The following is a 55,716-nucleotide window of genomic DNA, read 5'->3' as shown; positions in this document are numbered from 1 at the left end:
GGTGGCAGGCGTATCCGCGGCAATCGTCATTATTCCGGTAGTTTGCGCCGTCAACTTGGTCCGCGGCGACAATCTCCGGGAAACCACCATTGCACAGGCCATCGGTGGCGACCCTGACCGGGCCGTCCCGGCAATGATCCGCCACGGCTGTGGCGGATGTCACGAAATCCCGGGGGTACCCGGCGCCCATGGCACCGTCGGTCCGTCCCTGCAAGGCGTCGTCGAAAGAGGATATATCGGGGCGTCGCGAGCCACCCCGGATGCGATGATGCGCTGGATCAGCAGGGCGCGGGATGTAGACCCGAAGGCGGCCATGCCCAATACAAATCTGTCGCTTCAAGAGGCGCGCGACATTACCGCCTATCTCTATGCGCGAACATGAGGCGCGCTGAAGTCGCCCCACGACGCAGGCGTCTTGCCAGCAAAAGCAGCAGGCCAAGCATCAACACGGCGGCGCCCGCTACAAGTGATTGAGCCGCCAGAATCATGATTGTCTGGCTGGTTGTCGTTCCTGCCCGCATCTGGCGTACATCGGCCGCGGTGACGCTGAGGTCGGGATTTCCGAACCGCGCGGTGACGTAATTTGCAAGAGCTGCCACCTGGCCATCGTCCAGCCAGCCGCCGAAGGCCGCCATCGATTGACGCCCGGCCACCTCACCAGCTTTGACGCCTTCAAGGATGGTCATGACGACATCCTCGGGCGTGGCCGCGCCGGGGGTGCTGTTGCGGGTCAAGGACGGATAGTATCCGTCGGGCGATCCGCCTCCGTTCGCCCCATGGCACGTCGAACAGAGCGATCGATAGAGATCATCGCCGGTTGCGGTCCCGCTGCCTTGCGTCATCCCCTCGGTTCCAGCATCGCCGTCGGCCGCGGCCGCGGCCGCGTTACCCCATGAGAAACGCGGCTGCTTCTCGTCTCCCGGTTGGGTGGGCACGTCCCTGAGATAGGCGACAATAGCCTGGATGTCGTCGTCGGAAAGATGCTGCAGGCTGTTCATGACCGTTTCCGCCATCGGCCCGCCCGCGTAGGCCTTCCCGGGCACGGCGCCGGTTTTGAGAAATCGAGACAGCTCTTCGTTGCTCCAGCCGCCGACGCCTGCGATCTTGTCGCTGGTGATGTTGAAGGCGTGCCAGATGCCGGCGGTGCCGCCGGCAAGCTTGTGGTCTTCATCCATGCCGAACGTCGCATTCCTTGGCGTGTGGCAGGCACCGCAGTGGCCGAGCACCTCGACAAGGTAGGCTCCCCTGTTCCATGCGGCGGTCCGGCTCCGATCGGGCGTGAAACTGCCGGTTTGGAGATTCGCGAGCTTCCACAGCGCAACCGTCCAGCGCTGGTTGAATGGAAAAGGCAGAATGTTTCGCGGCCGCGGCTGGGAAATCGGCGGCTGCGCAAGGAGATAGGCCCGAATTGCAAGCACGTCCTCGCGGCTCATTGCGGCGAAGCTGTCATAGGGCATGGCGGGGTAGAGATCGGCTCCGTCGCGCCTGATACCTTTCTGGACGGCTCGCACGAACTCGTCCGCGGAATAGCGTCCGATGCCCGTTTCGAGATCTGGTGTGATGTTGGTCGAGTATACATCGCCGAACGGTGTCGGCACGCGATAGCCTCCAGCGAAGGGGCGGCTCGGATTGGACGTGTGGCAGCCGATGCAGTCGGCCGCTCGCGTGAGATATTCACCCCTCTGGATTTCGCTCGCCCGCAGCTCGGTGCAAAGCGCCAACGACGACAAGACGAGTACGACCGCCCGAGAAATGACGGGTGGGAATGGAATGCCCGTGGCAGGCCAAAGCGCGTACCGGCGGTGGATGGCCAATCTCCGCGTCTTTGGCGTCGTCACAGTTCGCACCCGCTGAAGATCAGCCCCGCCACCACTTGCGCCAGCAAGATGAGCGTGAACAGCGCCCCGATGCCCACCGAAGTCCTGGCAAGGAACGCACGCGTGCGCGCCCTCCGGGGCGGGATCGTACCATGTCCGCGGTCATGAACGGCGTGCCACGACAGCAGCGTGCCTGCCAGGGCGACAGCGGCGCCTATCAATGAGAACAAGGCAGTGGGACGAAAGCCGGCATGGCACTGCCAGGATGCAATGGAGTAATCGAACTGCAGGGCTATTGCCCATGCAACTGGCCCGCTGACCAGGCCTGCCCAGGAAACGCCGGTACGGATCGCCTGCATCTCACATCCTCGGAGCCCAATAAATAACAAGATAGAGCACGACCCATGAGACGACGACGAAGTCCCAGTAGAACGCATTGTCCGAGACGTCGCTGAAGCGGCGGCCCGCCTTGCCTTTTTGCGTGAACATGAGAACCGCCAGGACGATCGTGTCGCCGACATCGGTAAGAAGATGCGTCGTATGCAGTCCAAGCAGGAACCACACGATCGATCCGTAAGCGTTCTGATCCCAGGAAATCCGCAGAGCCGGAAATTCCCAGATGCGAACGATCAGCGGAAGAATCCCGACGATCGACATGACGACCATGCCAAGGCGAACTTTCGCGAGGTCCTGGCGACGCGCCCAAAACTCGATCAGGTGGTTGGGCACGACGCTCGCAACCAGAATAATCAACGCTGCCGTGCCCGGCAGCAGATCTGGCGCCGGGGCTCCGATGGGCCAATGCCGGGCCAGCACAGCCAGATAGAAGTAGGTGCCTATCGCCAAGGCAAAACCTGTTGCCTCGAGAGCAATGAAGGCAAGGGTTCCCCACCACATCGGGCTCGCCGACCCGAAATCATATGTGGGCAGGTGGCTGACGTCGGCGACGGGACGGTGCCTCATTCCTCGTCCTCCGGCTCGCCTTTCGGCCAGAACCAACAGATGAAGCCGATCGAAACCGGGATCGCTCCCCAGACCACCGCCCATGGCGTGTATATCGAACCGAGAAATGCGCCGCCCACCGCAATGGCCGACAGCAGCGGCCAGATCGAGTTGTCAGCCGATGGCACCCTTAGTTGCGGCACCGCATCGGCGACCGTGCCGGCGAGCACCTCGCGTGCGTCGACACGCAGACCCTCGACCACGGGAAGCGTATCGGGCTCGGCCCAAAGCGGTTCGCGGTGAGTTACCACGGGCAGCCGCGAAAAATCGTAGGAGGGCGGCGGCGACGTCGTCGCCCATTCGAGCGTGCTCGCGCCCCAGGGATTGTCTCCGGCAATGCGGCCGTTGCGAAGGCTGAGCAGGAGGTTCAGGAAGAAAAGCGCAAAGCCGGCGAACACCACCAGTGAAGAGAGGCTGATGAGGAGGTTCATCTCGCCCCAGCCGCTCGCCGGCGGATACGTATAAACGCGGCGCGGCATGCCTTGCAGACCGAGAATATGCATGGGGAAGAAGGTGAGATTGAACCCGAGGAAGACGAGCCAGAAATTCCAGCGGCCGAGCCTCTCCGACAGCATGCGTCCGGTGATCTTGGGAAACCAGTAATAAACGGCGCCGAGCAGGGGGAAGACGGCGCCCCCGACCAGCACATAGTGGAAATGGGCAACCACGAAATAGGTGTCGTGCACCTGCAGGTCGAGCGGCACCGAGGCGACCATGACCCCGGTCAGGCCGCCGATCACAAAGGTGAAGATGAAGCCGAGCACGAAAAGCATGGGCGTGGCGAAGATCGGCCGGCCGCCCCAGATCGTCGCAATCCAGCAGAAGATCTGAATGCCGCTCGGAATGGCGATCATCATCGAGGAAGCGGTAAAGAAGCTTTCGCCGAGCTGCGGCAGGCCGGTAGCGAACATGTGGTGCACCCACAGGCCGAAGGAAAGAAAACCGATCGAGATCAACGACAGGACGATGCCGAGATAGCCGAAGATCGGGCGGCGAACGAAGGTCGGCAGGATCGCGGAGACGAAGCCGGTCGCCGGAATGAAGATTATGTAGACCTCGGGATGGCCGAAGAACCAGAACAGATGCTGCCACAGCAGTGCATCGCCGCCTGCTGCGGGATCGAAAAATTTCGTGCCGACCAGGCGGTCCAGGATCAGCATTGTACTCGAGACCATCACGGCCGGCATGGCGAACAGGATGACGAAAGCCGTAACGAGGACGGACCAGACATAGAGCGGGATGCGGTCGAGCGACATTCCGGGAGCACGTTGTTTGAACACTGTCGCGATGATCTCGACCGCTACCGCGAGCGCGGACACTTCAGTGTAGGTCACCATCTGCGCCCAAAAATCGGGGCGCTTGCCGATGCCATATTCGGGTCCGGCGAGCGGTACGTAGGAAAACCAGCCGGCATCCGCACCGGTTTCGAAGGCAAAGGCGATCCAGATCATCAGCCCGCCGGAAAGATAGACCCAGTAGCTGAATGCATTGAGCCGCGGAAAGGCGACATTGCGAGTGCCGATCATCAGCGGCACCAGGTAAATGGCGAAAGCTTCCATCACCGGCACGGCGAACAGAAACATCATCGTCGTGCCATGCATGGTGAACAGCTGGTTGTAGAGATCGGGGCCGATGTGGCCGGCCTCAGGCTGGGCAAGCTGGAAACGCATGGCGAGCGCTGATAGACCCGCAAGGATGAGAAACAGGAAAGCCGTCACGATATAGCGCCGTCCGATCAGCTTGTGATCGACCGTGACCAGCCAGCCGTAGAAGCCTTTCGGCGTTCGCCAGGCATGCGCCAGAAAAGCGCGCAGTCTCACCTCTTCGAGGCCGGTGTCACGGATGCCTTTCAAGCCCTGCTCGGTATGCTCGGCCGGCTTTCCCGCAATGCCGCTCATTCGAGGCTTCCGAGATAGGTGACGACCGCGTTGAGATCGTCGGCGCTAAGGGCAATGCGCGGCATCTTGGCGCCAGGCTTTATCGACTGTGGATCGGCAATCCAGGCGGCGAGTGCGCCAGGGGTCATGGCCAGCGTATCCGCGGCCAGTGCACGTCGGCTGGCGAGATGGGTAAGATCAGGTCCGACCGTTCCGCTGGCGGGCGTGCCTCTTATCGTATGGCAGAGCGCACAGCCGGTGGAAAGAAATGCCTGTTGGCCGCGGCGTTCTTCCTCGCCGCCAGGCGCCGATGCGACGGCGTTTTGCCTGGATTGCCATGCTTCGAACGCTTCGCGGCTTTCCGCGATGACGGTGATGGCCATATGGGCGTGCTGATAGCCGCAGAATTCGGCACACTGGCCACGATAGATGCCGGGCTTATCGGCGATGAGGGTAAGCTGGCTTAGCCGGCCCGGAATGAGATCGCGCTTACCGGCAAGGTTCGGCACCCAGAAGCTATGAATGACATCGAGCGAATCGAGTTCGACCTTGACCGGTTCGCCAACCGGGACATGGATTTCATTTGCCGTGACGATCGATTGCGAGGGATCATTACCGGCATACCGGACCTCCCACCACCATTGGTGCCCCGTGATCCGCACGGCAAGCGTTTCCGTTCCGCTCAGCGAAGCAATGGATTTGCCGGCGAAAAAACTCGCTATCGTCATCATGACGAGCACCAGAACGGTCAACGCAATGGCGCTGCCGACAGCGCGGGTAAATCGGCGCTCCTGATGTGAATCGATCTCGAGCGGCGAGCGCGTTGTCTCGGACAGGCGGCGATGCAAAAGCGCTGCCGCCAAGACCAGCATGACAAGCAGCCACGTGGCCACCGCGACTGCGCTGAAAGACCAGATCAGATCAAGGATTCTCCGGGCGTTCGCACCGTGTGCATGGAGGGCCGACTGCCGATCGCCGCATCCTGCCAATACCAACATCGGCGCTGCGCTGACCCACCTCAAACGCTGTTGCGCGGCCTTTCCCGGAACAATGTCAGTCAGGATTTGCGTTGGACATGTAAAGGCAAGCGACATTCGCGGTCGTGTCCGCCTGCGAGAGCCGGCCAACGGACTCATGCACCTCGCCATGAAGGATCCACCATCGTTGCCAAGGCCATAACGCAGCTGACTGAAAAAGGATGCTTGGCAACACCGCCCCGGCGAAAACCGACGTGAAGCGGTGCGGGTTAGACGATGCGCAACTCCTGGGGAGCCTGATGCCGCCGACTGCTCGTTTGAATCCAGAAAGCGACCAAGAGCAGTGCGGCTCCGCCATAGATCAGGCCAGCGGGAATCCACATGATCAAGCCTGCAAGTTGCTGGTCCTCGAGCGGGCTGAGCCCCCACAGATCCGAGCCGACGGCGTTGGCCGGATACCACAGCTTTGGCGAGACAACGAGCAAAGCCCCGAGCAGCCCGGTGTGGAGCGAGGTGAAGAAGAGATGCATCACCGCATTGCCGCGAGCGTGCTCGCGGCCAGGGCGAGGCAGCAGCACCCACCAGAACAAAAGCCCGGTGCCGAGGAAGCTCGCGTGCTGGGCATAGTGCAGGAAACCCTGCTGGAGGGCAGCCTCGAACAGCGCCGGGAGATGCCAAATCCATATCGCGGCTCCGTGCAGGACGGTCGCGACCACAGGGCGGCTGATGAACGCCCAGATCGCCCGAAGCGTATTTGCATGTCCGGCCGCTCCGAATATCTGGCGCAGCTGTACCGGCAGTGCCCACATCATCGCCGCTGTCGGGCGGGAGGCAACCAGCAGAGGCGCTGCGACCACCATCAGCAATTCATGCTCGATCATGTGCGCCGCAAACACATGTTCGCCCAACGCATGGATCGGGCTTACAAGGGCGAACGCCAGGACGGCCCAGCCGGCAGCAAACTGGAAGGCCTGCCGTGATCGCAAGCGACGTCCGCGTCCGCTCCGTCGCCACAGTCGGTTGGCGCCGGCAACATACAGCAAAAGGATTGCCGCCAGTGGCAATGTGATGGGGAGCGCCAGAGTCCAACCGGCCTGCGGAGCGCCGTTGCCGTAGCAGATGGAGGTCGAAAAAAGCGCGTCGAAGCTCATGATCCGCATCCGTCACCCGGAAGAGCACCGGTTCATCTGGAAAGATCCAGAATGAAGCCAAGGAGGCGCGCTGTTCCCACCTCCTTGCGCCGCCTCTAGGCGTCCATCATCGATTTCGCCGGCTCCCGGGCGATATTTTCTTCCATGCGTTCGTGTCCCGGTGTTCGCGGCAGGGCCTGGCGGAAGTTCTTGGCATAGTCTGCCGGCATTTTGGGTGGCATCAGCGGCTCATAGGCATCGACCAGCGCTTCGATCACGACAGGGCCTTCCGTGGCGAAAGCCTGGTCGAGAACCGTCTCGATCTGATCGGTCCGCTCGATGCGAAAACCCTTGGCGCCCATTGCTTCCGCCGCCATGGCAAAATCGATCGGCTGCAATTCGCAGCCGAATTGCGGATTCCCCAGAAACATCATCTGCTCCCAGGCGATCTGATTGAGCATGTTGTTCTTGATCACCAGAACCTTCAGCGGGATCTTGTAGCGCACCGCCGTCGAGAATTCGCCGAGCTGCATGGCAAAGCCGCCATCGCCGACGATGGCGGCAATCGGGCGACCGGGGAATGCTATGCCGGCAGCGATGGCGTAGGCGAGACCGCAAGCCATCGACGCCAGCGATCCGGACACCCCAAATGCCTGGCCGCTGCGAAGATCGACATGGCGGGCGGCCAGTTCCGTGTTCTGACCGGAATCCGTGGCCAGCACCGTGTCGTCGGCCAACCGTTGTCCGAACGCCCGGGCAATCGCCTGTGGCTTCAAGGGTTGCGCCTGCATGTCTTCCGACTGCCGCATCATCTCGCGCCATTTTCTCATGGTCTCTTGGGAACGGTGCAGGAACTCATCGGAGGGCTTCTGCGTCAGACGTTGGTTGAGCGCGCGCAATGTCTCGGCCGCGTCGCCGACAAGGCCGGCTTCGACTGGAAAGCGCAAGCCGATCCGCTGCGCATCGCAGTCGATCTGGACGCCACGGGCCTGCCCGGGCTGCGGGTAGTATTCGATATAGGGAAAGGTCGAACCGACAATCAGCACCGCGTCACAGCTCTCCATCGCCTCTTGCGAAGCCAGGGTTCCAAGAATGCCGATCCCGCCGGTGGTGTAGGGATGGTCGTCCGGCAGCACCGCCTTGCCCAGCAAGGCCTTCGCGACAGGCGCCTGCAGCAGGCGCGCCGTGTGTTCGAGTTCGGCGGCCGCGCCGATGGCGCCGCGTCCGGCCAGGATCGCAACCCGCGAAGCGTCATTGAGAATGTCGGCGGCTTTGTCGAGCTCAACGTCCAGCGGTACGCTGTGAGCGGCGAACATATCCTGCGGCGTGTGCGCCGGGCGATTGCGCTTGGAGCGCTTCGACGGATCGCGCTCCTGCTCCTGGATGTCGCTGGCAATCGAAAGATGTGCGACGCCCTTGCGCGCCAGCGCGGTTCGGCAGGCAAGGCTGGCGACGTTTTCCATATGCGCGGCATCGGCAACATGGGCGTTATAAACGGAGACATCATTGAACACGCGCGTCAGATCGACATCCTGTTGCGTGAACGTCTCGATCAGATCGTGGAACTGCATGCCCGTAATCGCCAGCACCGGAGCCTGGTCGAGCTTGGCGTCATAGAGGCCGGTCAGAAGATGTGTTCCGCCGGGACCGGACGTCGCAAGGCACACGCCCAGCTTACCTGTCCACTTGGCATACGCACATGCCATGAAGGCAGCCGATTCTTCATGCCGGACCTGAACGAAGGCAATCTTGTCGCGCCGCGTCCGCAACGCTTCCATGACGCCGTTTATGCCGTCTCCCGGCAACCGAACACCACCTCCACGTCCCAGGCGACGAGCGTATCGATGAGAATTTCTGCTGCATTTGGCATGTCAGGGTAGCTCCGGCGGATGGTGTCCGAACCGGTGAATCCCGAGTTGGTTCCTTCGTCACAATAAATCGTGACAGGTTTCTGGAAGCGATCTCCCCGGAGCGGTCTATTCGATCTGCTCGAACGTGCATTGCCGTGGCGCCTTGTCGGGGCGCCAGCGCAGCAGTTTGGTGCCGTGGCGAAACCGATTGCCGGTAACGTGGTCGAAGCGGACCTCCACCACCAGTTCAGGTTCCAAGGGTTCCCATTGTCCGCTGCGCTCCGTGCTCCAGCGGCTCGGGCCGCCGGGCGCCTTGCCGGTGAATCCGGGCTCTGACCGCAGCCCTTCCAGCCGGCGCGTGAGCGCTCCTCTGTCGGTCCTGGCGATGGTCGACGTGAAGCCGACGTGATCGAGCTTGCCGTCGTCATTGTAGAGGCCGAGGAGCAGCGAGCCGACCTCACGACTGTCCGCGAGATAGCGGAAACCGCCGACAACGCAATCGGCGGTGCGCCTCGGCTTTACCTTCACCATCGCACGTTCGCCGCACAGATAATGCTCATCGAGCACTTTGGCCACGATGCCGTCGGTCGATGCATGGCCGGAGCCGTTTAGCCATCGAGCCGCCGTGGCTGCATCATAAGCGCACTTCGACAGGCGAAGATCTGGACTGTTCGAGGAGGTCGCGAAGTCCTCGATCGCTCGCCGCCTTTCGACAAGTGGCTTGCCCGTGATGACCTCGCCGCCCGGCCTGGCAAGCATGTCGAAGAGGATCAGACTGGCAGGCGTCTGCGAACTCAGTTTGCGGATTCTGCTTTGTGCTGGGTGAAGGCGCATCTGCAGCGCTTCGAAGGAAAGCTCACCGTCAACCTCAATGACAATCTCGCCGTCGATGACGAAGTGCCCGCGCTTGAGGTCACGCAAAATCTCCGTGATTTCTGGAAAATAGCGGCCGAGCGGCTTGCCGGATTTGGCGCGCAGGTCAACGGCGTTGTCGCTCTTGAAAGCCAGGCAGCGAAATCCGTCCCATTTGGGCTCGTACTGCCAGCGGTTCCCGTCCCTGGGGATTTCATCGGCAAGCCTGGCCTCCATCGGAGGAGTGTCCAGCGGGAGCGGGAAGGCGTTTATCGGTTCATGCACGGGTCAGGCCTCCAAAACCGGTTCAGGAACGGCTCCGGCTTTTCAACTTCCAGGACTGGCACCGCGTTCCATCTGACGGTTCTGCCTGGTTCTTCGCGATGGGACATTTTCATTTGCCGCGGAACCCGGATGACGGCTGGTCGCTTTGATGTCATCGGCAACGCGAGCGGAGATGTCCCATCGATCCCTCATTGTGGATAGCTTTTGTCGGAACCGTCATTCTGATGCAGATGCCGCCAGGCCCCGACAGCATGCTGGTGATGGCACGCGGCATCGGGCAGGGGCGCGACGTGGCGCTGTTCACGGTGCTCGGCATGACGCTGGGCGCCGGACTTGTGCAGCTTCCGCTGATTGCATTCGGCCTGTCCTCGCTTGTCCACGCCTCGCCCCTGGCGTTCAATCTGCTTCGATGGGCCGGGGCGGCCTACATCGTCTGGCTGGGTATCCGGCTGCTGCTTTCATCCTCGGCAACCATTCCCACGGGTGACCTCAAGGCCCTGCGGCCGCTCGCCGCCGCCCGGGAAGGAATGATCGCCAATCTGAGCAATCCCTGGCCTTTGATGTTCATGGTTGCGTTCCTGCCGCAATTTGTCGATCCGCATAGGGGCTCCGTCACGTTGCAGCTGGTGCTGCTTGGCGCAACACAGAAGATAACCGGTGTGCTGGTGCTGGGAGCCTACGCCTTGGCATCGGGCGCGGCCGGCGCATGGGTCATGCGGCACCCTCGCGCAAGGCTTTGGCAGCAGCGGCTCGCCGGCTGTCTCATCATCGGCCTCGGCGTGCGGATGGTGATCGGCGGCGGTACGAGCCGCTGACGAAGCGGATGAACAGCCGGGCCCCACACTCGACTTTGGCGCCGCTGGACATTCCTTCAAAGAATAATTTTGTGCCACGTCGCCTGAATGACAGGCTTCGACACAAGCATTCTCTTCTTCAGGGGAACGGAGCATTCGCTTCGATGTTCGGCTCCGCCGAAAGAACCCGCATGGGATGAATCGCCGTCGCGGACCGGGACTGTGTCCAGGAACAAAAAGCCTGACCAGAGGTTCGAACTCGATCTCAATGCAGCTTGAAACGGCTGCTTCATCGGCATCCGATTGGAATGTTCGTCATGATTTCTTGCGTGGCCCCGGTAAAGACGCGCCTTCAATGAACAAGCCACCTGAAGAGGGCCAAAGGGCAAGAGAGCCAAAAAAAGGCGGCGTCGTTCGGGCTCTCGGGCTTGGTTTGATCACCGGCGCGGCCGATGACGACTGCTCGGCCATCGGTACCTACGCGAGCGCCGGAGCCCGGTTCGGCCCCGACCTGCTGTGGACGGCACCTGTCACGCTGCCGATGATGTATCTCGTCGTCTACCTTTCATCCAAACTTGGCCAGGTTTCGGGTCGCGGGCTCTTCAAGGTCATATCGGACTTCTATCCGCGTTGGCTGCTATGGTCTGTGCTGGTGGGCGTACTGATTGGCAACACGATCGAGGCAGCCGCCGACCTTGGCGCCATGTCGGCGGCCATCGTGCTGTTCGTTCCTCTGCCTGCTCCCTTGGTCGTCATTGTCGTTGCGGTCGTCATTTTTGCCCTGCAGGTGTTCGGATCGTATAAATTGATCCGAAATGTGTTCCGGTGGCTGGCTCTGGCTCTGCTTGCCTATGTGGTCTCCGCGGTGCTTGCCAAACCGGATGCCGCCTCCGTTCTGCGTGGCACGCTATTGCCAAAAATCGAGTTCAGCCGCGAATACCTGTCCATCCTCGTCGCCATCGTCGGGACCACGCTCTCCGCATACCTTTACACGTGGCAGTCCAATCAGGAGGTGGAGGAGGAGATCGCCAAGGGTCGAACGAGCCTCGAAGAGCGCAAAGGCGCCACCGAGGGCGAGCTGCGCCGATCCCGCCGCGATATCCTAATCGGCATGACGTTTTCCAATCTGATCATGTATTTCATCATCCTTTCGACAGGGTCGACGCTCTACAAGGCCGGGCAGACGCAGATCGAGACAGCGGCACAGGCGGCCGAAGCGCTGCGGCCGCTTGCCGGCGACGCTGCCGGCATTCTCTTTGCGGCCGGTATAATTGGCGTCGGCTTTCTGGCCGTGCCGATCATGACCGCTGGCGCCGCTTTCGATTTCGCTCAGGCGATGGGATGGAAGAATAGCTTGCATGCCAAACCCCGGCAGGCTCCCAAATTCTACATCGTGATCGGGGTCATAACGCTGGTGGCGGTGGGCCTCAATTTCTTCGGCTTCAACCCGATGAAAGCTCTGGTCTGGTCCGGCATCGTGCAAGGATTTTCAACGCCGCCGCTGCTGCTTCTCCTTCTCATCATGACCAACAACCGCAAGATCATGGGTGACAAGGTCAACAGCACAAGCACGAACATCCTGGGTGGGGTGACGATCCTGGCGATTCTTGCGGCGTCGGCGGGGTTGGTAGCAAGCTGGTTCCTGTAGCTCGCCGGGTGGGAAGGATGTTCAGGCATGGTGGAACATCGGCGGTCAAATGTCGTTGAGACGTTTGTGGGAGAAATGAGGTTGTCCATGTCAAAGTTGCAGGCCGCCACTCCGGATCGTTTAAGGCAACTCAGGCTTGAAGCTTCAGCACATTTCGCTCCGTTGATGCTGAACGAGGCCTTGTTGCGCCTTTCCCATGCCTGCGGAGCCGACAGCCTCGACCGCTTCGAGAAAGCCATGGTTGATCAAATCGAGGCAGCAAAGGACGATCGGGCCGATTTCGAATCGATCAAGGAATTCGCGATCGAGCAGCTTTACGCCCTGGTCCGGAACGCCAACGATTCGCCAAAAAAGAAACAGGCACTTGAGAAGATAGACACGCGCAGAACGCCCGGCCGTTCCGAAGAACCACAGACGCTCGAGGACCAACTGCAGGCGGGGTTGGAGGATTCCTTTCCGGCGAGCGATCCACCCTCGGTGGTGTCCACGACCATTTCAGGCGGAGCAAAAAAGCTGGTCGGGACCGACGAGATCCTGGAAAAGCAGCGGCAACAAGCGTCCAGCAAGGAAGGCCGCTCGTAGATCGCGGTGCCGGCTGGTTTGGCGGCAACCAAGGCCTGCGCACACGCCAACGAAACAGCTGGCGCCATCGCATCAAAGCTTGACAGCCGCCTCCCGCGCCCAGAGCCGCAGTTTGCGGCATGACTGCACAAACGCAGTTACCGAAGCCGCCGAATCCAGCCGCGTCAACCCCTCATCGGCATCGGGAGCGACGCCTGCTTTGATCAGGAGCGGCTCGGCCCCTGTGGTGAAGCCGATGAACTTGCAGTGCGCAAACGCATCAGACACGAAATCCTTCGCAGCGGCCTCTTTGACCAGCAGCTCGGCGCCCGCCTCGGAGAGGAGCAGCACCACCGCGTCGAACAATACGGATGGACCGCCGTCGATCATGTGCCTTGCCTCGATGTGAGTACCGTCGGCGGCTTCGACGCCGCCCACCTTGGGCGCAATCACCTCCATCACCGCGCCTTCCGCTTCGATGGCGGAACGAAGTTCCTCGAACAGCGCGATATCGGCTCCATCGCTGAGCATGACACCGACTTTGCGGCCTTCGAAACTGTCGGGCCCGTTTTGGATGATGCTGAGCGCCGGCGACGGCGGCAAGTCGTCGCGCGGCGGAACGGCGGCTTCGGCAGGTTCGGGCATGTCACGGATGCCGAGCTTGTCGGCTACGGTGGTCGCCAGCGTTTCATCGATGTTCAACAAATGCGAAACCATCCGCTCGCGGATCGCCGGTGCCTGGACCTTGCTCAGTTCAAAGGTCAGCGCCATCGCGATGTGACGCTGCTCCGGTGGTGTCTGGCTGTTGAAGAATTGCCGGGCCTGGCTGTAGTGATCGGCGAAGCTCTCCGCGCGCAGACGTACTTTCTGCCCTTCTTCGGCATCGGCGAAAGAACGGAAGCCACGCTGCGGATCCTCGCGCGGTCCCAGTCCCCATGAGTTCGGCTCATAATTGGCGCGACCGGCCGGATTGCGCATGGCCATGTGCCCGTCCTGTTGAAAATGGGCGAACGGGCACTTCGGCGCATTGATCGGCAGATGGGTAAAGTTCGGGCTGCCCAGCCGTTTCAATTGGGTATCGAGATAAGAGAAGTTGCGGCCTTGCAGAAGCGGATCGTTGGAGAAATCGATTCCGGGCGGCACATTCTGCGTCATGAACGCAACCTGCTCGGTCTCGGCGAAGAAATTATCCGGCATCCTGTCGAGCACCAGCCGACCGACCGGAATTGGTTCGAGGACCTCTTCGGGAATGATCTTCGTTGCATCCAGGATATCGAAGTCGAAACTGTCGGCAAACGCCTGATCGAATAGTTGCATCGTCAACTCCCATTCCGGGAAATTGCCGGCCTGTATGGCGTCCCACAGATCGCGGCGATGAAAGTCGGGATCGGCGCCGTTGATCTTGACCGCCTCGTTCCAGACCACCGATTGCATGCCGAGCTTGGGTTTCCAGATGAACTTGACGAAGGTGGATTCGTCCTTCGCGTTGACCAGGCGGAACGTGTGCACACCAAAGCCTTGCATGAAGCGGAAGGAACGCGGGATCGCGCGATCCGACATGATCCACATCACCATGTGCATCGATTCCGGCATCAGGCTGATGAAGTCCCAGAAATTGTCGTGCGCCGTCTGTGCCTGCGGAAAGGCGCGGTCGGGCTCCTGTTTGGCGGCGTGGATCAGATCGGGAAACTTGATGGCGTCCTGGATGAAGAAGACCGGGATGTTGTTGCCGACCAGGTCCCAATTGCCTTCCTTGGTGTAGAGCTTGACCGCGAAGCCGCGCACGTCGCGGGCGAGATCGAACGAGCCCTTGTTGCCGGCAACCGTCGAGAAACGAACGAATGCCGGCGTCTTTTCACCAACTCGCTGGAAAATGTCGGCACGTGTGTATTTGGCAAGTGACTCGTAGGTCTCGAAAAAACCATGCGCACCGTAGCCGCGGGCATGAACGACCCTTTCCGGGATGCGTTCGTGGTCGAAGTGGAAAATCTTCTCGCGAAAGTGAAAGTCCTCGATCAGCGACGGTCCGCGCTCACCGATCCGCAATGTGTTTTGGTCGTCGGAGACAGGCGTTCCGAGCGCCGTCGTAAGGGCAGGCGTTTCATCCCCCGCGATCTGGTGCAACTCGCCGCCATTTCCGCGCGCGCTATTCTGATCCAGTCCACTTGCCGATTGGCGAGCGGAGGGGCGAGCGGATTTGGCCATGACAGGTCCTCGATCGATACCGGAAGGTTGAAGTGGTCAAGCCATCAAACTGCCGGTGAGCGGCTTTGTTCCCGTAAAAAATGGACGCTGTGGAGACACCGCTGTCGGAGGAGCCGTGACTGCTGCGGCGATGGTGCGCGCCGATCGGATGACAGATATCTCCGCCTGCGCAGAATTTATGAAGAGTTGTCTCCAGCACGAGGAACGAACCAAACTTCCATGCATTTAGCTGGGGCTGCGTTCACACACTCTTTCTTCTGGGAGCTGGACCATTGTCATCCGGAGGCTGCCTTTTGGCCGACCAGGAAACCAATGAAGTTTCCATCGTTGACCTGATACCTGCCCTGCGGGCATTCGCGCGCACCTTCTGCCGCGTCCCTGACGACGCCGACGATCTCGTGCAGGAGACACTGACCAAGGGTCTCGCCAACATCGACAAGTTCGAACCCGGTACGCGCATGAAGTCGTGGCTCTTCACCATCATGCGCAACACTTATTACACCCGGGTCAAGATCGCTGCCCGGGAGGCGCCAGGACTGCTCGATTGCGCGTCTTCGAGACCGATTTCGGAAGCCACCCAGGAATGGACCGTTCAGAGCAGGGAAGTTCACGGCGCCATTCAAAGGCTGCCTGAACACCAACGCGAAGTCCTGATGCTGATCGGCGTTTTGGGAGTGAGCTACGAGGAAACCGCCGACATATGCGGTTGCGCGGTCGGGACGGTCAAAAGCCGCCTGAACCGTGCGCGCGCCAACATCCTTGAATTCCTTGGAGAGAGTTCGCTGGAGACATTGATGGAGAGAAGAAACCAGCTTTCGGATGGTCAGCTTGATGTCGAGGTCGACGGCCGCAGATAGTCAGTTCTTCACGTCGCGTCGACGTTTCTCGACGAGCGCGTTTTGCAATTCGATCGCCAGCTTGGTCAGGCGGTCTGGAATTTTTTCCTGCTCTATGGCGGCCAGCAGGGAAGCAATCTCCTGATCCACAGCCATCTCGACATGCGGATCCGCGGTATCGTCGCTCGAACGAGACATCACATTCTCTTGATAGCGGTCCCTTGATCCTAGTGTGGTGGCAAGCGCCTTGCATTACAAGGCGGTGTCCACCGCCAAGAAGCTCACCAGCGGCCCCTTGCACAAGTTTATTTCCTTGCAGCTCCTTCGTCGCCGCGGGCCATGGACGCGCTGCGGTGGCGTTCAGTCCTCAGGCAATCGGTCAGCGGCGTCACCCGGATATTGATCGGACTTGATCCGATTGCCGTCCTGCCCGCGCTCCTGGCCATGCTGCTTCTTGTCGCGATTCGACAAGACCGCGGTTTCTTCGATCTCGTCCTTCTCCGGGGAGGTCACCGCGCCGGCGCCGGCACTCTTGCCCGGCTGCTGCGGCCGAAATGTTTTTTACCGCCGGATGCCATGATATCCTCCTTCGAATCGGGGACACTCGTCGGTGCCCGTTGTTCGACGTCCGAACTGGCATCGGGCTGTAATGTTCCGCTTCACCCAGCGAGCAGAAAGGCGTCGCCATCCCACGACCGAAACGGCTTCTCGCCGTCGATGAGGACCCGCAATTGATGAGTTTGCGCCAGACGGCCGATATCATCGCGGTCTGAGAGAAGTGATCCGCGATAGGAATAGTTCAGCAAGGCGAGCCAGCCCGGCCGTTTCAGAACGCGCGCAATTTCGTCGAAATGCCGATCAGCCATGCCGGCCAGAACCAGATAGGGAAAGCTGTCCACCGCCAGCACGCAATCGAAACTGGCATCGGCGAATTCGGACAGATCGAGACCGGAGGTTTGTCGCAACTCGACATTGCCGAGTGCGGCGCATTGCTCGGAGGCGATGGAGATCATCCGCGGCGATATGTCGATGCCGACCATCCGCTTGAAGGATTTGCACAGCGCACGCTCGAAACGGCCGATGCCGCAACCGATGTCGAGGATGCTCCGTTCCCTTCCGGTGAATTCTCGCGCTTCCAGCCATGCAACGATTTCGTTGGTCGTGGCTGTGAGCCTTGCCTCATCGCCGAGGGATGCCAGTTGGACACTCGCGGCTCCCGAAATCGCTGCCGCGGCATCGAAGCTGGAGGCCAGCCGCCTGACGACAGCGACATTCGTCTCATCCTCATTGCGCTCATGCCGAACGGCGCCACCCGCTGCCTGCAACATGGCGAAGACGTCTGGCTTGCAGCGCAGCAGTCCGGCGACCTTTCGCAGCCTTGCTGCGTCGCCGGCATCCGCCGGCTGGACCTTCAGCACGACCTCCGCCAATTCCGCCGCTCCAATTGTGGGCGGCAGGTGGAGCGCCAGTCTGACGAGAACGCCTTCGGCGCAAATGCCATCGGCCACGCAGTCTTCAACCGCCAGCCCGACCGATGTCAGGCGCCGGGCGGCTTTCGGTGCGGTTACACTCATGCATCAACTCCGCGTCCAGACCCTGCGCATCGTCCACCTGTCGACGGCGCCCCAGCCATATTTATAGGCCTCCTGGCCGCGCAGGAAATCGAACTCGCGCGCATCTTCGCGGATCGCTTCCGCGATTGCGTGGCCAATCAGGATCGCGCCTGGGCTCTCCTCGGCATAAGCAGGGTCGAAGCCACCGAGGTAAGCATAGGCACGGCCGCAGTGGTGAAATCCGTAATAGGCGCCGACGGTCCCGCCATCGATCGCGAACAGCCAGCATCGCACCAGACCGTGAGCATCGAGCACGGGAAGTGAGAGCCGATGGAATTGCTCGACGGCGGCGTTGGCCAACACACCGCCTCCTTGTTCGGCCCAGCGCATATTGTGCAGGCGGATCAACTGATCGAGGAAGGTTTGCGGACTGCCGCTCGCCGACGACATCGCGATCCGGCCGCATCTTGATGCGGCTTGACGCGCCCGACGCAACTGGCGTCTGCGTCTTGCGGGGACGCAGCCTGCAAGCGTTTCGTCGCCGGCGAGGGCGAGCACGGGGCAGGCGGCATGAGCGGTCGGCCAATCCATCTCGGGATGCGTCATCGCAAGGGCGACGCTGTCCTGCGGCAAGTCCGACAAGATCCATTGCACCCACCCGATCGAGAGGATCGACTCGGCGACAATGGCGACGACCTCGGCTTCGATCCCAGGGACAGCCAGAATGTCCAGGTAGTCGCTGAGCGAAATGCCGACCGGAAGCAGCTTCGAACCGGCGGTCCCATGCTCGAGATAGAGCGGCGCCAGCCCGACCAGATCGCCGCCGCGCCATACCGCGACCGTCGCCAGTTCACCGGGTGCGAATGCGTGCCACCACGGCACCAGCCAGGCGGGAGATTGAAACGGCGTCGCCGAGGGACTCTGCTGCCACAGTTTCCACCAGTGCGGCGTCAAGGCGTCGAATTGTGCGAGGTCACCGATGATTTCGCTGCGCAGCACAGCTTTACTCACGGCACCGCGGCGAAGCGCCGGCGACCACTGCCAAGCTGTGCCAGCGCCTGATAGGCGTCCATGTAAGACGAGATCATCCGTTCCAGCGAAAACCGCCGTCGCGCTTCGGCCCTGCATGTCTCGGCATCCAAGCTGGACGCCGCAAGAATGGCTTGGGCCATCTCATCGACCGTGTCGACGAGAAAGCCCGTCCTGCCGTGCTCTATGACATCGGGAAGCGCACCATTTGGAAAGGCGACCACCGGGGTACCGCAGGCGAGGGCCTCCATGGCCACAAGCGAGCTGGTCTCGGCTGCGAGGCTCGGAATGACCAGACAGCGCGCTGCGTTGAGAATGCGTCGCTTGGCGGTGAAGCCGAGCGGGCCAAGGAAGCGGCGGCGGCCATCGAGGCGAGATTGGACCTCATCGCGAAAGTACCGCGTATGCGTTTCATAGGGATAGACCTTGCCGCCGATGACCAGCGGCACATCTGCCTGTTTGGCTGCGTCGAGCGCCAGGTGGACGCCCTTTTCCGGGCAAACCCGGCTTAGAACAAGGGCAAAGTCGCGCTTCGGCTGCAGCAGGGTCAGTGCTTCGATGTCAACGCCGTTTGGAATCGGCGCCGACAGCCTGGCGCCTGATGGCGCGGTTTTCTGCTGGTTGGGCGAGACCGCATGGAGCCAGAGGTCACCGCGCGTCGGGCGCAATGCCGCGGCCGGATACCAATCCAATGGCAGGTGGAGGGTCACCAAGGTCGGACCATCGTCGGGCAGATAAGCGTCGAAATCAATGCCGTGCAGATGAACCACGTCGATGGGCCATCGGGCGCGGGCAGCCGCGATCGCGTCGCGATGGGCCTGTTGCGCGCGGCTCTTCGCCGCCTCGTCGAGTACGCCGTTTTCGGCCGGTATTTCCACAAGCGTGCCGCTCGTTCTGGAGCCTCGGCAGCCAATGACGATAGATCGATGACCGGCCTGAACCAGTGCCCGATCGAGCATCGACAGAACCTGTTCGGCACCGCCGACAGCGTCGGGGCCGACGGGTGCGAGAGGGTAGGCGACATTGAGGACGGTGAGCGTCGCGGCCGGTCGCGTCTCGTTGCCCTGCGCCGCATCTCCACCTGTCAACGGCGTCGCGGAGCCCGGCATCTGATGCATGGGCACCATGACATTTCACGCGGCCGAGGCCCGCTGCGTGGGGAGCGAGGCGGATGTCATGCCAGGCGCATAGCGGCGGATCATGGTTGAACAGAATTCCGCGAACTCCTCCGGCACCAGGGGGGGGCTGGTGTGGTGGGGCATCATTCCGCGGTGCTGAGGTGTGAAGCAGAAGGTGACCGTCACATCGAAATCGGCGAGTGCTTCCATCTGCCGGTCGAACCAGTCCAGCGCATTCGGCCGAAAGCTGTCCGCCCAGGAAAGCCCGGTACGCATATTGGTGACACCCAGCCGCTTCATCCAGGCGACGGCATCGTCCAGCCGCGGGTCTTCGAAATGAAACCACTGCACCAGGCCCATTGCAGGTGCATGGCGCAGGAATTCCTCCAGCGCGGGCTTTGGCGTGCCGTCCTGGCGCAGCAGCCCCATTTGGAAATGCCGGTAATAAGACGAGCCCTCGGCTTCGCGGTGCCGCGTCGTTGCTTCCCATTCACGCGGAAGATCATAGAGGCTGTACCACTGGATGCGTGGCGCATTGCCGAGCAGCAATTCAGCTGTGCGCTTGAGCCCCCAGACTTGGATTTCCTCGGCGCCGAAGGTCGATACGCCGACTTCGCTGACCCAGATGGGAAGGTCGGTGACGGTCGCGATCTCGCCGATCTTCTGCGGCCATTCCTGGATCTGCCACAGATTCCAGTCGAGGGGAAAGCCGTGCACAGCGACGGCATCTACATGATCCAGCACGCCGAATTCCTTCATGCGGGTGATGAACCCCGGATCTATCGGCGAGATGCCGCCGAGCACTTTGGTCAAAGCCGGGTTTTCAGATGCGATTGCGTCCGCCGACAGGATCGCCATCCTGGCAAAGCGGCTCCAATCAGGGTCGAGTTCCGGGTCCCAATGCGATTTGTTGTTGGGCTCGTTCCAGATCATCGCGGCTTCAATCATGGCGCTGTCCTTTCGAGGGGTAGACGGGACCGCCACTGGCCGGGTCGCCGGCGGCGCGGCAGAAATAGACCTCCTGCTCCGGATGCAGGACGATTTCAAATCCGGCGCTGCGCAGCATCGCTTCGGTGCAGGCGCGGTTGGGAATCCACCAGTTGGTCGGGTCATCGGCATAGCGGTGCTCGATGAAATGGAGCTTGGGAAATTCCGGCCGGTCGAACAGGTCATGCGTCCAGAAATGATAGTTCTCTTCCATCTCGGGCAGATCTGTGCTGCCGCGCTGCATGGACTGGAAGATCATCAGGTCACCGGCGACATGCTCACGGATAAGGTCGAGCGCGAGCAAGGGGTGGCGCAAGTGATAAAGCACCCCCATGAACAGCACGATATCGAATGTTTCGCGCAGGGCGCCGACGTCGTAGACCGAAAGTTTCTGGAATTCGATTTCGCAATTGGCGATCTCGGCGGCAAAGCGGGCCTGCGCCAGATAGGCCTCATCGAAATCGATGCCGAGGACACGGGCAGCACCTCGCCGTTTCATCTCGATGGAATAGAAACCGGCATTGCAGCCGATATCCAACACCGTCTTGCCTGTCAGATCCCCGGGAATGGCCTCGGCGAATTTGCGCCATTTGATCAGCGGATAATTGCCGAGAAAATGGTTGGGAGCGGTTTCGACACCCGCCAGTTCCATGTTGTGGAACCATGGGCCGAGAGCATCGATACGGCGGCGGATTTCGGCATGGGAATGCAGCATGATCAGGCTCCTTCGCCGGGAACGACAGGCACATGCGAACGGGCACCTGGCATAATCGTGGCGGTTTGGTGATGGACGGGTGCGGCGCCGTCCTCGAGCAGCCGCAGAGCCGTGCGATAGCCATTGAACGTGCCGACATCGACATAGGCGGACCCAGCCTTGACGCCGGAGGCTTGACCTCCGGCCGCAAGGTAGGCGTTGACCAACGTGCCGATATATTCGTCACGGCATTCCCGCTCGCGCCAGAGTGCCGCAAGCTGATGCAGAATCTGGCCCGGCATCTTGAACGCACCCCAAACCCAGTTCGTGCCGGCATCCTGTTGCTTGACCTGGATTTCGATCACGCGCTCGTGGTCATCGACAATGACGGCGTCGAAGAATTCCGGACGATCCACCGGGAAGAGCAGAAATGAAAGCTGATCGTCAGGCAAATGACAGAAGCCATCCTCGGGAAACCAGATCGTGTCGGGAAGGCCGACCAGGACGACCTCATTGGGCGCGACGAGAGGAGCTGCCCGAAAAATCGCATCGCAAAGCCCAACCGGATTGGGCTGCACCACGAAGAGAGCCGCGGCGTCACCATAGCCGGCGGCGTAATATTCGAGAATGTCGGATTTGCCCGATCCAATGATGAAACAGATCTTGTCGACGCCGGCGCGCACCATCCGCCGCACCAGATACTCGCTCACGGCGCAGGGACGCTCGGTCTGCCCATCGATCCGACTGCCGACCGGCAGCAGCTCTTTGGAGAAGCCGAGCGGCTGAATGCGGCTGCCGCGCCCGGCAGCGGGCACAATGCCCAACATCAGACTGCTTCCATCATCGGTTCGCCGGGAGATCTTTGAAAGGCGTCGTTTAGAATGTGGTCCAGTTCCGCCGCGCGCCGGGCAGAGGTGTGTTCGTCGAGAACCCGTTCGCGCGCTCGGGTTTTGATGGCATCGAGTTCTCCTGCGGGTAAGGCGAGCGCCGCGACGACGTCATCGGTGTCGTGGGCCAGCAGGATCTCGCTGCCGGGTTCGAAGAAGCTGCTTAGGCCCGGCCAGGTGTCGGTTATGATCGGCACTCCACACGCCGCTGCTTCAAACAACCGGCCCGAAGGGCACCAGCCCTTTTGCGCCATCGCCTCGCGGGTGACATTCAGCGTCAGACGAGAGGATGAGAAAAACGCCGGGTGATCGGCCGGCGGAAGGTGCCTGACGAAGAAGATGTTGTCGCTCCACGGGAACTCCTGCGGGTATTGTGCGCCGCCGATGACGAAGCGCTGGTCCGGCAAGCGCGCGGCTGGGCGAACCAGCAGATTTTCGACTGCTGCCTGGCGATCTGGCGCATAGGTTCCGAGATAGGACAAATCGGCCCTGAAATCGGCTCGCGGCGCTGCCGGCCGGTGTTGGTCGGGATCGACATGCCCATAGAGCGGCACCACGTGGTGCGCACCCAGCACCGACTTCAGCGCGTCGATCGCCGGGCCGCCTGTGTAACTCAGGACGAGATCGAAATCCGCAAGACCCTCGGGGCCGAAATAGGGTGGACGCTCACCTTGTTCGATGCGGGCAAGCGTGACCGGAGTGTCCAGATCGTAGAAGACACGCACTCCGCGGCCTGCCTGCTGCGCCAGCCGCGAGGCGTCCACCGCGTCGGGACAATAAGAGGTGACGATCACGACATCCGATCGTTTGATCGTTTGCTCCGCGACCCGGCGGATGTCCTCCCAGTCCGGGTAGAGCACGACGTTGCCGCCGTCCAGATGATCGAGATCGCGCGTTCCGGCATAGTAGGGTGTGTCGCGTTCGAAGAAGGTAATGGACCAGCCGCGCCGGGCGAGGGCTCTGATCAGTCCCCTCCATAAAGTGGCATGGCCGTTACCCCATGAAGACGTGACGGTAAGACCGAAAATGACCATCTGCATCCGGCAAATCCTCGTCAGGCAACTTCGTTCAATCGGATCAGCTTCGCCCCCCAGTCCCCCGACACGATCGTCGTGATCGAGGCGGGATCGATGTCGAAGCGAAAGCAGTCACCGGCCGGCAAGCCAAGGACGGTGCAGACGGCGACCTTGATCACATCGGCATGGCTGACCAGGGCGACGCATTGGTTCTGATGCCGCTCGCGGACCGCGGCCATCAGCGACACAATGCGTTGCTGGACATCCTGCATGGTCTCGCCACTCGGTGTCCTTGCCTCCTGCCGCTGGTCATTCCACGCTCGCCAACTGGCGTCGCCATTCAGCTCATCGAAAGTCTTTCCCGACCAGTCGCCGAAGTCGATCTCGTCGAGTTCGGCGCAGATCGCGATGTCCCCGACACCGCAGGCTAGCGCGATTGGCAGCGCCGTCTCTCGCGTACGCTCACGCGGGCTGCACAGGATCGCGACGATAGGCTCCCGGGCCATGCGGCCGCCAAGCTGCGCTGCCTGTGCCTTGCCGGCATCGCCGAGGCAAACGCCGTCCATCCGGCCTGCAAGATAAGAGCCGACATTGTCGTGTGCCGCATGGCGGATCAGAAAGAAGGTCGTCGTCATTCTGCGGCATCGAGCAAAGGCTCGTCCTTGCCAGCGATGAACGCAAGCGTGCGCTGCCGCGCTTCGGCGTCGGTGAACTGTTCGGGAGGCGACTTCATGAAATAACTGCAGGGACCGGTCAGGGCACCGGCTATGCCGCGATCGAGCGCCAGCTTGGCGCAGCGTAACGCATCGATCACCACGCCGGCTGAATTTGGAGAATCCCAGACTTCCAGCTTGAGTTCGGCATTGAGCGGCACGCCGCCGAAAGTCGTGCCTTCCACCCTTATATAGGCCCATTTGCGATCGGTGAGCCAAGGCACATGGTCGCTCGGGCCGACATGGATATTGCCCGGCTCCAGGGGAACATCGAACTGGCTGGCCACGGACTGTGTCTTCGAGATTTTCTTCGATTCCAGCCGCTCGCGTTCCAGCATGTTGAGAAAATCGGTGTTGCCGCCGAAATTCAGCTGATAGGTGCGGTCGATGCGCACGCCGCGTTCGCGAAAGAGATTGGCCAGCAACCGGTGCACGATGGTCGCGCCGACCTGGCTCTTGATATCGTCGCCGACCAGCGGCAGTCCTCGCTGCTCAAAGCGCCGGCGCCATTCCGGACGTGAGGCGATGAAAACGGGTATGCAATTGACGAAGGCGCAGCCGGCCTCGAGTGCGCATTCGGCATAGAAGCAGGTCGCCTCCTCGGAACCCACCGGCAGGTAGGAAACCAGCACGTCAGCGTTGCTGTCGCGCAGGATCTCGCTGACATTGGCAACCGGCTCCGGAGCTTCTTCAATCTCGTCACGCAAATATTTGCCGATCCCGTCCAGCGTCGGTCCGCGCTCGACGCGAACGCCGGTTGTCAACGCGTCGGCAAAGCGGAACGTGTTGTTGGGGGCGGCGTAGATCGCTTCCGCGACGTCGAGGCCAACTTTGCTCCTGGCGACATCGAATGCGCAGACAATCTCGATGTCGTCGACATGGTAGCCGCCGAGGTCGGCATGCATCAGCCCAGGGATTGGTTCGTTGCTTTTCGCGTGACGGTAAAAGGAGAGGCCCTGCACGAGGGAGGATGCGCAGTTGCCGACACCAACGATACCAACACGAACCTTTTTCGATCCCACGAAACCGCCACCCTATGTTGTTCAAAGGTAAGTTCCTGGCGCCGAACCATCAGCGTGCCGGAATGTTCCTCCGCCCATCGAAAAATTGCGCGAGACAGCATGGATCGAAGCTGCATTCGATGCGTTGCCGCACGGCAAGCATTGGAAAACCGACCGATGATCGTCTACGGCGACCACAAGCAGACGCAGAACGCACAACAGCTTCGCGAAGCAGCAAGTGAAATGGCCGAAAGCCTGGATCGGATGTCTCATGGCGTCCGACGCCACGCTGCATTGGTCGGACTGTTCATCAGCGTGTCGGAGCTGGTTCAGGCGCTTGCCGATGTCGACTTCGAAACCAGCGGCATCGACATCTTTTCGCCGCGACAACAGCAAGGCGCGAGGTTGCTGGTCGGACTTGCGGCAGAGGTGGCGAAGTCGTGGCGAAGCGGTTTCGACGTCGGCGGTGGCATCGACCCGGGACTTCTCAAACTGCTGGCCGGGCTCGACTGCCAGGCCGAGGTGGTGACCGGCTCTGCCGAGGGTTATGCGCATTATGCGCTTTATCCCGAAAGCTATTTGGACGCGGCGCAGAAGTCGGGTCTCGATGCGAACACATGCGTGATCGGCGTCCGCAGCATTGGCCTTGGACTGGCAGCTATGGTGGCGGCCTCGATTGGCGCGGCGGCGCCATTCAGCGTTCGTCCGATCGGTCATCCCTTCCGCCGGCATGTCAACGCCGATCCGCGGTCGATCGCCACCTGGAAGAACAATCCGTCGGCTCGCTTTGCCGTTGTCGACGAGGGTCCCGGCCTTTCCGGCAGTTCGATGCATGCCGTTGTCGTGTGGCTGCGTGAACTGGGTATCGATACGGACCGCATTCACCTGTTTCCCAGCCATTCAGGCGGCCCGGGCACCGAAGCGTCGCGGGAGTCTTGGGAGACATGGTCGCGCTGTCCGAAACATGTGGCGACGGGGTTTGAATGCACCTTCTCCGAAAACTCGAAAATTCCCACGCTGCGCGATTGGGTGGCCGAGGCGGTCGGCAGGCCGGAATTAAGCCTGACCGAACTATCTGGTGGCGAGTGGCGGGCCGCCCACTACACCGACGAAGGGCGCTGGCCGCCGAGCCCACGCGGTACCGAGCGGCGCAAATTCCTTGCGTCCGCCGGGCGTGACCGCTGGCTCGTCAAATTTGCCGGCCTCGGCGAAACCGGACTGCGCAAGAAACGAGCCGCGGCGATGTTGCATGAAGCCGGGTTCGGATCGCAAGTTGTCGCGCTTTGCCATGGCTTTCTGGTTGAACGGTGGATTGACGGCACCACGATGGATCAGGCGCCGCTGCCCAAGGAAAGGCTGATCGCGGAGTTCACAAATTACCTGGCCTGGCGTGCGCTTAATCTTCGAACTTGCGAACCGGGTGCATCATTGCTTGCACTCGCGGAGATGGCTGTTTCCAATGCGTCGGAAGCCCTGGGCGAAAAACGCGCGGCGACGTTGCGCGGTTGGCTCTCGAAAAAAACTCCCGCGCATGTGCTTCAGCGGGTTGAAATCGACGGAAAGCTACAACCGTGGGAGTTTCTCGTTCGTGCCGACGGCAGGGTGCTCAAGACAGATGCTGTCGACCATTGCCGGGCACACGATTTGATCGGCTGCCAGCCGATTGAGTGGGACATTGCCGGCGCCCGTGTCGAGTACGGGCTATCCGACAGCGATGTGAGGACCCTGGTCCAAGGAATGAAGCTTGCCATCGACAACGGCCACATCGGCTTTTTCGAACCGTGCTATTTGGCATTCCAGCTCGGGCTCTGGAGCACGGCTGCGCAATCCGAAAATGGCCGGGAAAAAGCAAGGCTGGCCGCGACGGCAGACCGATATAGGATGCGACTGAGACGGTTCCTGGACGAATGCCGGGCATGATCGTTCCGATCAGTCCAGCCTTCGCAACATGTCTGCTTCCTGCTCGAGAATAGTGGCCACTTCCTCCCGCTGGAGATGCGTCATCATCAGGCTGACGCAGCACTCGAGATAGGTGATCGAGGCGCGCCGCAGATAGGCAGCCGTCTCGCGTTCGGCCATCTGGTCGATATCCCTCGCGGGTCGCTTGGGTTGCATGAGGATGATCCTCCGTATCGGGTCCTCCCGCCAAACCACAAGCTTGGGCGGATGTTCCGCACGATCTCGGGAAAGATTCGACCGCCGGCTCGCATCATGCCGGAAGGTTCTGCAGCCCGCCGGATGCGGGTCTCGCCCTTTTGGCAAAGCCTGTCATCTGATCGCCGATGCGACTGCCTTCGAGCGCCGCGAAATAATCGATCGTCAGCTTGAGCCCTTCGTTGAGGGGCACCTTCGGTGTCCAGCCGAGCAGCGCTTTTGCACGCGAAATATCGGGCTGCCTGCGCCGAGGATCGTCTTGCGGCAGCGGCAGAAATCTCAGATCCGATTTGGTGCCGGTCATCGCCTTTACCAACGCCGCCAGTCGCACGATGCTGAATTCTCCGGGATTGCCCAGGTTGACCGGCTTGCCCGGATTGGGATCGATATCCATCAGTCGCCTCAATCCATCAATCTGATCGGAGACGTAGCAGAAGGATCGCGTCTGCAAGCCGTCGCCGAAGATCGTCAGAGGACGTTTCTCGAGCGCCTGCATGATCAGGTTCGAGACGATGCGGCCGTCCGCCGGATCCATTCTCGGACCGTAGGTGTTGAAGATGCGCGCGACGCGCACGTCGGCTTTGCCGGCTCTAAGATAGTCGAAGCAAAGCGTTTCGGCGGTGCGCTTGCCCTCGTCGTAGCAGGCGCGTGGGCCGGTGCAGTTCACATGGCCAACATAGTCCTCCTTCTGAGGATGTTGCTCCGGATCGCCATACACTTCGCTCGTCGAGGCCTGTAGCAGCCGCGCGTTATTGTGGGCAGCGAGTTCAAGCAGGTTGAGCGTGCCGATCACACAGGTTCGCGTGGTGTGGATCGGGTCGGCCTGGTAACGCGGCGGCGAGGCAGCGCATGCCAGATTGAAGATACGCTCCACGGGCTCGCCGAGATCCAATGGCCGGCAGATGTCCTGCTCGATCAATCGGAAACCCGGCTGGTCCATGATCGAGATGATGTTCTCCATGCGCCCAGTCAGGAAATTGTCGGCGCAGATCACGCGCCAGCCGTCGCGGAGCAATGCTTCGCAAAGATGCGAACCGAGGAATCCCGCACCGCCGGCAACAAGCACTGCCTTTGCCCTTTGCGCGTTTCTTTTTTGTCGCATCGTCGTTTTCTCCTGTATGCCGGTCATGCTGCGCTTCCGATGTCGAAATCGAGGGCCGCCGCCCTTGGCTGTGTCAACGCCGCCACGAATTCGCGGGCCCTGGCCGCACCGGTGTGGAATGCGAGGACGCGTTCGCGGGCCCGGCGGGCCATGGCCCGGCGTGTGCGCTCGGACTCGCCGAAGAGGATCTCGACGACAGCGTCCGTTTCTCCGGCGGTGTGGATCGCCGATGCGGGAAAGAAGCTGTCGAGCCCTGGCCAGCGATCGCTGATGATGGGCGTGCCGCAAGCAGCCGCTTCGAACAGGCGCACACTGGGCGACCATCCGGCAGCGATCATGGAACTGCGTGTGACGTTCAGCGTGTAGCGCTGACGGCTGTAGAACGCGGCATGATCGGCGGGCGGCAAATGTTCGATGCGTTCGACATTGTCCGGCCAGGTGATGTCGGATGGGTATTGCGAGCCCGCTACGACGAAACGGCGGTCCGGCATATGCCGTGCGGGTTCGAGCAGCAGCGCGTTCAGCGTTGCCTGCCGATCCGCGCTGTAGGTGCCGAGATAGCCGAGATCCCAGCGGATCGGATCGCCGGTCCGGTGATGCCGTTCCGGGTCGGCCGAGCAGTAGAGCGGTTCGGCTCGGCGCGCGCCGAACTCCTCCACCAGATGGCCAAGCATCGGCCCGCCGGTGAACGAGAAGTAGACATCGAAATACGGAATCTGCCGCCAGCTCAGATAATCGCAATCATCGGCCGAAAGCTGCGCCACGGTCACCGGTGTGTCGATGTCGTAGAAGCAGAAGCGCCCCTTGCAAAATGAAGCGACGATGTCGATGACCACGCGCCCTTCCGGCACGAAGGAGCCGATGACGACGATGTCGGCCTGCTCCAGGCACCGGGCGTAGTCGCGTTGCAACTCCGCAGTGGTTTCGTAGTAGCGCAAGGCGCAGAAATCCGGATCTCGCAGATCGCGGTGGTTGGCGTACCACGGCACGTCGCGCTCCAGAAAGGTCACGCGGTGGCCGAGTTCGTGCAGACCTTTCAGCAGGCCTCGAAACGTCGTGGCGTGGCCGTTTCCCCAGGACGAGGACAGCGACAGGCCGAGAAAGACGATGTTCAATTGCTTGGTCATTCCGCTGCCTCCACGGTCCCCTGCTCGAAATGACGTTTGAAGACGGCATCGGCCACGTCCGCCCGCAGCGCGTAGGTATGGTCGGCCAGCACGCGGCAAAGTGCGGCCTGGCCGATTGCTTTTGCACGACTGGAGGTCAGCGAGCGCATGATCTCGGCGACATCGCCGCCGTCGCGTGCCACCAGGATCTCCTCGCCTGGTTTCAGGAACAGTTCCACGCCCAGCCATGCGTCGGTGATGAGGCAGGCACCGGCGCCAGCCGCCTCGAAGACACGCGTGGCCGGTGAAAAACCGTTTACGGCCATGCTGTCGCGGCTGATGTTCAGCACTGCCTTGGGTGTGACGTTGAAGGCATTATGATCGCGGGTGCCAACGTGACCAAGCCAGCCGACGTTGGCGGGAAGCGGCTTGTCCCCCCAGCCAGATCCGCCGAGCAGAAAACGCTGTTTCGGAAGCTGGCTTGCGGGATCGAGGAAGAACGCTTCGACGCGTGCCTCACGATCCGGCAGCCGGTTGCCCAGGAACGCCAGATCGCAAGCGAAACGCGCATTGCTGGCGACCGGGTGATGCGTTTGGGGATCGAGCGCATTGTAGATCGGCACGCATTCGTTCGCCCCCATGGCACGGTAGGCCCAGACGACGGGGTCGCCGCCGCCATAGGTCAGCACAAGGTCGATTTCTTGCAGGGCGCCATGGAGCGGATGGTCCGGTTCGTCGCGCAGCTGGGCAAGGGTTGCTGGAGCGTCCACGTCCCAGAATACCACCAGCGCGTCGCTGCGGGCGTGGTCGAGGACGGCGCGCAGCAGCGCCTCGTCCTCGAAACCGACGCCACTCGCCTTGACGACGATGTCGGCGCTGGCGGCGCGTGCCGCGACCTGCATCAGTGCGTGCTGGGTCGCTTCATATACGACCACAGTGCACCAGTCAGGCGCCTCGATGTCGCGGTTCTTCTGCCGGTCGTAGACGTCGGGCTCATAGAAGGTGATTTCGTAGCCCAATTGGGAAAGCGCCTTCAGCAACCCGCGATAGTAAGTCGCGGCACCGTTCCAGTAAGACGACAAGAGGCTCGATCCGTAGAATGCCATCTTCATGCGGCGGCTTCCTTTGCGGTGGTCTTGTTGATGGTGTGTTCGGCTGTGCATTCCGTGAGCACGCCGAACAACTCGTCGACGCGGTGCGAGCAGGTGTGCCGCGAGCGGATGGTCTCGAGACCCGAAGTCACCAGGGAAGCCGCGAAATCCGCATCGGCCAATACCGCCCGCAGGTGTTGCCGCATTTGCGAGCCATTGTGGGCAAACAGAAAGTCGACGCCGGGCCTGAACAGCTGCTCGACATCGGACCATGGTGCTGAAATCAGCGGAATGCCGCAGGCGAGCGCCTCGAACATGCGGATCGTCGGAATTCCGGGCAAACCCTCACGATAGGGGCGCCGTGGGATGTGGACGGTGACACGATGCGCGGCGAACGCCTTCGGCACGTCGGCATTGGCGATCCATCCGTCATAGCGCAGTCCGGCGGCGGCTAGGTCCGTGAGCGCCGGCTTGGGATAGCGGACGCCGTGCACCGTGGCCTCGAGGCCGAGATCGCGGACCGGCTTGATCAGAAACTCCCTGAGTTCGACGGTTCGTTCATCGTCGCCCCAGTTTCCAATCCAGACCAGATCGGACGTGACGTGGATCTCCGGGTGCGGCTTGAACAGGCGATCGTCCGCGGCTTCATGCCAGGTGAAGACGCGCTTGCCCCAGCCGGCGCGCAGATAGCTCTCGCGCAAGGCCTCGCCAAAGGCGAGAACGCCGTCATAGTGCTCCAACCGCAGCGCCGAGATTGCCTCGGTGGCCGATACGGCCCGGTGGTGGGTGTCATGAAACAGAAGGATGAAGTTGCCGCCAGCGGCCCGGGCACGGCCGAGGCGTGCGACAAGCTCCGGATCCGTCCACTCATGAACGATCACAACGTCGGCCTCAGCGATCCACGCTTCGTGATCGAACCCGGCATCGTAGGTCACCGGCATCAGTTCTGGGAAATCCTTGCGGAAGCGTTCGATAGCGAAGGATCCCTTCTCGGCCAGCAGGTTCGAACGGCTCCAGCCGTCCGCGGGCTCCAGCGCGACCGCCTGGTGCCGGCGCGCGACCAGTTCCCGCATGATACCGCGCAGGAAATGGGCATTGCCGTGGTTCCAGTCGGAAACGACCGAGTGGGTGTAGAACAGAAAGCGCATGGTCAGCGCCCCGCCATGGCCAGGGCCGCCTTGTCGTAGACGCCTCGCATGGCAGCCGCTTGCCTGACCAGTGTAAACCGGCGGCTCCGTCGCATGGCTGCCTGGCCGAGCTCCCGCCTGAATTCGGCGTCGCTGGAGAGACGATTGAGGCAGGCAGTGAGGTCGTGCGGATTGCGCGCATCAAAGAACATCGCGGCCCCGTCCCATAGTTCGCGATAGGTTGCGATGTCGGAAAGCACCAGTGGCGTTGCCGACATGGCAGCTTCCAGCGCGGCCAGACCGAATGGCTCATAGATCGATGGCGACACGAAAATACCGGCGCGCGCCATCAAGGAGCGCACCTCGTGAGACGGCAGTGCTCCCAGAGGAACGGCATAGCTGAAGCCGGCACGCCCGCCGTTGGGACCGTGCATCGAACCGGCGGCAAAGATGGGCCATTGCGTCAGTGACGCGGCCTGGTCGATCACCGCCGCATTTTTGCCCTCGTCCCACCAACGGGCGGCGGCGAAGACGAGCGGTTGACGCTTTTCGGCTCTCGGGACGGGGCGGGCGCTATTCGCCACGACGTGCAGGCGCGCGATCGGGCCGTAGCAGGTCTCAAGCATGTCGGCGTGGCTGCGGCTCGGCGCAATGACTGCGTTGGCCCGATCCAAGCCGCGCCTGTTGCGCTCCTTCTGCCAGGCCCATGCGCCATCCACTGCCTGTTTCCTGACGGCGTGGAACCATGTCGTCACGCAGGAATGGGAGACCACCACGGCTGGGCATGGCGCATCGAATCCCGATGCCTGCGTCGGCGCGTTGAAATGGACAAGGTCGATGGCGTGGTCGCGCATGGGCGCAAGCAATTCCCGCGGCAGCGCGTCGAGGTCGCCGCCGTCGCGGGTCATCCAATCCGGCGGCGTACTCAACCAGATCAGCGTCGTGAAAGCCTCCGCCTCCTCGGCTTGCTGCCTCGACGGTTGTGGACCGAGGCCGGCAAGCACCACGCTGTCGCCGCCGTTCACAAGTTCCCGTGCCAGATCGAGGGCATAGCGCCATACGCCGCCCACGGCATCGACGGTCATCAGGATGCGCCGCGAGCGCGGCGTCAGTGTCCGCAACATGTCGCCTCCAGTTCCGCCAGCGGCCGCGGCCGCCTCTCCTGGATGTCACTGAATTTCTGGAAAGATGCGAGGTAGTGGTCATGGGCGCGTTCCCAGGCAAGGTCGTCGGGTTCGCCCCAAAGCTCGCGGTAGCTGGGCGAACTTGGATACGGGTAAAGCGGCACAGGTTCGTTGGCCCATACGCCGTGGTCGATCAGGTGGGTTCGCCAGTGCTCGACCAGGGCGGGATCATCCTCGACCACGCCGATCAGATTGGCCTGGACGAATGGAACGTGACGTCTGGCATCGACGAGCAGCGCGGCGAGTTCCTCGGTCCCCAGCCGGCAGCGCTTGGCCAGCATCGCCCGGCCTTCGACGGTCAGGCTTTCGAGACCGGCCTCGATGGAGACGCAGCCCGCGGCGCCCAGCAATTCCAGCAGCTCGGGCTTCCACAGATCGATGCGGGTCTGTACGCCGAATTTCACGTCGCGATCGACCAAGGCTTCCAGCAACGCTTTTTGCGGCAGGAAGATCTCGTCGATGAAGTAGATGTAGCCGACACCTTGGGCAATCAGCCGATCGATCTCCGCTACCACCGCTTCGTGGTTTCGACGGCGATAGGCATCACGGAAATCGATCTTGGCGCAGAAGCTGCAATTGTAGGGACAGCCGCGCGATGCCTCGACTTCCGCGCCGAACCCGACCTGACTGTCGTCAAACCTGTGATGGTGATGCGCATGGGCTGCGATCCAGTCCGCTGGCCATTCGAGTGGCGGATGATCGACAAACGAGCTGGCGTGGACGCCGCCGTTCGAAACAACCCTGGCATCCCGCAGATAAGCGGTTGAGGGCACGGCGCTCCAATCGTCGCGCCGGGCAAGTTGCTCGACGACTTCTTCGCATTCGCCGCGCACGACGATGTCGACGCCGAGCTTGCGCAAGGTCGGCGCCGGCGTTGCAGAGCCGTGCGGCCCGACCGCGACCGTGCGTCCACCGCGCCCGGCCAGACGGTTGAGGAAATCGGCCGGCACACGCAATTCCGGCGGTGCGCAGCGCCAGAACAGATAGGTCGGGGCGGTACTGACGACGGTCATAGCCGGGGCGAAATCAGCCACCCGCTCGCAGAGACCGGAATTATCGAGCTTCTGCAACTGGCCATCCAGCATCAGCACCTGATGTCCGGCGGCTTCGAGCAGGGCCTTCGAATAGCCGAGTTCCAGCGGCAGATGCGGTTGGCGGCAGCCGAAATAAATGCTGTCGTCATACGTCCAGGACGGGTTTACCAGGGCGATTTTCATGCAACGTACCTCACGGCTTCAGGGCGAGGCTCGAGCCGATGGCGGCGCAGCCAGTCGGCAAGGTCGCGGATGCCTTCGCGCCATGAAACATGGGCCATCCAGCCAAGCGCGGTTTTGATCTTGCGGGTGTCGGCGACGAAGAAGGGCTGGTCGCCGGTGCGTTCCCCATCATGGCGAATCGAGAGCTCATGGCCGGTCAGGCTACGGATCTCGCTCAACAGCCTGCGCAGGCTGACCGCATTTTCCGGGCCGCCGCCAAGATTGAATGCCTGGCCTTTGGTGGTCTCGATGCGATCGAGCACGGCCCTGTAGGCGGCGACGGCATCGGAGACATGCAGGATATCGCGCACTTGCCTGCCGTCGCCGTAAATGGTGATTGGGCGTCCCGTCAGCGCGCTGAGCAGGAAGTGTGCGACCCAGCCCTGGTCCTCGGTTCCGAACTGGCGCGGTCCATAGATGCAGCTCATCCGCAGAACCGCCGTCGGCATGCCGTAAGATTTGGCATAGTCGAGCACATACTGATCCGCCGCGCCTTTGGAGCAACCGTAGGGCGTGCAGAAGTCCAGGCCCCGAGCCTCATCGATGCCGTTCGCCTGGATGACGCTGTCGCAAGGCACATAGCAATCGCCGTCCTCGCGGACCGCGACGTCGGGCAGGCTGCCATAGACCTTGTTGGTGCTGGCGAAGATCACAGGGATGCGCTCACCGCTCAGTCGCGCCGCCTCCAGAACGTTGAACGTTCCGCGAAGGTTGATGTCGAAATCCTCGCCCGGCTGGACCAAGCTTGTGGTGACGGCGGTTTGCGCGGCCAGATGGAAAATTGCCCTGGAAACCATCAAGACAGGCGCCAGTGCGTTGGCGTCTCGCACGTCGATCGTCTCCACCGTGAGGCGACCACCGTGTTTTTGCGCCAGCCATTCAAGGTTCTGCTGGACGCCCGGACGGCTGAGATTGTCGATCACCAGTACCGGCTCGCCATCCGACAACAGGCTGTCGGCGAGGTTCGTTCCTATGAAGCCGCTGCCGCCGATGATGGCGATCGGCGCGTCGCGTCGATTGCGTGTGTTCATGAGACCAACCCACGTTCTTCTAGCTCGCGCTTCATGTCGGCGCCGCGGTCGACGGCGGACGTGTTACGCACCCAGGAAACGAACTCGCCGAGCGAATTCTCCAGTTGCCGCACCGGCTCGAAACCGAGCAGCTCACGGGCCTTGGAGATATCGGCGAAGCAGTTCCGGATATCGCCGGAGCGGGCTTTGCCGAGCAGTTCCGGCGAGCGGTTCGGTGTCCCCATGGCTTCGGCCAGCAATCGCGCGACTTCGCTGATCGCATAGGCGCGGCCGCTGCCGATGTTGATGACATGACCCCTTGCCTGGCGTTGCTGCAGCGCAAGGCGAAAGGCGCGGGCGACGTCATGCACATGGACGAAATCGCGCTTCTGTTCTCCATCCTCGAAGATCATTGGCCGTTGGCCGTTGGCGAGACGCGAAGCGAAGTTGGCAAGCACGCCGGTATAGGGATTGGATAACGCCTGGCCGGCGCCGAAGACATTGAACAGGCGCAGCGCGACCGCATCGACGCCATAGGCTTCGCCGAAGATCAGCACGGCGCGTTCCTGTGCGTATTTTGTCAGCGCATAGATGGAGGCGAGATCGACCGGCTTTTCTTCGTCCGTCGGCAGCGGCGAGAGGGCGTCTCCCTCTGGCGACAGCGGGTTCCATTGCCCGCTCCTGATGTCGCTCGCCTTGCGCCGAGCATTGTCGACACGCCGGCCGTCTGGCGTTGCATAGAGCCCTTCGCCATAGACGCTCATCGACGAGGCGACGACGATCCGTTCGACCGGGTGCTTGATCAGCGCCTCGAGCAGCGTTGCGGTGCCGAGATCGTTGGCGCCGACATAGCGCGCGATCTCGTACATCGATTGTCCGACGCCGACTTCCGCCGCCAGATGAATGACCGCGTCGACACCTTCCAGCGCACTGGCGACCGCCTCTCGGTCCCGGACGTCGCCCTTGATCAGCTCGGTTCCAGCGGGAAGCGCGACGGCTTCGCCCGCATGCACCTGCTCCAGCAGCGCATCGAGGATGCGAACCGAATAATCCTGCTCGACGAGTTCCTGTGCGACATGCCGGCCGATGAAGCCGCAGCCTCCTGTAACCAATATGCGTTTCACGACGACTCCTCAGACAAGTAACCTCGGCGCCCCGAACTTTTCGGCAAAAGGTTTGTTCCCTTGCTTCAACAAAGTTCCTTTGGCCGGTCCCATTGGGAGCCGGCGCAGCGCGATCACCGCGCGGTGCTGGAACATTGGCGCCCCTGTGCTGTTAGGACGCCCGACAGCCCGCGTGTCCCATGTGGCAACGCCGATGATCAAAGGAGATTTCAATGTCTCAGTCGCAAACGACCACCAACCACGACGAAATTCGCAAATGGGCCGAGGAGCGGGATGGCCGGCCGGCAGTGGTGCGCACCAAAGGCGAGGGCGGCATCCTGCGGATCGACTTCGGCGAGCCCGAGGAAGCATTCGAGCCCGTCGAATGGGACGAGTTCTTCCGGATATTCGACGAGAATGATCTGGCCTTTCTGTATCAGGCCAAGACCGGTGAGGGGAAAGCCAGCCGTTTCAACAAGTTCGTCGAGCGCAATCAGAAGGGCTGATGACGCCGGTCAAATGGCCTATCTGTACGGCCAAGTTTTCTTGGAAGGCAAACTAATGCATCAGTTTTGCGCCGCGGGTTTTCGCCATCTCTTGCATGATGCCGTTGAGCCAGTTTTCAGTGGATTGACCAAGCTGTCTGCGGTCGACATCCCGGATCGCTTGCTCGAGCGTCCTCTCGACGAGCCGATCCGATGCCTCGACGTCTGCCAGCAAAAGGCGCGCCGCAAGTCGCAGTTTGGGCAAAAGCGCGAAGACGTCGTCGGAGGGGTCCGACATGGGGGTCTCCCGCCCAGATGCCTGCGGGGGAAAGAGCGCGTTGAACACCGCCTGGCTGCCCGAGGATTTCCGCAAATTGCTGGCGTAGCGGAGATGATCGGGAATGGCGATGTCGTCATCGCCACTGAAGAACACGAAGGGGACACCCCGGCGCATCAACTCATCGGCGATTGGAAACACGCGTCGGCCATTGAGATTGACGTCGAGGATTGCAGCTTCAGCCGTCCCGGTGTGTTTGGATGCCTGTTCGACGGTTGCAGCGGGACCGAGGATGATGGCGCCCATATTGCTGAAAAACCGCGCAAGATCCCCCGCCATCGTCCATTCGTCTTCGACTATCAGAATATGCAGCCCCCGCAGGTCGCGCACGTCGTCATCCTTTCTTGGAACGGAGGTTAGAATGCAGCGGATTTGCCTTCCGAATTCTGTCGTCCAAGGCCGCCTGCAACCGTCTCGTAAGCGCCAGCATGCGATCCGGGACGGCCCCAGCATGGGAACTTCCAAGCGATCCAGGCTCCCCCGATACCACCGGCGTCGGGAGTTTTATGTCAGCAGATCGTTTTGCCATTGAACCACCATTGATATCGGGTTCAACGTCATCCCTGACGTCTTGTTCCATCCGTCTTGCGCGCTATATGGTTGTGTCCTGTCCGATCCGGCCTTGAGGGGATTTCAGGTCGGGTCGGCGAAAGGGGGACATGCCGTGACTGCCCGATCGACTAGATTTCCCATCGTCGGCATCGGCGCGTCGGCGGGCGGCATTCCCGCGATGGAAGGTCTGTTCAAGGGCGTGACCGGTCAGCCTGGTATGGCTTTCGTCATCATCACGCATCTCAGCCCCAAGCGCGAAAGCCTGTTGCACGAGGTCATCAGCCGCTACACCGAGATGCCTGTCATCGTGATCGGGGACGGCATGGTGGTTCAACCCGACCACGTCTATGTGATGCCGCAAAACGTGACATTGGCCATTGAATCGGGGGTGCTGCACCTGCGACGGCCGAATGGGCTTACCCAGGAGCGCAAGCCCATCGATATCTTCTTCGCTGCATTGGGCGAAGACCAGGGCGAATATGCCGTTGGCGTCATCCTGTCGGGCGGTGATTCCGATGGAACCCTGGGTGCCAAGGCCATCAAGGAGCGGGGCGGGTTTACCGTCGCGCAAGCGCCGGACGGCTACGGGCCGCGCAATCCCGACATGCCGCAGAGCGCTATTGCCAGCGGACTCGTCGATGTCGCTGTGCCCGCCGAGGAGATCGGGGCGAAGCTGGAGGCTTTCGCCCGCGGCTTCGACCCGTTGGAGGGGCTGACGGAAGAAGATGGCGACCATACGGCCGACATCGATAAGGTGCGAGAACAGATATACGCCATTCTGCGCAGCCACTCCGGCCACGACTTCTCGGGCTACAAGACCAAGACATTCCTGCGCCGCGTGAAGCGGCGCATGCAGATCGCCCAGGTCCATTCCATCAGCGCTTATATAGACTGGCTGAAGAAGGATGCTCGCGAGGTGATGAGCCTTTTTCGCGATCTGCTGATCAATGTCACCAACTTCTTTCGCGACCCCGATGCCTTCGAGTTGCTCGAGCGAAAGATCATACCGCAGCTGTTCGAAGGCAAGACCGCCAGCGACACCGTCAGGGTCTGGGTTCCCGGGTGCGCCACGGGCGAGGAGGTGTTCTCCATCGGCATCCTGCTGCGCGAACACATGGAGAAGCTTACGGTCGTTCCGCGCGTCCAGATATTCGCCACCGACATCGACGAGCCGGCGCTGGCGGTGGCGCGGGCGGCACGCTATCCGGAAGCCTTGCTGCAAGGTCTTTCTCCCGAACGCAAACAGCGGTTTTTCAACGGCGATGGCGAAAGCTATGTCATCAGCAATGCGATACGCGAACTGTGCATCTTCTCGCCGCACAGCGTCATTCGCGATCCACCCTTCTCGCGCATGGACTTGGTCTCCTGCCGCAATCTGCTGATCTATTTCGGCCCGATCATCCAAAACCGCGTCATCCCTGTCTTCCATTATGCGCTGAAGCCCGGCGGTTACCTTTTCCTTGGCACCTCCGAAAGCGTCGGGCAGCACGACGATCTGTTCGCCACCGTCGACAAGAAACATCGCATCTTCCATGCGCGGGAGCATGCCTCACCGCACATCAGACTGCCGGCCTTGATCGGGGAAAGTCATTCCAGCGTCTTCCCATCCGAAAGCGCCGGCTCGAAGAAGGGACTTGTCGGCTATCCCTTGCGGCAGGCAGTGGAGGCGCAGGTGCTGGAACGGTTCGCGCCGCCGCATGTCCTGGTCAACGCCGAGGGCGATGTCGTCTATTATTCGGCCAGGACCGGCAGATATCTCGAAGCGCCACAAGGGATTCCCAGCCGGCAGTTGCTGACGATGGCAAGGCGTGGGCTGCGGCTGGATCTCCGCGCCGCACTGCGCGAAGCGACGACCACGCGCCGCACAGTGGTGCGGGAAAACCTCACCGTGGAGGAAGACGACGAACGGGTCCAGCCGATCAGGCTGACGATCGAGCCGCTCGCGGAACGCGGCAACGGCGAGCCGCTTTACCTTGTCCTTTTCGAGCCGTCGGGCCCGACGCAGGCCCGCTCAGAGGAAGACGGCGGCAGCCGTGACAGTGACAGCACCGCCGATCTCGAGCGGGAACTGCGCGATACCAGAGAGCGCCTGCAATCGATGATCGAGGAATACGAGACCGCGCTGGAGGAGGTGAAATCGTCGAACGAGGAACTCGTCTCCGTCAATGAGGAGGCGCAATCCACCAATGAGGAACTCGAAGCCTCGAAGGAGGAGATGCAGTCGCTCAACGAGGAACTCAACACGATCAATGCCGAGTTGACGGCCAAGATAGAAGAGCTCAATCACGCTAACGGCGATCTGCGCAACCTGTTCGAAAGCACTGACATCGCGACCATTTTCCTCGACCGCAGCCTTGTGGTCCGCACCTTCACGCCGGCGGCGTCATCCTTCTTCAGCCTGCGCCCCTCCGATGTTGGCCGGCCGCTGACGGATTTGTCGAGCCAACTCGACTACCCAGAGTTGAAGCAGCACATCGACAAGGTGTTCGAGACAGGCGAGATCCTGAATCACCATCTGGCGCGCGATGCCAGGGGCTTGTTCCACATGGTCCGCATCAATCCCTATCGGGACAAGGGCAACAGGATCCAGGGCGTGGTGGTGACACTTGTCGACGTTACCACGCTGGCACAGGCAGAAGAGCATCAGCAGGTGCTCATCTCGGAACTCAACCACCGGGTCAAGAACATGCTTGCGGTGATCGCCAGCATTGCAAGCCGCACGCGGGAAAGTTCTGATACGAAGGAGGAGTTCGCGGATGCGCTGATCGGCCGCCTGCATGCCATGTCGCGGGCCTACGGCCTGCTGACCCGGGAGAGATGGAAGGAAGCCTCGGTCAGGGAATTGCTCCAGCAGGAGCTCGAACCCTTCGGCATCGAGCGGGTTGAACTCGATGGCGCAGACGTGAAATTAGGCCCGCAACAGGGGCTTTCCCTCAGCATGGCCATTCATGAACTGGCCACCAACGCGGCCAAGTATGGCGCTTTGTCAAAAACCGACGGCAAGGTCAGTGTGCAATGGTCGATCGAGGATGACAGTTTCACATTTGGCTGGCGAGAGAAGGACGGTCCTCTTGTCAAGGCGCCCTTGGACAACGGCTTTGGCCTGACCTTGTTGCAAGGAGAAATCGGTTACAGGCTCGGCGGCCATGTCGAGACCGCGTTCCACAAGGACGGCCTCAGCGTCCAGATCGCGTTTCCGGCAAATCACAAGGAGGCGCCGTGAGCGACGACAGGCCGCGCGTTCTGGTGGTCGAGGACGAATGGCTGATCGCCGAAGACGTCGCGTCTCGCCTGCGTGCGGCGGGTTATCCGGTGATCGGCCCGGTCTCGTCGGTCGCCGCGGCTCGTCAGCTTATCGATGCAGGCAAAGCCGACGTGGCGCTGCTGGACATTCAATTGAACGGTGAAACAAGTCTGCCCGTGGCCGAAACATTGCTGGCTCGCGGCATCCCCTTCGCATTCATGACCGGATTTGGGCCGCGCGACGTTCCCACACCCTTCCGAAACTGCAAATTCGTGCCGAAACCGGCAGGCGACGCTGCACTTCTCAACACCCTGGCCGACCTGGCATCGCTTCGTCCCGACAAACACTCGCTGTGATTTCAAGAGGCCGGTTTCGATCAGTCCAGGGGCTTGTCGGTCGGCCTAGGCGTGGTGCTCGCCTGACGCGGCCGCCCGGCGTTTCGATTGGCAACCGGATTGTCCAGCGGCGGGGCCGATGGCCGGGATGTGCCGGCGGTTTTCGGCGTCAGCGGCTTGGCACCGGCATCTGTGTCACTGGCGTCCCGTCTCGGGTGCGGCAGAGCATCGGCGTTTGGCGACCGGACGCTGGGTTTCGATGTGGGATTCTCATTGCTCATGGCGATAACTTCCTTCGCAGCGGGCGGGCACGACAGTCTCGTCGCCCTGAGTTTATTCTGCGGGTCAACCGCCGCCACGGTCGAAAGTTCCAGGTTCCTCGGCAGCGTCGGTGCTATCCTTGGCGGGGAATCCGCGCAAGGTGGACCCCGCGCAAGATACCGACATCTCAGCCATGCGGTCGCATCACCACCTTGATGCAGCCATCCTGCTTGTCACGGAACGTCTTGTAGAGGTCCGGTCCCGCTTCGAGGTCTGCCCGGTGCGTGATCACGAAGGAGGGATCGATGTCGCCCTTCTGTACCATGGCCAGGAGCGGTTCGAGATAGCGTTGCGTGTGCGTCTGACCCATCCGGAAGGTCAGTCCCTTGTTCATGGCGGCGCCGAACGGAATATGATCGACGAGGCCGATATAGACGCCGGGCACCGAGATGGTGCCGCCTTTGCGGCAGGAGTAAATTGCTTCGCGCAATACATGCGGCCTATCGGTGCCGAGATAGACGGCAGCCTTGACCTTGTCGAGCATGGAGTCGGCACTGGCGCCGGGATCCGACTCGGTACCGACACAGTCTATGCAGCGATCCGGACCGCGGCCATCGGTCATCGCCATCAAGGCGTCGTAGATATCGGAGTTGCTGAAGTCGAGCGTCTCGGCCTTGCCGTGCTCGCGAGCCATCGCCAGCCGCTCCGGCACCTTGTCTATGGCAATGACGCGGCCGGCGCCGAGCATCCATGCGCTCTGAATGGCGAACTGACCAACCGGACCGCAACCCCAGATGGCGACGGTTTCGCCTGGCTCGATGCCGGCGTTTTCAGCCGCCATATAGCCGGTTGGAAAGATGTCGGAGAGGAACAGCACCTGTTCGTCGTCCATTCCCTCGGGCACCTTTATCGGACCGACATCAGCGAAAGGAACGCGCAGATATTCGGCTTGCCCTCCCCAATAGCCGCCGACCAGATGCGAATAGCCGAACAGGCCAGCCGGGGATTGTCCCATCACTTCGGCAGCCTGTTTGGCATTGGGATTGGACCTGTCGCAAAGCGAGAACAGCCCCTTCTGGCAAAACCAGCATTCGCCGCATGAGATGTTGAAAGGCACCACGATGCGGTCGCCCTTTCTGAATTTCGAATGGCCGCTGCCGACTTCCACGACCTCGCCCATCGTCTCGTGTCCGAGCACATCGCCCGACTCCATCGTCGGCATATATCCGTTCATCAGATGCAGGTCCGAGCCGCATATGGCGCAACAGGTGACTTTGATGATGACGTCACGATCATCCTCGATGGCGGGATCAGCCACCTGGTCGCATCGAATGTCGCCTTTGCCGTGCCACGTGAGCGCTTTCATGATGGTGCTCCTGCCTTGGAAGAAGGTCGGCAGAAGAGTCTGCCCGACATTTTGGTTCTGGCGTGAAGGCTGAAGGTCAGCCTTTGGAGGCAGAACCCGGCTCGGCCATCTTGCGGTGCTGTTCGGCCAGCGTGCCTGCCGGCGTCACATGTGCCGCGGCGACCTGCAGCTTGTTCTTCCAGCCGCTGATGACTTGTTCCTCACCGTCCATCATCGCCTCGTAGCCGGCCTCGGCCACATCGGCGGGATTGTCCTTCTCATCGGTGCCGACCTTGGTATCCATCATTTCGGCGCGTTCGAAGAACCGCGTCTGCGTTGCCCCGGGCATCAGCACGGTGACTGTGACTCCTGTGGCCTGCAACTCATGACGCAGTGCGATCGAGAAGGAATCGATGAAAGCCTTGGTGCCGTTGTAGACCGCCTGGAAAGTGCCCGGCATGAAACCAGCGATCGATCCTGTGAAGAGAATGCGGCCTCGGCCGCGGCGTGCCATCCTGGCTCCGAGTTGATGCGCGAGATAGACTGTCCCGGTGATGTTGGTGTCGATGATGCGGCGTACTTTTTTCCAATCCTGATCGACGAAACCACGGCCGAGCCCACGTCCGGCATTCAGGAACAACAGGTCGACATCGCGATCGCCGATCCCGGCGATCAAACGATCGACACCCTCCTCGGTCGCCAGATCGGCCTCGATGGCTTCGACAGTCACACCATGCGAACCGAGCGCCTCAGCTGCCTGCTGGATCGCGGGCTCGTCGGCGGCTAGGATCAGGTGGTAGCCGTCCTTGGCGCACAGTTTGGCGAGTTCCTTCCCAATGCCGCTCGAGGCGCCCGTCACCACGGCCAATTTTTCATTCGTCATCTCGTCCTCCGAGCTTCGCTTCGGCCGAACCACTGTCGGGACGGATTGTTCCGTACGGAGAGGTTGAATGCGTGGCCGTATGCAGGCCGTGACAAGGATTTGTTCTTGAGTTCAATGAACACGCGGCGTGGAGAGGTGGAACAACTCAGGTCCGGGCGAGTTCGATATCATGCAGCATCGTTGCTCCCCTTGTTTGATGCTGCACGATCGGGTCCCCTCAGCCTGATCCGCTCGCGCTTTCTATCGGAAAGCGCGAGCATCTAATCACCTCGACAATCATGTTTTGGAACAACAAACCCGTTCGGCAGTTCGGGGCGCAGGAGGAATAAAATGCAATACGCCGAAGAAATCGCGCTCAGGCGCGTGAAAATGCTGGTCGAACAATATGTTGTCGCCAGGAGCAGGAGATATGATTTCGTCTCGACGGAACTTGCCTGCAAGGCCATTCGCCAAGTCGTACGAAGTCCGATCGAAGACGCCGAACTGGACCATTTGCTGGCTAGAAGCGCGGTCAAACAGGGGCTTTCGGTGCGGTTCGACCGAATAGGTCATTGGCAGGCGGCTTCGCCCGAACTCAGCCAGGAGAAATCGGCATGAGAGCAGTGCTATTGATGTCAGCGGCATTACTCGCCTTGGCGGGGTGCAACGACAATGCCGATCCGGCCAAGTCCAAGACGGACACTACGAACAGCCAGCCGGTGGACAAGAATCCCACGACGGACACCAACCCGACGCCGCAGACCAGCACCGGCGGCGACCAGCAAGGTACGCAGCCAACGCAGCCCGCATCTCCAAAGCCAAGTGGCGACTAGGCCTATGGAGCGACGCAACGCAATAATCTCGCTGGTGATAGCGGCGGTCATCATTGTCGGTTTCATCGTCGGCTTTTTCTACGTTGACATGGGCTGGCAGACCTCCCCGCTGAAACGTGCGCCGGAGCAGAACCAGGGCGGCTATGCCCCGGCGGACACCGCCCCGGCTGCGGGCGTCCAGAAAAATCCCAGGGAAAACACGGAAATGCCGGGGCAACAGTGATCGACGGCCGGCAGCAACAGGAGAGGGCGACCTCGCGGTGACCCTGCCGAACTGAGTTCAATACAGCACCGATCTGGAGTGTGGATGATGGGCATCCTTTCCGACCTCGACAAGAAGCTGACGGACAATATGTACGATCATGGCAGCGAATTCACCGATGCGGTTTCGGATCTGCCGGAAGCAGTCGTGGAAGCGGTCGAACGGCTGATGTTTTTCATCCAGCCCGACGCGCGCGATACAGTCAGAACTCAGGTTCTCGGCCTCATTCACGAATACAGAATCCAAGACGCGCCGAACGGGGATCGCCCCGCCTGACCTTCAGCTTACGCTGGTGCGGCAATTGAAACCGATCGGGACCTGGCTCGCCGCCTCGTGCTCCGGATCGGCGGGCGCGGTCGTTGACGGACCCGACGAGTGCTCTAGATCAGATTTACGCCGGCCACGGTTTTGTTGGGTCGGGGGAGACTATTCGGTGGCGCACCAAACGCCTGATTTGATCGTTAGACGCCGCTATCTCAGGCACGACTGCCTGTGCTTGCTGTTGCTGATGTTGTCGGCATGCTCATCTTCCGATCAGATCGAGCAGCAATCACGAACAGCGGCCTCCGCATCGCAGACCGTGTTGATGGCGCTGGACGCCTGGGCGGCAGGGGCGGCGCCGACCGCATACACGGTGGGTACGCTGCAATCGATCGGCGAGACGCTTGCCGACGCCGGGGCGCAAATCCGGTCCGCGCAAACCAGTGAACCCGCCGAGCAAGCTTCACTGACAAAGGCAGTCTACGATTTGTCGGTCGCGGTGGCGCGTGCAGAGGCCGGATTGCAGGCGGGCGACCGGCCGGAAGTCCAAGACGCGCAACAGGATCTACGGCTGGCGTCGCGTTCGCTCGCTACCGCCTACGCCAAGTATTTCGCGCCGAAGCCATGAAGAAGCTCATGGAAATATCCCTCGGCGTCGTCACCAGCGTCGGCGGCTTCCTCGAAGTTGGGTCCATGGCGACGGCGGCGCAGGCAGGCGCGATGTTTGGCTTCCAGTTGATCTGGGCGGTGGTGCTAGGCACCATCTGCATCATCTTCCTTGTCGAAATGTCCGGCCGGTTCGCGGCCGTGAGCCATCACACGATCTCCGACGGCATCCGCGAGAGATTCGGCTTCAACGTCTTTCTATGGCCGTTGCTGGCCGCCCTGCTGGTCAATTTCCTGGTGCTGTCCGCCGAGATCGGCGGCGTCGCCATTGCGCTCGAATTTGCCACCGGCATAGGCTTCCAGTGGTGGGCACTGCCGGTGGCTTTGCTGGCGTGGCTGCTGCTTTGGAAAGGCACCTTCGGCTTCATCGAGAAGGGCGTATCTATTCTCGGTCTGGTGACGCTGTGTTTCGTCGTCGGAGCGGTGATGCTGAGACCCGATTGGACGGCAGTCGCAAGGGGCGCCGTGCCTTCGCTGCCGGTCCACGATGCCGCCAATTACTGGTTCATGGCGGTGAGCATTCTCGGCGCCTCGATATCGCCCTACCTCTTCATGTTCTATTCCTCGGGGGCCATCGAGGACAGGTGGGACAAAAGCTATCTCGGAGCCAATCGGGCCATAGCGGGGTTGGGCATGACTTTCGGGGGGACCATCTCGATCGGCGTGTTGATCGTGGCCGCTCTCGTGCTCGCCACGCATGGCGTCACCCAGGTGGACGACTATCACCAATTGCCGTTGATGCTGATATCCATATTCGGCTTCTGGGGCTTCGTGCTGTTTGTTGCCTCCCTCGCCATTGCCTGCTTCGGCGCCGCACTAGAGGTCGGGTTGCAACAGGCCTATCTTGTGGCCCAGGGTTTCGGCTGGAATTGGGGCGAGGATCGCAAGCCGCGCGACGATCCGGGTTTCAGCGCCACCTACACGATATCATTGCTTTTGGCGGCTATTCCCATCGCGCTTGGTCTCGATCCGCTGAGGCTCACCATCTTCTCCATGGCGCTGACGGCAGCCAGCCTGCCGCTGACGGTCGTTCCTTTCCTGTTTCTGCTGAACGACAAACGTTATGTCGGCGAGCATCGCAATGGCTTTTTGTCGAATGCCGCCGTCATCTTCATCATCGCGCTTGGCTTCGTACTGGCGGTGGTGACCATCCCGCTGCAGATATTCGGGGGCACATGATGAAGTTGCTGCGTGATCTCCTCGACAAGCAGGTGGTCGACCGCGAGCAGATCAAGATCGGCAAGGTCGACGGGCTGGTGGCGGAGTTGCGGCCTGGCAAGCCGCCTCGGATCATTGCCATCGAGCTCGGCTCCATCACCCTGGCACGTCGCCTCGGCGCAGGGCCTGGGCGCTGGATGGCGCGGCTCGCGGTCAAGCTGGGTGGCAAGCAGCATGGCGAACCCCATCGGATCGCCTGGCACAAGGTCAAAGATATCGGCATCGATATCGAGTTCGACATCGATGTGCGAGAAACGTCGATCTTCGCCTGGCAGGACTGGTTGCGCGACCATGTCATCGAGCGCATTCCGGGAGCTTGATGATGACCACGGTCAATCTCGAGCATCTGGCTGGGCGACGCGTACTCTCGCAGCGCGGCAAGAATGTCGGCTATATCGAGGAGATCCACGCCGAACGGGATGGTGACGATTTCGTCGTCACCGAATTCCATGTCGGGGTCTACGCCGCTTTCGAGCGTCTTTCGGCCTCGGCCATAGGCGTGGCGGTGCTGGATCTTTTCCGATTGCGCCGCCGCGACGGTCTATATCGCATCCCTTGGGACAAGCTCGACATTTCCGATCCCGCGCGACCGCGGCTGCTGTGCCCAATGACCGAACTCTCAGGCATGAAGGGCGCACCAGACCTCCATGAATAGGCCGTGGGGTGCTGCATCGTCGGGATCGTTCTCAGCGCAGCATGCTTGCCGCCAGGAAAACCACGGCTGCTATCAAAACGACAGCTGCAATCACCAAAACCGGCCAGTTGGCGCCAGGCCGCAGTTCCGGCTCGCCTTCGACCGGGCGCATGGCATTGGCAAAGCTGGCATCGTTTTCGAATTCTGGACGATTGCGCGGCGGACTTGTCCCAGCGACCGGATTTTGTGTGTCCGCGGCCTCTGCGTCTGTCTCAAGCGGGGCAATGGCGGGATCGAACCCCGGCGTCTTGTCCTGCGTCGCTCCTGCCTGAACTTCGCCTCTGGCCGCGGCAGGGGTCGGACTTGAAACCTTGGCCATGATTTCTCCCTTTCAACCACGCCCTGGCAGACTTGCACTTGTGAGCGCGGCGAGAGCAAAGCTTGCGTGCGCCGGAGCGGCCTACCACGGTCGATTTGCTCGCCATGCGGTCCCTCGTAGCGCACGCCAAACTTCTGCCGCCGCCGATTTGTTCCAAGCAGCAACACCCACGGCCTGAGTCGGTTCACACGAGGCTGTGTCGCTCAAGAATTTGGCTGTGGAGCATGGCGTCGCAAATTGGCGTTAGATCAGCCTTGGCAGATCCTATGAACAGTCACTGCTCGCTGCGGGAAAATGAACCGACCCGTCGCTGCCTCGCGATTGAGGCCATGACGGCAGGTTCGCGATCAATTTCACAGCAGATCTTTCCGAAGGAAGATGCGGGCATGTCCAGGGATCCCGAATTCGACTTTGCCAAATTCCTCGAAACCATGGCGCATGTAGAATACCGGTGCCTGGAAACTGCTCGTCTCCACGACGGCCTTCTTACAGCCACGCCGGATGGCTTCTTCCTCGACAGTCCTGAGAAGTTGTGAGCCAAAGGATTGGCCACGCAACTGCTCAGGCAGGAAGAACATGTCGAGAAACAGGAGCCCGAGCTCCGTTCTGCCCCAAAGCCCGCCCCAGACTCTTCCTGAGTGGTCGCAAAGCTCCGCTCCGATGACAGCTCGGTCGTCGATCCCGGTCTGTGCGATGTTGTATTGATAGAGCGCTGCGGCGGCCCGCGCTCTATCATCCTCGCTATACGTCAAAGCGGTTGTAAATCTCTCGGATCGGAATGACATGCATTTTCCTCCTGGGTGGGCACAGGCATGAGACCCGCCGGCAACGTCGGTCACGGCCAAGATGAACTCGTTGCCAACGCCAAGAAATAAATCCGACAGCCACCTCAGGCGCCTTCGAACGCCGCGGGCTTTGTGGTCTTCACAAAATGTTACGTGAGGGAACGTTCGCGCCTGACTCTTCTTAGGCAATCGAGGCGGTTGTCGCCTCGTGGATTTTGAAGGAGAAGAAGAATGCCCAATCAAGGTGGTAGTCACGAACAGCATGTGAAGGCAGGCCAGCAGAGCCACAAGAACGCCGACAATAAAAACCGTCAGCAACAGCAGGCCGCTGGTGGTGGTCAACGGCAGCAGGGCGATGGATCCGGCATGCGTGGTGGAACCCACGAACAGCACGTGAAAGCTGGCGAACAAAGCCACAAGAACCGCTGATCGCGGTTGATTTCAGCAGACCCACCCCGAAGTATCGGGGTGGGTCTGATTGCATCTGAAGGGGTACCGACGAAGAGGCCGGGTCGCGAAGTCGCCCCGGCGGCTTTGGCGCCGGGCACAACCAGTCAGGCAGCTTGCTCCAGGGCGCGCTCATTGACACCGCCTTCGCCCAGCCCGGAAAGCGCTTCGTCCGTCGCGACCTCCTCTTTCAATGTCTCGTTGAGGAGCTTGACCACGTCGCTCTTGCCAAGCTGTTCAGCCCACGCGACCAACGTGCCATAGCGCGCGATTTCATAATGCTCGACGGCCTGTGCCGCGCCGACCAGCCCTGCATCCAGCGCCGGGTCACCCTTGTATTCGTCGAGAATTTCCGACCCTTCCTCAAGAATGCCGTCGATCGCCGGACAGGTCTTGCCGCGGGCCGGTTTGTCCATAAGTTCGAACACTTGCTCGAGCCGATCGACCTGGCCTTCGGTTTCCATGCGATGTTTCTCAAAGGCCGCGGCCACCTCCTCGGATTCGGCGCCCTTTGCCATCTTCGGCAAGGCTTTGAGTATCTTCTTTTCAGCGTAGTAAATGTCCTTCAGCCCATCGAGGAACAAAGCCTCCAGTCCCTTTGTCGTCGCTCTTTTTGCAGTCGCCATGATTTGTCTCCCTGGATTGTCGTGAAAGCTCACCGGCGGTGTAGCCATGGACTAACTTTCCATGGAAGCAGTTGTTCCCTGGGCGCGACTCGGAAGGGCAGCACGCCAAACACCGCTTTTGTCGAAAACCGATCGCTGTCAAAAGGCGATGGATGATGACGGTGTGAGAACCGCCGGCAGGGGACGGAGAGCACCGGGGTTCTTCGCGCGATATGGAGCAGATGGTGAAAAGAAACCCTTCCGATGGGTTCATATACGAAATCATATTTACATATAAAACAAATCATGATGATCTTGCAGTCGTGCAACGCTAAGGTGGTTGGTTCCGGCGTATATCGCTGAGCCTGAATGCCAGCAGATGATCGTGCACAAATGAAATCAACATGATGTCGCGGTCGAGCCAGCCGTGCATTGGTCGGATCCGGGGAGTACGGCATGCCGTTTGATGTCATCGTTGTCGGAGCCGGCGCAGCCGGGGCTGTTCTTGCCGCCCGGCTCACCGAAGATGCGGCCACGACCGTGCTTTTGCTGGAAGCGGGGCCGGACTACCGGAGCGGCGAGCAACCTGCCGAGATGGCGAGCCCAAATCCCTTCAACCTGCTGCTTCCCGATCATTTTCAGCAACAATACATGTATCCCGACCTGATGGCTCGCCGCACCAAGCGGCAGGAGCATCGGGTCTACTGGCGCGGCAAGGGGCTTGGCGGTTCGACGGCCGTCAATGGGCAGATTGCCATTCGCGGCGTGCTCAATGCATTCGACCGCTGGGAGCAAATCGGATGCAAGGGCTGGTCGGGAGCGGATGTGCTGCCCTTCTTCTGCCGCCTGGAGGACGACCCGATCGCGGCCAATTTTCACGGCAGCGGCGGCCCGATTCCGATCTACCGCGCGCCTGTCGAAAGCTGGGGAAGCGTCGACAAGGCCATGCGCCAAAGCGCGATGGCTCTCGGCCATCCCTGGCATGACGATCTCAATGCTCCGGATGCCGAAGGGGCTTGCACCTATCCCATCAACAGTCGAGCCGGCAAGCGCGTGTCGGTCAATGACGGCTATCTGGAAGCTGCCCGCGACCGGCCGAACCTCACCATCATCGGGCAGGCGACGGTGGACAAGGTGCTTTTCGATGGCAAGAAAGCGATCGGCGTTTTGGCCATCGTGGCCGGTCAGGTTCGCAAATTCGAGACGCCGCTGGTTATCGTCTCGGCCGGCGCCATCCACTCTCCGGCCATCCTGCAACGCTCGGGCATCGGTCCGGCGGCTCTCTTGAAACGAAAGGACATCGAGGTGCTTGCCGACCTGCCGGTCGGCGAAGGTTTCTTCGACCATCCTTATTGCCGCATCGAACTGAAGCTGAAGCCGGAATTCAAGGCGACCGATGTCGACGCGCGGCATACCAACTGCTGTGTGCGGATGAGTTCCGGCGTGCCGGGTGCCGAGCGCGACGACATTCTCTACGTCGCCATGAACCATGGCGGTATCGGCGTGGAGTCCGACAGCGCCCAGTTCGGCGAGGCCATGGTCAATCTGATCCTGATGGAGGCCAAGAGCCGCGGCACCGTGCAACTGCGTTCCGCCAACCCTTTCGACCAGCCGATCGTGGAAGAGAACATGCTGGACGATCCAATGGATCTCCAGCGCATGCGTATCGCCTATCGCCACCTCGGCGAGATTGCCCGGCAGGCGCCGATCCAGGCGATCGCCGAGCGCGTCCTGCTGGGGGATTCCGATCTGCCTTTGTCATGGCTCGAAACGGCAAGCGACGAGGAGGTCGACAATTTCCTGCTGGCGCAGTCTTCCGATGCGCAGCATGGGATCGGAGGCTGTTGCATGGGGGGGCCCGGCGAGGCCGTGGTCGATCCGGAATGCCGGGTCTACGGTTTGGAAGGATTGCGGGTTATCGATGCGTCGATCATGCCGCTCGATTGCCAGGCAAACACCAATCTCACCTCGATCATGATTGGCGAGAAAATGGCCGACAGCCTGCGCCGGTCCACCTGACAGCTCTCTGCCGAACTGCATATGGTCGCGAGGGCAGGCCCGCGCAAAAAGGCGCGGGCCTTGAATGTCAGCGGGTGACATCCACGGTGATCGTCTTCAGGTCGCACATTTCCATCAGCGTGTGCCGACCGCCAGTGCGGCCGAGGCCGCTCTGCGTCCCGGCGGCGCCGCCGGCAGGGATGTGCGGCTCCCAATAGCAGCTCATCTCGTTGATGTTGACGATGCCGACCTTCAGGCTTTCAGCAAAGGCAAAGGCATTCTTGATGGTGCTGGTGAAGACCGCGGCCGACAGGCCGTAGGGACTGGACGCCGCAAGTTCCATCGCCTCTTTGTCGGTCTCGAAACTCAGCACGGGTGCGATCGGCCCGAAGGATTCCTCGACATTGAGCAGGCTTTCCCGGGTTAGTCCTGTGACGATCGACGGCTCGAAATAGAGATTGGTTGCAAAACCCGATGCCACATTGCCGCCGGTGACGATATCGGCGCCACGCGCGCGAGCGTCCGCGATGTGGCTGAGCACCTTGTCGACGGCCACCGCATTGTTGATCGGACCCATCGTGGTCGCGGGATCGAAAGGGTCGCCCATTTTTACCTTCGAAGCCGCCTTCACGAGACCTTCGATGAAACGGTCATGGATGGATTTGTGCACCAGCACGCGTTCGGTGGCCGTGCAGATCTGCCCGGCATTGGCAAAGCAACCGGCTCCCACCTGGGCGGCGGCCATGTCGATATCGGCGTCGGCCAGGACGATGGTCGGACCGTTGCCGCCCATTTCGAGCAGAAGCGGCTTGCCCGCGCCACGCCGGGCGATCGTCGCGCCAGTGGCGGAACTGCCGGTGAAGCCGATGGCATGGGTGCCCGGGTGAACGACCGCCTCGTCGCCCACCTCCGCACCGTCACCCAGAACGAGATTGATGACGCCATCCGGCAGGCCCGCCTCGATGAAGCATTCGACAAGCGCCGTGGCAATCAGCGACGTCGTCGGCGCGGGCACCCAGACGACGGTGTTGCCCGTTGCGACGGCCGGTCCGAGATAATAGAGGCAGGGCAGGGCGAGCGGGAAATTCCAGGGTGTGATGATGGCAAAGACGCCCTTCGGCTGCAGGAAGCTGAAGGCGCGCTTGTTGGCATCGGCAAGCGGAAAAGCCGCCGTCTCCAGCCACTTCATCTGTTCTGCCGCATTGCGGAAGCCGAGAGCCGCCGCCGACGCTTCGGCCTTTGCTTCGCTGTGGAACGGCTTACCCTGTTCCAGGCAGAGCAGGCGCGCAAGCTCCTCGGCGCGCCTGTCGATCGCGTCGGCAATGCGCATGCACAGTTGAGCGCGCGCGAAGGTTCCCATCTTGCGCATGGTCTCGCGTGCGCCTTCGGCGGCTTTCACCGCGCGACCGACATCGGCGCGGGTGGAAAGGGAGAGATAGCCGAGATGCTCGCCCGTCGAAGGACTGTCGATTTTCAGGAATTTGCCCGAGCTGCCGGCAATCCACTCGCCGCCGATGCGGTTGATGCCGATGCGGGCGGCTGCTTCCGGCTCCGAGACGATCGCCATGCCGCGCAGGTTGGGGCCTTCGAGAGAAGATTTGAAATGGACTGTCATCATGCGTTCCTTTGGCCGAATTCGGATTGGATGTTCAAAATGGCGGCACGGCTGCGCTCCACGGCTGCGATGAAAAGTCTGCTGCCGGCCTCTGCGCTCGCCTCCGATGGCGTGCCGATGACGCCGTTGTCGCGGATGGCTTCGAAACGGCGCCAGACGGTGACGGCCGGCGCGGCGTAAAGGTGAGGATCCGGCCAGGATGGCGAAGTGCCGCCTGGCGGGATGAGATCGCGGCGAACGCTGTCGCCAAGCACATGCATCATCAACGAGGTTTCAAGCGCGCAAGCGTGACCGGTGCCCGTGGCGGCATCGGGCAGGGCCTCCGCCGCCACGTCGGCGATGAGATCGAAATACGAGAAACCCGCGGTGACGATGCCACGCTGGCCAAGGGTGGTGATCGCCACCTGGATCGCGGCGCGGTTTCCGCCATGGCCGTTCAGCATGACCGGCAGGAAGCCGTCTTCGGCAAGGCAGGTGCAGAGATCGACGAGCACGGCGATGAAGGTCCGCGGACTGAGGCTCATCGTGCCGGAGAAGGAGCGATGATGCTCGGACGAGCCATAGGCGAAAGGTTCGGCGACCCGCATGGAAGCCTGTCCTTCCGCCGCGGCGAGAGCGACTGCTTCCGCAAGCCAGCAATCGACGCCGAGAGGCAGATGCGGGCCATGTTGCTCGACAGCGCCGAGCGGCAGAATGACGACGGGTTTATGCACGCCGGCTGTCGCGTGTCTTTCCGTATCCGGCGAGGTCATCAGCGCAAAGCTGGACCTGAGCGGGATCGGCAAGGCCGGAACTGGCTCGCTCATCGTGCTGCCTCGATGAGCCGCGCCTTGGCGTAGGTCATGCCGGAATCGGCCAGGAGAGCGACCATGATGATTGCACCCTTGTAGAGTTCGAGGCTGGAAGGATCCGTGCCGAACACCCGAAGCGCAGTTGTCAGCAGACTGACGATCAGGGCGCCGACGACCGCCCCCCACACCGTTCCCCGTCCGCCGAAGATGCTGGTGCCTCCAAGCACGGCAGCGGCGATCGCGTCCAGAAGCAGCGAGGTACCGCCGATATTGGGCGTCACGACAGGCACCCGGCTGATCATGATGACGGCCGTCAGGAAGACGAAGATGCTGGAGGCGCAATAGACGAGGATCGTGTGTTTCGTCACCGGGATGCCGGCAAGTTCCGCGGCTCCGGCATCCGACCCGAGCGCATAGGTACGCAGCCCGAAACGGCTGTGCCGCATCAGGATTGCTGCTACGGCAACGATCAGGAGCGTTGCGAAGATGACATTGGGAATGCCAAAGCTGCGCTCAATGCCGACCGCGCGAAGCGTCGGATCCTTCAGCATCAGGACGCCTTTGGAGGCAACGGCAAGCGTTGCGCCCTGCAGCGCGACCATTGTGGCCAGTGTCGTCACGAAGGGCGGTATCTTCAACAGTGCGATAACGGCGCCGTTCGCGAGGCCGATCACCACCATCACGGCAAAGCCGACGAGCAAGGCACGCGGCAGGCCGGCGCCGCCGTCGATCAGGCTGGCGATGAAGACGGCGCAGAAGGCGACGCCGACGCCGGCGGACAGGTCGATGCCCGCCGTCAGCAGAACGATCAGAGCCCCAAGCGCCAGGATGGCGATCGGGGTCGCCTGGGCGACGATGTTGATGAGGCTGGCGGTTGAAACGATGCGGGCGTCGATGAGCGCGAAGATCGCCAGCAGGATGACCAGCAGGATCAACGGCGAGAGGTCGAGAAAGCGCCTGCACCAGATGTTCTGTTGGCGGGTCATGAGGGTTCTCTCATCGGATGTGCCAATCTTCGACCGGTTCGCGCAGGCCTGATTTGACGCTGCGCAGGATTGCATCATTGACGGCGACGGCGCGCAGGGCGTCGCCGACCGGCATCACGAAAGGGGTGTCGTCGCGAACCGCCGAAATGAAATGGTGGACCTCCTCGAAGAGATCCCCGGTGATACGGCCATTGACGGTCGGCCAGTGCAGGGCGTCGGGTTGCGACCACTGTCCACGCGACAGGATGCGTAGACCGTGGTCGCGCACGTCGAGGTCGATCATGCCTTCCGTGCCGATGATTTCCGTGCGTGCCCAGATGCCGGTCGGAACGGTCGGTGGCAGCGTCCAGCCGAAGTAGAGCTGTCCGCTCATTCCGTTCGACAGCTCGACGGTGGAGAAGATCGCGTCTTCGGATCGAACTCCGAGCGAAGGCATGAGCTTGGCGACGGGCCGGGAGTAGACGGCGATGATGTCCGAACCTGAGATCCATTGCAGCGCATCCACGTCGTGCACGCCGAGGTAGAAGCAGACGCTCGAGTTTCCGTTCATGCGAAGACCGACTTCGCGATTGGTGAAACGGCCGCTGCTGCCGTGGATCGGCTCGCCGATCCGCCCGGATTTCACCGCTGCCGCGGCCTCGCAATAGCGCGGGTCGAACCGCAGGATGTGGCCGACCAACAGGCGCGCGCCGTTTCTCTCCGCCGCTCTAGCAATCGCCTTGGCAGCGGAAAGATCGTGAGCCATCGGTTTTTCGAGCAGCACCGGCTTGCCGGCATCGAGCAGCGTGCGGCAGACGTCTTCATGCAGCGTGTCGGGTGCCGCCACGATATAGGCGTCGGCGGCATTGGC

Annotated in this window: 57 protein-coding genes and 1 pseudogene (2 of these 58 cut by a window edge); 19 read left to right on the top strand and 39 right to left on the bottom strand. The window is 61.5% G+C overall.

Annotated features, from left to right (window positions below; translation table 11 throughout):
* On the top strand, positions 1–382 hold the 3' portion of the coding sequence (locus NKI69_RS10320; protein ID WP_128303875.1) for a c-type cytochrome. The gene continues 44 nt to the left of window position 1, outside the view; 382 of the gene's 426 nt are visible here — the last part of the coding sequence; the start codon falls outside the window, past its left edge; it ends in the stop codon at positions 380–382.
* On the opposite strand, the gene NKI69_RS10315 is transcribed toward NKI69_RS10320, so the two are convergent.
* The 8 genes and pseudogenes from NKI69_RS10315 to NKI69_RS10280 all read right to left on the bottom strand — a co-directional run bounded on the left by NKI69_RS10315 (position 354) and on the right by NKI69_RS10280 (position 9,790).
* Positions 354–1,814, bottom strand: a complete 1,461-nt coding sequence (locus NKI69_RS10315; RefSeq protein ID WP_196815302.1) for a cytochrome c — start codon at positions 1,812–1,814, stop codon at positions 354–356. The two genes, NKI69_RS10320 and NKI69_RS10315, sit on opposite strands and share 29 nt — an antisense overlap.
* A 20-nt stretch (positions 1,815–1,834) precedes the next feature.
* On the bottom strand, positions 1,835–2,176 hold the full coding sequence (locus tag NKI69_RS10310) for a hypothetical protein (protein WP_023809501.1): 342 nt from the start codon (positions 2,174–2,176) through the stop codon (positions 1,835–1,837).
* Position 2,177: 1 nt separating this feature from the next.
* On the bottom strand, positions 2,178–2,780 hold the full coding sequence (locus tag NKI69_RS10305; RefSeq protein ID WP_023809500.1) for a cytochrome c oxidase subunit 3: 603 nt from the start codon (positions 2,778–2,780) through the stop codon (positions 2,178–2,180).
* Entirely contained in the window at positions 2,777–4,717 is a 1,941-nt protein-coding gene (gene ctaD / locus NKI69_RS10300) for a cytochrome c oxidase subunit I (protein WP_050592652.1), read from the bottom strand. Before ctaD ends, NKI69_RS10305 begins: the two co-directional genes overlap by 4 nt.
* Complete coding sequence (gene coxB, locus NKI69_RS10295; protein WP_050592651.1) at positions 4,714–5,694, bottom strand: cytochrome c oxidase subunit II; 981 nt, start codon at positions 5,692–5,694, stop codon at positions 4,714–4,716. The genes ctaD and coxB overlap by 4 nt, the downstream gene beginning before the upstream one ends.
* 248 nt (positions 5,695–5,942) lie before the next feature.
* The gene (locus tag NKI69_RS10290) at positions 5,943–6,824 is read right to left on the bottom strand and encodes a cytochrome c oxidase assembly protein (protein WP_023809497.1); all 882 of its coding nucleotides are present in this window, start codon (positions 6,822–6,824) and stop codon (positions 5,943–5,945) included.
* 95 nt (positions 6,825–6,919) lie between these two features.
* Positions 6,920–8,673: pseudogene (locus tag NKI69_RS10285) on the bottom strand (thiamine pyrophosphate-dependent enzyme).
* A gap of 106 nt (positions 8,674–8,779) precedes the next feature.
* A complete protein-coding gene (locus tag NKI69_RS10280; RefSeq protein ID WP_023809496.1) occupies positions 8,780–9,790 on the bottom strand; it encodes an ATP-dependent DNA ligase in 1,011 nt (336 codons plus the stop codon).
* A 224-nt stretch (positions 9,791–10,014) separates the two neighbouring features.
* Between NKI69_RS10280 and NKI69_RS10275 the strand changes: the two genes are divergently transcribed.
* The 3 genes from NKI69_RS10275 to NKI69_RS10265 all read left to right on the top strand — a co-directional run bounded on the left by NKI69_RS10275 (position 10,015) and on the right by NKI69_RS10265 (position 12,814).
* A complete protein-coding gene (locus tag NKI69_RS10275) occupies positions 10,015–10,605 on the top strand; it encodes a LysE family translocator (protein WP_050592649.1) in 591 nt (196 codons plus the stop codon).
* Positions 10,606–10,939: 334 nt separating this feature from the next.
* Complete coding sequence (locus NKI69_RS10270; RefSeq protein WP_352721185.1) at positions 10,940–12,232, top strand: Nramp family divalent metal transporter; 1,293 nt, start codon at positions 10,940–10,942, stop codon at positions 12,230–12,232.
* 87 nt (positions 12,233–12,319) lie between these two features.
* On the top strand, positions 12,320–12,814 hold the full coding sequence (locus tag NKI69_RS10265; RefSeq protein WP_352441950.1) for a hypothetical protein: 495 nt from the start codon (positions 12,320–12,322) through the stop codon (positions 12,812–12,814).
* A 72-nt stretch (positions 12,815–12,886) separates the two neighbouring features.
* Here NKI69_RS10265 and katE read toward each other — a convergent pair whose 3' ends face one another.
* Positions 12,887–14,998, bottom strand: a complete 2,112-nt coding sequence (katE, locus tag NKI69_RS10260) for a catalase (protein WP_352675224.1) — start codon at positions 14,996–14,998, stop codon at positions 12,887–12,889.
* Between the two features lie 293 nt (positions 14,999–15,291).
* On the opposite strand from katE, the gene NKI69_RS10255 reads away from it, so the two are divergent.
* Positions 15,292–15,855: a sigma-70 family RNA polymerase sigma factor gene (locus tag NKI69_RS10255; protein WP_127292180.1), complete on the top strand. Its 564-nt coding sequence runs from the start codon at positions 15,292–15,294 to the stop codon at positions 15,853–15,855.
* Here the strand turns inward: NKI69_RS10255 and NKI69_RS10250 are convergent, their stop codons facing one another.
* The 11 genes from NKI69_RS10250 to NKI69_RS10200 form a co-directional block, all read right to left on the bottom strand.
* Positions 15,856–16,032 carry a hypothetical protein gene (locus NKI69_RS10250; protein ID WP_127292183.1) on the bottom strand — a complete coding sequence of 59 codons (177 nt, stop codon included), beginning with the start codon at positions 16,030–16,032 and terminating at the stop codon, positions 15,856–15,858.
* Between the two features lie 162 nt (positions 16,033–16,194).
* The gene (locus NKI69_RS10245) at positions 16,195–16,347 is read right to left on the bottom strand and encodes a hypothetical protein (RefSeq protein WP_352551592.1); all 153 of its coding nucleotides are present in this window, start codon (positions 16,345–16,347) and stop codon (positions 16,195–16,197) included.
* 146 nt (positions 16,348–16,493) lie between these two features.
* Complete coding sequence (locus NKI69_RS10240) at positions 16,494–17,408, bottom strand: class I SAM-dependent methyltransferase (RefSeq protein ID WP_352721182.1); 915 nt, start codon at positions 17,406–17,408, stop codon at positions 16,494–16,496.
* 3 nt (positions 17,409–17,411) lie between these two features.
* The gene (locus NKI69_RS10235; RefSeq protein WP_128303881.1) at positions 17,412–18,398 is read right to left on the bottom strand and encodes a GNAT family N-acetyltransferase; all 987 of its coding nucleotides are present in this window, start codon (positions 18,396–18,398) and stop codon (positions 17,412–17,414) included.
* On the bottom strand, positions 18,395–19,543 hold the full coding sequence (locus NKI69_RS10230) for a glycosyltransferase (RefSeq protein ID WP_352721180.1): 1,149 nt from the start codon (positions 19,541–19,543) through the stop codon (positions 18,395–18,397). The genes NKI69_RS10235 and NKI69_RS10230 overlap by 4 nt, the downstream gene beginning before the upstream one ends.
* 6 nt (positions 19,544–19,549) lie before the next feature.
* Positions 19,550–20,482: a glycoside hydrolase 5 family protein gene (locus NKI69_RS10225; protein WP_352721178.1), complete on the bottom strand. Its 933-nt coding sequence runs from the start codon at positions 20,480–20,482 to the stop codon at positions 19,550–19,552.
* Positions 20,475–21,236 (bottom strand): TIGR04290 family methyltransferase, encoded by a 762-nt coding sequence (locus NKI69_RS10220; RefSeq protein ID WP_128303883.1) that lies wholly within the window; start codon positions 21,234–21,236, stop codon positions 20,475–20,477. The genes NKI69_RS10225 and NKI69_RS10220 overlap by 8 nt, the downstream gene beginning before the upstream one ends.
* A 2-nt stretch (positions 21,237–21,238) precedes the next feature.
* Complete coding sequence (locus NKI69_RS10215; protein WP_023809483.1) at positions 21,239–22,042, bottom strand: sugar phosphate nucleotidyltransferase; 804 nt, start codon at positions 22,040–22,042, stop codon at positions 21,239–21,241.
* Positions 22,042–23,142 (bottom strand): CgeB family protein, encoded by a 1,101-nt coding sequence (locus NKI69_RS10210; protein ID WP_352551585.1) that lies wholly within the window; start codon positions 23,140–23,142, stop codon positions 22,042–22,044. The genes NKI69_RS10215 and NKI69_RS10210 overlap by 1 nt, the downstream gene beginning before the upstream one ends.
* Positions 23,143–23,156: 14 nt before the next feature.
* Entirely contained in the window at positions 23,157–23,753 is a 597-nt protein-coding gene (locus tag NKI69_RS10205) for a histidine phosphatase family protein (RefSeq protein ID WP_023809481.1), read from the bottom strand.
* Positions 23,750–24,853: an inositol-3-phosphate synthase gene (locus tag NKI69_RS10200; RefSeq protein ID WP_128303885.1), complete on the bottom strand. Its 1,104-nt coding sequence runs from the start codon at positions 24,851–24,853 to the stop codon at positions 23,750–23,752. Before NKI69_RS10200 ends, NKI69_RS10205 begins: the two co-directional genes overlap by 4 nt.
* A 156-nt stretch (positions 24,854–25,009) precedes the next feature.
* Between NKI69_RS10200 and NKI69_RS10195 the strand changes: the two genes are divergently transcribed.
* Positions 25,010–26,752: a hypothetical protein gene (locus NKI69_RS10195; protein WP_352610925.1), complete on the top strand. Its 1,743-nt coding sequence runs from the start codon at positions 25,010–25,012 to the stop codon at positions 26,750–26,752.
* Between the two features lie 9 nt (positions 26,753–26,761).
* On the opposite strand, the gene NKI69_RS10190 is transcribed toward NKI69_RS10195, so the two are convergent.
* The 9 genes from NKI69_RS10190 to NKI69_RS10150 form a co-directional block, all read right to left on the bottom strand.
* Positions 26,762–26,947 carry a hypothetical protein gene (locus tag NKI69_RS10190; protein ID WP_032900517.1) on the bottom strand — a complete coding sequence of 62 codons (186 nt, stop codon included), beginning with the start codon at positions 26,945–26,947 and terminating at the stop codon, positions 26,762–26,764.
* Between the two features lie 94 nt (positions 26,948–27,041).
* Complete coding sequence (locus NKI69_RS10185; RefSeq protein ID WP_023809477.1) at positions 27,042–28,088, bottom strand: UDP-glucuronic acid decarboxylase family protein; 1,047 nt, start codon at positions 28,086–28,088, stop codon at positions 27,042–27,044.
* A 23-nt stretch (positions 28,089–28,111) separates the two neighbouring features.
* Positions 28,112–29,215, bottom strand: coding sequence for a CgeB family protein (locus tag NKI69_RS10180; protein WP_352441957.1), 1,104 nt, complete (start codon positions 29,213–29,215; stop codon positions 28,112–28,114).
* Positions 29,212–30,306, bottom strand: coding sequence for a CgeB family protein (locus tag NKI69_RS10175; protein WP_023809476.1), 1,095 nt, complete (start codon positions 30,304–30,306; stop codon positions 29,212–29,214). Before NKI69_RS10175 ends, NKI69_RS10180 begins: the two co-directional genes overlap by 4 nt.
* A complete protein-coding gene (locus tag NKI69_RS10170) occupies positions 30,303–31,433 on the bottom strand; it encodes a CgeB family protein (protein ID WP_023809475.1) in 1,131 nt (376 codons plus the stop codon). The genes NKI69_RS10175 and NKI69_RS10170 overlap by 4 nt, the downstream gene beginning before the upstream one ends.
* Positions 31,434–31,435: 2 nt before the next feature.
* Positions 31,436–32,536, bottom strand: coding sequence for a glycosyltransferase family 4 protein (locus NKI69_RS10165; RefSeq protein WP_352721174.1), 1,101 nt, complete (start codon positions 32,534–32,536; stop codon positions 31,436–31,438).
* On the bottom strand, positions 32,521–33,813 hold the full coding sequence (locus NKI69_RS10160) for a TIGR04295 family B12-binding domain-containing radical SAM protein (protein ID WP_352610923.1): 1,293 nt from the start codon (positions 33,811–33,813) through the stop codon (positions 32,521–32,523). The genes NKI69_RS10165 and NKI69_RS10160 overlap by 16 nt, the downstream gene beginning before the upstream one ends.
* On the bottom strand, positions 33,810–34,883 hold the full coding sequence (locus NKI69_RS10155) for an NAD-dependent epimerase/dehydratase family protein (RefSeq protein WP_352721171.1): 1,074 nt from the start codon (positions 34,881–34,883) through the stop codon (positions 33,810–33,812). The genes NKI69_RS10160 and NKI69_RS10155 overlap by 4 nt, the downstream gene beginning before the upstream one ends.
* On the bottom strand, positions 34,880–35,986 hold the full coding sequence (locus tag NKI69_RS10150) for an NAD-dependent epimerase/dehydratase family protein (protein WP_352610921.1): 1,107 nt from the start codon (positions 35,984–35,986) through the stop codon (positions 34,880–34,882). Before NKI69_RS10150 ends, NKI69_RS10155 begins: the two co-directional genes overlap by 4 nt.
* 212 nt (positions 35,987–36,198) lie before the next feature.
* On the opposite strand from NKI69_RS10150, the gene NKI69_RS10145 reads away from it, so the two are divergent.
* A complete protein-coding gene (locus NKI69_RS10145; RefSeq protein ID WP_127255003.1) occupies positions 36,199–36,471 on the top strand; it encodes a hypothetical protein in 273 nt (90 codons plus the stop codon).
* Between the two features lie 52 nt (positions 36,472–36,523).
* Here NKI69_RS10145 and NKI69_RS10140 read toward each other — a convergent pair whose 3' ends face one another.
* Positions 36,524–37,117 carry a response regulator gene (locus tag NKI69_RS10140; RefSeq protein ID WP_164892923.1) on the bottom strand — a complete coding sequence of 198 codons (594 nt, stop codon included), beginning with the start codon at positions 37,115–37,117 and terminating at the stop codon, positions 36,524–36,526.
* 334 nt (positions 37,118–37,451) lie between these two features.
* Here NKI69_RS10140 and NKI69_RS10135 point away from each other — a divergent pair, with 334 nt between their 5' ends.
* Together NKI69_RS10135 and NKI69_RS10130 are read left to right on the top strand one after the other, a co-directional pair.
* Positions 37,452–40,562, top strand: a complete 3,111-nt coding sequence (locus tag NKI69_RS10135) for a CheR family methyltransferase (RefSeq protein WP_352721169.1) — start codon at positions 37,452–37,454, stop codon at positions 40,560–40,562.
* Positions 40,559–40,939 (top strand): response regulator, encoded by a 381-nt coding sequence (locus NKI69_RS10130; RefSeq protein WP_023809467.1) that lies wholly within the window; start codon positions 40,559–40,561, stop codon positions 40,937–40,939. The genes NKI69_RS10135 and NKI69_RS10130 overlap by 4 nt, the downstream gene beginning before the upstream one ends.
* A gap of 427 nt (positions 40,940–41,366) precedes the next feature.
* Here NKI69_RS10130 and NKI69_RS10125 read toward each other — a convergent pair whose 3' ends face one another.
* Entirely contained in the window at positions 41,367–42,545 is a 1,179-nt protein-coding gene (locus NKI69_RS10125; RefSeq protein ID WP_023809466.1) for a zinc-dependent alcohol dehydrogenase, read from the bottom strand.
* Positions 42,546–42,621: 76 nt separating this feature from the next.
* The gene (locus tag NKI69_RS10120) at positions 42,622–43,407 is read right to left on the bottom strand and encodes an SDR family NAD(P)-dependent oxidoreductase (RefSeq protein ID WP_127292248.1); all 786 of its coding nucleotides are present in this window, start codon (positions 43,405–43,407) and stop codon (positions 42,622–42,624) included.
* A gap of 330 nt (positions 43,408–43,737) precedes the next feature.
* On the opposite strand from NKI69_RS10120, the gene NKI69_RS10115 reads away from it, so the two are divergent.
* From NKI69_RS10115 to NKI69_RS10080, 8 genes are all read left to right on the top strand, one after another.
* Complete coding sequence (locus tag NKI69_RS10115) at positions 43,738–44,004, top strand: hypothetical protein (protein WP_023809464.1); 267 nt, start codon at positions 43,738–43,740, stop codon at positions 44,002–44,004.
* A complete protein-coding gene (locus NKI69_RS10110) occupies positions 44,001–44,219 on the top strand; it encodes a hypothetical protein (protein WP_023809463.1) in 219 nt (72 codons plus the stop codon). Before NKI69_RS10115 ends, NKI69_RS10110 begins: the two co-directional genes overlap by 4 nt.
* A 4-nt stretch (positions 44,220–44,223) precedes the next feature.
* Positions 44,224–44,442 (top strand): hypothetical protein, encoded by a 219-nt coding sequence (locus NKI69_RS10105; protein ID WP_352721166.1) that lies wholly within the window; start codon positions 44,224–44,226, stop codon positions 44,440–44,442.
* 84 nt (positions 44,443–44,526) lie between these two features.
* Positions 44,527–44,757, top strand: coding sequence for a hypothetical protein (locus tag NKI69_RS10100; protein ID WP_352721164.1), 231 nt, complete (start codon positions 44,527–44,529; stop codon positions 44,755–44,757).
* Positions 44,758–44,914: 157 nt separating this feature from the next.
* Complete coding sequence (locus NKI69_RS10095) at positions 44,915–45,370, top strand: hypothetical protein (protein ID WP_023809460.1); 456 nt, start codon at positions 44,915–44,917, stop codon at positions 45,368–45,370.
* Positions 45,367–46,587: an NRAMP family divalent metal transporter gene (locus NKI69_RS10090; RefSeq protein ID WP_023809459.1), complete on the top strand. Its 1,221-nt coding sequence runs from the start codon at positions 45,367–45,369 to the stop codon at positions 46,585–46,587. The genes NKI69_RS10095 and NKI69_RS10090 overlap by 4 nt, the downstream gene beginning before the upstream one ends.
* Positions 46,587–46,946: a hypothetical protein gene (locus NKI69_RS10085; RefSeq protein ID WP_352721193.1), complete on the top strand. Its 360-nt coding sequence runs from the start codon at positions 46,587–46,589 to the stop codon at positions 46,944–46,946. The genes NKI69_RS10090 and NKI69_RS10085 overlap by 1 nt, the downstream gene beginning before the upstream one ends.
* Positions 46,947–46,948: 2 nt before the next feature.
* Complete coding sequence (locus tag NKI69_RS10080) at positions 46,949–47,281, top strand: hypothetical protein (protein ID WP_023809458.1); 333 nt, start codon at positions 46,949–46,951, stop codon at positions 47,279–47,281.
* 31 nt (positions 47,282–47,312) lie between these two features.
* On the opposite strand, the gene NKI69_RS10075 is transcribed toward NKI69_RS10080, so the two are convergent.
* Together NKI69_RS10075 and NKI69_RS10070 are read right to left on the bottom strand one after the other, a co-directional pair.
* A complete protein-coding gene (locus NKI69_RS10075; RefSeq protein ID WP_023809457.1) occupies positions 47,313–47,639 on the bottom strand; it encodes a hypothetical protein in 327 nt (108 codons plus the stop codon).
* A 353-nt stretch (positions 47,640–47,992) separates the two neighbouring features.
* The gene (locus tag NKI69_RS10070) at positions 47,993–48,424 is read right to left on the bottom strand and encodes a GNAT family N-acetyltransferase (protein WP_023809456.1); all 432 of its coding nucleotides are present in this window, start codon (positions 48,422–48,424) and stop codon (positions 47,993–47,995) included.
* Between the two features lie 231 nt (positions 48,425–48,655).
* Here NKI69_RS10070 and NKI69_RS10065 point away from each other — a divergent pair, with 231 nt between their 5' ends.
* Positions 48,656–48,853: a hypothetical protein gene (locus NKI69_RS10065; RefSeq protein WP_013530427.1), complete on the top strand. Its 198-nt coding sequence runs from the start codon at positions 48,656–48,658 to the stop codon at positions 48,851–48,853.
* A 125-nt stretch (positions 48,854–48,978) separates the two neighbouring features.
* Here NKI69_RS10065 and NKI69_RS10060 read toward each other — a convergent pair whose 3' ends face one another.
* On the bottom strand, positions 48,979–49,497 hold the full coding sequence (locus tag NKI69_RS10060) for a YciE/YciF ferroxidase family protein (protein ID WP_013530428.1): 519 nt from the start codon (positions 49,495–49,497) through the stop codon (positions 48,979–48,981).
* 435 nt (positions 49,498–49,932) lie between these two features.
* Between NKI69_RS10060 and NKI69_RS10055 the strand changes: the two genes are divergently transcribed.
* Positions 49,933–51,495, top strand: a complete 1,563-nt coding sequence (locus NKI69_RS10055) for a GMC family oxidoreductase (protein ID WP_023809454.1) — start codon at positions 49,933–49,935, stop codon at positions 51,493–51,495.
* 67 nt (positions 51,496–51,562) lie between these two features.
* Here the strand turns inward: NKI69_RS10055 and NKI69_RS10050 are convergent, their stop codons facing one another.
* The 4 genes in view from NKI69_RS10050 to NKI69_RS10035 are tightly spaced (at most 10 nt apart) and all read right to left on the bottom strand, a layout consistent with a single transcriptional unit that may run on beyond the window.
* Positions 51,563–53,092 carry an aldehyde dehydrogenase family protein gene (locus tag NKI69_RS10050; protein WP_352721160.1) on the bottom strand — a complete coding sequence of 510 codons (1,530 nt, stop codon included), beginning with the start codon at positions 53,090–53,092 and terminating at the stop codon, positions 51,563–51,565.
* Positions 53,089–53,895 carry a creatininase family protein gene (locus NKI69_RS10045; RefSeq protein WP_352441973.1) on the bottom strand — a complete coding sequence of 269 codons (807 nt, stop codon included), beginning with the start codon at positions 53,893–53,895 and terminating at the stop codon, positions 53,089–53,091. Before NKI69_RS10045 ends, NKI69_RS10050 begins: the two co-directional genes overlap by 4 nt.
* Positions 53,892–54,866 (bottom strand): ABC transporter permease, encoded by a 975-nt coding sequence (locus tag NKI69_RS10040; protein WP_352721158.1) that lies wholly within the window; start codon positions 54,864–54,866, stop codon positions 53,892–53,894. The genes NKI69_RS10045 and NKI69_RS10040 overlap by 4 nt, the downstream gene beginning before the upstream one ends.
* Before the next feature lie 10 nt (positions 54,867–54,876).
* Positions 54,877–55,716 carry the 3' portion of a Gfo/Idh/MocA family protein gene (locus tag NKI69_RS10035; RefSeq protein ID WP_352721156.1) on the bottom strand. Its footprint extends 183 nt past the window's final position, so the window shows 840 of its 1,023 coding nt (coding positions 184–1,023); its start codon lies beyond the right edge, outside the window; it ends in the stop codon at positions 54,877–54,879.

The organism is Mesorhizobium sp. M0491 (genome assembly GCF_040321265.1).
GTDB lineage: Bacteria > Pseudomonadota > Alphaproteobacteria > Rhizobiales > Rhizobiaceae > Mesorhizobium.
The sequence above is the reverse complement of the archived record's forward strand: the minus strand, read 5'-3'. Positions and strand labels throughout refer to the sequence as shown.

Coding starts and splice junctions, on each gene's coding strand:
- NKI69_RS10310 (WP_023809501.1), bottom strand. CDS start 2,176: ATGCAGGCGATCCGTACCGGCGTTTCCTGGGCAGGCCTGGTCAGCGGG.
- NKI69_RS10305 (WP_023809500.1), bottom strand. CDS start 2,780: ATGAGGCACCGTCCCGTCGCCGACGTCAGCCACCTGCCCACATATGAT.
- ctaD (WP_050592652.1), bottom strand. CDS start 4,717: ATGAGCGGCATTGCGGGAAAGCCGGCCGAGCATACCGAGCAGGGCTTG.
- coxB (WP_050592651.1), bottom strand. CDS start 5,694: ATGTTGGTATTGGCAGGATGCGGCGATCGGCAGTCGGCCCTCCATGCA.
- NKI69_RS10290 (WP_023809497.1), bottom strand. CDS start 6,824: ATGAGCTTCGACGCGCTTTTTTCGACCTCCATCTGCTACGGCAACGGC.
- NKI69_RS10275 (WP_050592649.1), top strand. CDS start 10,015: ATGCAGATGCCGCCAGGCCCCGACAGCATGCTGGTGATGGCACGCGGC.
- NKI69_RS10270 (WP_352721185.1), top strand. CDS start 10,940: ATGAACAAGCCACCTGAAGAGGGCCAAAGGGCAAGAGAGCCAAAAAAA.
- NKI69_RS10265 (WP_352441950.1), top strand. CDS start 12,320: ATGTCAAAGTTGCAGGCCGCCACTCCGGATCGTTTAAGGCAACTCAGG.
- katE (WP_352675224.1), bottom strand. CDS start 14,998: ATGGCCAAATCCGCTCGCCCCTCCGCTCGCCAATCGGCAAGTGGACTG.
- NKI69_RS10250 (WP_127292183.1), bottom strand. CDS start 16,032: ATGTCTCGTTCGAGCGACGATACCGCGGATCCGCATGTCGAGATGGCT.
- NKI69_RS10240 (WP_352721182.1), bottom strand. CDS start 17,408: ATGAGTGTAACCGCACCGAAAGCCGCCCGGCGCCTGACATCGGTCGGG.
- NKI69_RS10230 (WP_352721180.1), bottom strand. CDS start 19,543: ATGGTGCCCATGCATCAGATGCCGGGCTCCGCGACGCCGTTGACAGGT.
- NKI69_RS10225 (WP_352721178.1), bottom strand. CDS start 20,482: ATGATTGAAGCCGCGATGATCTGGAACGAGCCCAACAACAAATCGCAT.
- NKI69_RS10220 (WP_128303883.1), bottom strand. CDS start 21,236: ATGCTGCATTCCCATGCCGAAATCCGCCGCCGTATCGATGCTCTCGGC.
- NKI69_RS10215 (WP_023809483.1), bottom strand. CDS start 22,042: ATGTTGGGCATTGTGCCCGCTGCCGGGCGCGGCAGCCGCATTCAGCCG.
- NKI69_RS10210 (WP_352551585.1), bottom strand. CDS start 23,142: ATGCAGATGGTCATTTTCGGTCTTACCGTCACGTCTTCATGGGGTAAC.
- NKI69_RS10205 (WP_023809481.1), bottom strand. CDS start 23,753: ATGACGACGACCTTCTTTCTGATCCGCCATGCGGCACACGACAATGTC.
- NKI69_RS10195 (WP_352610925.1), top strand. CDS start 25,010: ATGATCGTCTACGGCGACCACAAGCAGACGCAGAACGCACAACAGCTT.
- NKI69_RS10190 (WP_032900517.1), bottom strand. CDS start 26,947: ATGCAACCCAAGCGACCCGCGAGGGATATCGACCAGATGGCCGAACGC.
- NKI69_RS10185 (WP_023809477.1), bottom strand. CDS start 28,088: ATGCGACAAAAAAGAAACGCGCAAAGGGCAAAGGCAGTGCTTGTTGCC.
- NKI69_RS10180 (WP_352441957.1), bottom strand. CDS start 29,215: ATGACCAAGCAATTGAACATCGTCTTTCTCGGCCTGTCGCTGTCCTCG.
- NKI69_RS10175 (WP_023809476.1), bottom strand. CDS start 30,306: ATGAAGATGGCATTCTACGGATCGAGCCTCTTGTCGTCTTACTGGAAC.
- NKI69_RS10170 (WP_023809475.1), bottom strand. CDS start 31,433: ATGCGCTTTCTGTTCTACACCCACTCGGTCGTTTCCGACTGGAACCAC.
- NKI69_RS10165 (WP_352721174.1), bottom strand. CDS start 32,536: ATGTTGCGGACACTGACGCCGCGCTCGCGGCGCATCCTGATGACCGTC.
- NKI69_RS10160 (WP_352610923.1), bottom strand. CDS start 33,813: ATGAAAATCGCCCTGGTAAACCCGTCCTGGACGTATGACGACAGCATT.
- NKI69_RS10155 (WP_352721171.1), bottom strand. CDS start 34,883: ATGAACACACGCAATCGACGCGACGCGCCGATCGCCATCATCGGCGGC.
- NKI69_RS10145 (WP_127255003.1), top strand. CDS start 36,199: ATGTCTCAGTCGCAAACGACCACCAACCACGACGAAATTCGCAAATGG.
- NKI69_RS10125 (WP_023809466.1), bottom strand. CDS start 42,545: ATGAAAGCGCTCACGTGGCACGGCAAAGGCGACATTCGATGCGACCAG.
- NKI69_RS10120 (WP_127292248.1), bottom strand. CDS start 43,407: ATGACGAATGAAAAATTGGCCGTGGTGACGGGCGCCTCGAGCGGCATT.
- NKI69_RS10115 (WP_023809464.1), top strand. CDS start 43,738: ATGCAATACGCCGAAGAAATCGCGCTCAGGCGCGTGAAAATGCTGGTC.
- NKI69_RS10110 (WP_023809463.1), top strand. CDS start 44,001: ATGAGAGCAGTGCTATTGATGTCAGCGGCATTACTCGCCTTGGCGGGG.
- NKI69_RS10105 (WP_352721166.1), top strand. CDS start 44,224: ATGGAGCGACGCAACGCAATAATCTCGCTGGTGATAGCGGCGGTCATC.
- NKI69_RS10100 (WP_352721164.1), top strand. CDS start 44,527: ATGATGGGCATCCTTTCCGACCTCGACAAGAAGCTGACGGACAATATG.
- NKI69_RS10090 (WP_023809459.1), top strand. CDS start 45,367: ATGAAGAAGCTCATGGAAATATCCCTCGGCGTCGTCACCAGCGTCGGC.
- NKI69_RS10085 (WP_352721193.1), top strand. CDS start 46,587: ATGAAGTTGCTGCGTGATCTCCTCGACAAGCAGGTGGTCGACCGCGAG.
- NKI69_RS10080 (WP_023809458.1), top strand. CDS start 46,949: ATGACCACGGTCAATCTCGAGCATCTGGCTGGGCGACGCGTACTCTCG.
- NKI69_RS10075 (WP_023809457.1), bottom strand. CDS start 47,639: ATGGCCAAGGTTTCAAGTCCGACCCCTGCCGCGGCCAGAGGCGAAGTT.
- NKI69_RS10070 (WP_023809456.1), bottom strand. CDS start 48,424: ATGTCATTCCGATCCGAGAGATTTACAACCGCTTTGACGTATAGCGAG.
- NKI69_RS10065 (WP_013530427.1), top strand. CDS start 48,656: ATGCCCAATCAAGGTGGTAGTCACGAACAGCATGTGAAGGCAGGCCAG.
- NKI69_RS10060 (WP_013530428.1), bottom strand. CDS start 49,497: ATGGCGACTGCAAAAAGAGCGACGACAAAGGGACTGGAGGCTTTGTTC.
- NKI69_RS10055 (WP_023809454.1), top strand. CDS start 49,933: ATGCCGTTTGATGTCATCGTTGTCGGAGCCGGCGCAGCCGGGGCTGTT.
- NKI69_RS10050 (WP_352721160.1), bottom strand. CDS start 53,092: ATGATGACAGTCCATTTCAAATCTTCTCTCGAAGGCCCCAACCTGCGC.
- NKI69_RS10045 (WP_352441973.1), bottom strand. CDS start 53,895: ATGAGCGAGCCAGTTCCGGCCTTGCCGATCCCGCTCAGGTCCAGCTTT.
- NKI69_RS10040 (WP_352721158.1), bottom strand. CDS start 54,866: ATGACCCGCCAACAGAACATCTGGTGCAGGCGCTTTCTCGACCTCTCG.